Source organism: Acinetobacter sp. 102 (genome assembly GCF_037028485.1).
In the GTDB taxonomy this organism is placed as follows: domain Bacteria; phylum Pseudomonadota; class Gammaproteobacteria; order Pseudomonadales; family Moraxellaceae; genus Acinetobacter; species Acinetobacter higginsii.
In genome coordinates, this window is record NZ_JAZEZK010000003.1 from 115,344 (window position 1) to 172,218 (window position 56,875).

At 39.7% G+C, this 56,875-nt stretch carries 63 protein-coding genes and 1 pseudogene (2 of these 64 only partly in view); 43 read left to right on the forward strand and 21 right to left on the reverse strand.

From position 1 onward, the window contains the following. The 4 genes from rtcA to WA352_RS04140 form a co-directional block, all read right to left on the reverse strand. On the reverse strand, positions 1–588 hold the 5' portion of the coding sequence (gene rtcA, locus WA352_RS04125) for an RNA 3'-terminal phosphate cyclase (protein ID WP_033132937.1). It extends 462 nt beyond the left edge of the window; the window shows 588 of its 1,050 coding nt (coding positions 1–588); its start codon is at positions 586–588; its stop codon lies off the left edge, out of view. A 258-nt stretch (positions 589–846) separates the two neighbouring features. Beyond that, positions 847–1,305 (reverse strand): DIP1984 family protein, encoded by a 459-nt coding sequence (locus tag WA352_RS04130; protein ID WP_033132936.1) that lies wholly within the window; start codon positions 1,303–1,305, stop codon positions 847–849. Between the two features lie 27 nt (positions 1,306–1,332). Continuing rightward, positions 1,333–2,064, reverse strand: a complete 732-nt coding sequence (locus WA352_RS04135; RefSeq protein WP_225761706.1) for a hypothetical protein — start codon at positions 2,062–2,064, stop codon at positions 1,333–1,335. 29 nt (positions 2,065–2,093) lie between these two features. Further along, positions 2,094–3,362, reverse strand: coding sequence for an RtcB family protein (locus WA352_RS04140; protein WP_033132935.1), 1,269 nt, complete (start codon positions 3,360–3,362; stop codon positions 2,094–2,096). Positions 3,363–3,897: 535 nt separating this feature from the next. Between WA352_RS04140 and WA352_RS04145 the strand changes: the two genes are divergently transcribed. After that, a complete protein-coding gene (locus WA352_RS04145) occupies positions 3,898–4,188 on the forward strand; it encodes a hypothetical protein (protein WP_005313381.1) in 291 nt (96 codons plus the stop codon). A 906-nt stretch (positions 4,189–5,094) separates the two neighbouring features. On the opposite strand, the gene WA352_RS04150 is transcribed toward WA352_RS04145, so the two are convergent. Together WA352_RS04150 and WA352_RS04155 are read right to left on the reverse strand one after the other, a co-directional pair. After that, positions 5,095–6,708, reverse strand: a complete 1,614-nt coding sequence (locus WA352_RS04150) for a TROVE domain-containing protein (RefSeq protein WP_033132934.1) — start codon at positions 6,706–6,708, stop codon at positions 5,095–5,097. Positions 6,709–6,963: 255 nt separating this feature from the next. Further along, the gene (locus WA352_RS04155; RefSeq protein WP_033132933.1) at positions 6,964–7,926 is read right to left on the reverse strand and encodes a ribonuclease Z; all 963 of its coding nucleotides are present in this window, start codon (positions 7,924–7,926) and stop codon (positions 6,964–6,966) included. A gap of 67 nt (positions 7,927–7,993) precedes the next feature. Between WA352_RS04155 and rtcR the strand changes: the two genes are divergently transcribed. Continuing rightward, positions 7,994–9,595, forward strand: a complete 1,602-nt coding sequence (gene rtcR, locus WA352_RS04160) for an RNA repair transcriptional activator RtcR (protein ID WP_033132932.1) — start codon at positions 7,994–7,996, stop codon at positions 9,593–9,595. On the opposite strand, the gene WA352_RS04165 is transcribed toward rtcR, so the two are convergent. Next, entirely contained in the window at positions 9,596–10,666 is a 1,071-nt protein-coding gene (locus WA352_RS04165) for a DUF2157 domain-containing protein (protein ID WP_033132931.1), read from the reverse strand. Between the two features lie 92 nt (positions 10,667–10,758). Next, positions 10,759–11,388: an alpha/beta hydrolase gene (locus WA352_RS04170; RefSeq protein WP_033132930.1), complete on the reverse strand. Its 630-nt coding sequence runs from the start codon at positions 11,386–11,388 to the stop codon at positions 10,759–10,761. 124 nt (positions 11,389–11,512) lie between these two features. Here WA352_RS04170 and yaaA point away from each other — a divergent pair, with 124 nt between their 5' ends. The 4 genes from yaaA to WA352_RS04190 are packed head-to-tail and all read left to right on the forward strand — an operon-like array spanning position 11,513 to position 13,916. Beyond that, the gene (gene yaaA / locus WA352_RS04175) at positions 11,513–12,295 is read left to right on the forward strand and encodes a peroxide stress protein YaaA (RefSeq protein WP_005204244.1); all 783 of its coding nucleotides are present in this window, start codon (positions 11,513–11,515) and stop codon (positions 12,293–12,295) included. A gap of 21 nt (positions 12,296–12,316) precedes the next feature. Next, entirely contained in the window at positions 12,317–12,580 is a 264-nt protein-coding gene (locus WA352_RS04180; protein ID WP_004806584.1) for a hypothetical protein, read from the forward strand. 9 nt (positions 12,581–12,589) lie between these two features. Then, positions 12,590–13,210 (forward strand): HD domain-containing protein, encoded by a 621-nt coding sequence (locus WA352_RS04185; protein ID WP_033132929.1) that lies wholly within the window; start codon positions 12,590–12,592, stop codon positions 13,208–13,210. Positions 13,211–13,223: 13 nt separating this feature from the next. Next, positions 13,224–13,916 carry a hypothetical protein gene (locus tag WA352_RS04190; RefSeq protein WP_004806588.1) on the forward strand — a complete coding sequence of 231 codons (693 nt, stop codon included), beginning with the start codon at positions 13,224–13,226 and terminating at the stop codon, positions 13,914–13,916. A 63-nt stretch (positions 13,917–13,979) separates the two neighbouring features. Here WA352_RS04190 and WA352_RS04195 read toward each other — a convergent pair whose 3' ends face one another. The 5 genes from WA352_RS04195 to WA352_RS04215 all read right to left on the reverse strand — a co-directional run bounded on the left by WA352_RS04195 (position 13,980) and on the right by WA352_RS04215 (position 16,709). Continuing rightward, positions 13,980–14,765 (reverse strand): thiazole synthase, encoded by a 786-nt coding sequence (locus WA352_RS04195; protein WP_004639328.1) that lies wholly within the window; start codon positions 14,763–14,765, stop codon positions 13,980–13,982. 23 nt (positions 14,766–14,788) lie between these two features. Then, a complete protein-coding gene (gene thiS, locus WA352_RS04200) occupies positions 14,789–14,986 on the reverse strand; it encodes a sulfur carrier protein ThiS (RefSeq protein WP_033132928.1) in 198 nt (65 codons plus the stop codon). Positions 14,987–14,995: 9 nt separating this feature from the next. Next, positions 14,996–15,361, reverse strand: coding sequence for a DUF423 domain-containing protein (locus tag WA352_RS04205; RefSeq protein WP_033132927.1), 366 nt, complete (start codon positions 15,359–15,361; stop codon positions 14,996–14,998). 107 nt (positions 15,362–15,468) lie between these two features. Then, positions 15,469–16,338: an RNA polymerase sigma factor RpoH gene (gene rpoH, locus WA352_RS04210; protein ID WP_004653896.1), complete on the reverse strand. Its 870-nt coding sequence runs from the start codon at positions 16,336–16,338 to the stop codon at positions 15,469–15,471. Positions 16,339–16,469: 131 nt separating this feature from the next. Continuing rightward, positions 16,470–16,709 carry a sulfurtransferase TusA family protein gene (locus WA352_RS04215; protein WP_004806594.1) on the reverse strand — a complete coding sequence of 80 codons (240 nt, stop codon included), beginning with the start codon at positions 16,707–16,709 and terminating at the stop codon, positions 16,470–16,472. Between the two features lie 357 nt (positions 16,710–17,066). On the opposite strand from WA352_RS04215, the gene WA352_RS04220 reads away from it, so the two are divergent. The 3 genes from WA352_RS04220 (at position 17,067) to fba (ending at position 19,788) form a co-directional block, all read left to right on the forward strand. Next, a complete protein-coding gene (locus WA352_RS04220; protein WP_004653893.1) occupies positions 17,067–17,279 on the forward strand; it encodes a cold-shock protein in 213 nt (70 codons plus the stop codon). 109 nt (positions 17,280–17,388) lie between these two features. Continuing rightward, positions 17,389–18,540 carry an ATP-dependent RNA helicase RhlB gene (rhlB, locus tag WA352_RS04225; protein WP_004806597.1) on the forward strand — a complete coding sequence of 384 codons (1,152 nt, stop codon included), beginning with the start codon at positions 17,389–17,391 and terminating at the stop codon, positions 18,538–18,540. A gap of 210 nt (positions 18,541–18,750) precedes the next feature. Further along, positions 18,751–19,788, forward strand: a complete 1,038-nt coding sequence (fba, locus tag WA352_RS04230) for a class II fructose-bisphosphate aldolase (protein WP_004806599.1) — start codon at positions 18,751–18,753, stop codon at positions 19,786–19,788. A gap of 107 nt (positions 19,789–19,895) precedes the next feature. On the opposite strand, the gene WA352_RS04235 is transcribed toward fba, so the two are convergent. Together WA352_RS04235 and WA352_RS04240 are read right to left on the reverse strand one after the other, a co-directional pair. Then, a complete protein-coding gene (locus tag WA352_RS04235; RefSeq protein ID WP_033132926.1) occupies positions 19,896–21,209 on the reverse strand; it encodes a peptidylprolyl isomerase in 1,314 nt (437 codons plus the stop codon). Continuing rightward, entirely contained in the window at positions 21,209–23,683 is a 2,475-nt protein-coding gene (locus WA352_RS04240) for an LPS-assembly protein LptD (RefSeq protein WP_033132925.1), read from the reverse strand. The genes WA352_RS04235 and WA352_RS04240 overlap by 1 nt, the downstream gene beginning before the upstream one ends. A 118-nt stretch (positions 23,684–23,801) precedes the next feature. Between WA352_RS04240 and WA352_RS04245 the strand changes: the two genes are divergently transcribed. From WA352_RS04245 to WA352_RS04305, 13 genes are all read left to right on the forward strand, one after another. Then, positions 23,802–24,815 carry an aminoglycoside phosphotransferase family protein gene (locus WA352_RS04245; protein WP_033132924.1) on the forward strand — a complete coding sequence of 338 codons (1,014 nt, stop codon included), beginning with the start codon at positions 23,802–23,804 and terminating at the stop codon, positions 24,813–24,815. Beyond that, the gene (gene murU / locus WA352_RS04250) at positions 24,815–25,504 is read left to right on the forward strand and encodes an N-acetylmuramate alpha-1-phosphate uridylyltransferase MurU (protein WP_033132923.1); all 690 of its coding nucleotides are present in this window, start codon (positions 24,815–24,817) and stop codon (positions 25,502–25,504) included. Before WA352_RS04245 ends, murU begins: the two co-directional genes overlap by 1 nt. A 174-nt stretch (positions 25,505–25,678) precedes the next feature. After that, entirely contained in the window at positions 25,679–26,314 is a 636-nt protein-coding gene (rsmG, locus tag WA352_RS04255; protein ID WP_004806608.1) for a 16S rRNA (guanine(527)-N(7))-methyltransferase RsmG, read from the forward strand. Positions 26,315–26,332: 18 nt separating this feature from the next. Next, positions 26,333–27,115 (forward strand): ParA family protein, encoded by a 783-nt coding sequence (locus tag WA352_RS04260; protein ID WP_005204229.1) that lies wholly within the window; start codon positions 26,333–26,335, stop codon positions 27,113–27,115. Beyond that, positions 27,112–27,999, forward strand: a complete 888-nt coding sequence (locus tag WA352_RS04265; RefSeq protein WP_033132922.1) for a ParB/RepB/Spo0J family partition protein — start codon at positions 27,112–27,114, stop codon at positions 27,997–27,999. Before WA352_RS04260 ends, WA352_RS04265 begins: the two co-directional genes overlap by 4 nt. 96 nt (positions 28,000–28,095) lie before the next feature. Continuing rightward, positions 28,096–28,725, forward strand: a complete 630-nt coding sequence (locus WA352_RS04270) for a MotA/TolQ/ExbB proton channel family protein (protein WP_004806614.1) — start codon at positions 28,096–28,098, stop codon at positions 28,723–28,725. A 14-nt stretch (positions 28,726–28,739) separates the two neighbouring features. Then, entirely contained in the window at positions 28,740–29,168 is a 429-nt protein-coding gene (locus tag WA352_RS04275; protein ID WP_004806616.1) for an ExbD/TolR family protein, read from the forward strand. Next, positions 29,165–30,892, forward strand: coding sequence for a lipid A export permease/ATP-binding protein MsbA (gene msbA, locus WA352_RS04280; protein ID WP_004806618.1), 1,728 nt, complete (start codon positions 29,165–29,167; stop codon positions 30,890–30,892). Before WA352_RS04275 ends, msbA begins: the two co-directional genes overlap by 4 nt. 2 nt (positions 30,893–30,894) lie before the next feature. Next, entirely contained in the window at positions 30,895–31,902 is a 1,008-nt protein-coding gene (lpxK, locus tag WA352_RS04285) for a tetraacyldisaccharide 4'-kinase (RefSeq protein WP_033132921.1), read from the forward strand. Positions 31,903–31,911: 9 nt separating this feature from the next. Then, on the forward strand, positions 31,912–32,673 hold the full coding sequence (gene kdsB / locus WA352_RS04290; protein ID WP_004806621.1) for a 3-deoxy-manno-octulosonate cytidylyltransferase: 762 nt from the start codon (positions 31,912–31,914) through the stop codon (positions 32,671–32,673). Positions 32,674–32,675: 2 nt separating this feature from the next. After that, complete coding sequence (locus tag WA352_RS04295; protein ID WP_033132920.1) at positions 32,676–33,659, forward strand: DNA polymerase III subunit delta'; 984 nt, start codon at positions 32,676–32,678, stop codon at positions 33,657–33,659. Between the two features lie 184 nt (positions 33,660–33,843). Then, complete coding sequence (locus tag WA352_RS04300; protein ID WP_004806625.1) at positions 33,844–34,149, forward strand: hypothetical protein; 306 nt, start codon at positions 33,844–33,846, stop codon at positions 34,147–34,149. A 159-nt stretch (positions 34,150–34,308) separates the two neighbouring features. Next, positions 34,309–34,818 (forward strand): hypothetical protein, encoded by a 510-nt coding sequence (locus WA352_RS04305; RefSeq protein WP_033132998.1) that lies wholly within the window; start codon positions 34,309–34,311, stop codon positions 34,816–34,818. 53 nt (positions 34,819–34,871) lie between these two features. On the opposite strand, the pseudogene WA352_RS21820 reads toward WA352_RS04305, so the two are convergent. Then, a pseudogene (locus WA352_RS21820) lies at positions 34,872–35,375 on the reverse strand (hypothetical protein). 336 nt (positions 35,376–35,711) lie between these two features. Between WA352_RS21820 and WA352_RS04320 the strand changes: the two are divergent. The 16 genes from WA352_RS04320 to WA352_RS04395 all read left to right on the forward strand — a co-directional run bounded on the left by WA352_RS04320 (position 35,712) and on the right by WA352_RS04395 (position 47,359). Continuing rightward, positions 35,712–36,056 carry a PilZ domain-containing protein gene (locus tag WA352_RS04320; protein WP_004806631.1) on the forward strand — a complete coding sequence of 115 codons (345 nt, stop codon included), beginning with the start codon at positions 35,712–35,714 and terminating at the stop codon, positions 36,054–36,056. A gap of 24 nt (positions 36,057–36,080) precedes the next feature. Continuing rightward, entirely contained in the window at positions 36,081–36,854 is a 774-nt protein-coding gene (locus WA352_RS04325) for a TatD family hydrolase (protein WP_005204211.1), read from the forward strand. Between the two features lie 41 nt (positions 36,855–36,895). Then, positions 36,896–37,504, forward strand: coding sequence for a TetR/AcrR family transcriptional regulator (locus tag WA352_RS04330; protein ID WP_017401929.1), 609 nt, complete (start codon positions 36,896–36,898; stop codon positions 37,502–37,504). A gap of 11 nt (positions 37,505–37,515) precedes the next feature. After that, the gene (locus WA352_RS04335; RefSeq protein ID WP_005204208.1) at positions 37,516–38,064 is read left to right on the forward strand and encodes a pilus assembly FimT family protein; all 549 of its coding nucleotides are present in this window, start codon (positions 37,516–37,518) and stop codon (positions 38,062–38,064) included. A gap of 253 nt (positions 38,065–38,317) precedes the next feature. Next, entirely contained in the window at positions 38,318–38,707 is a 390-nt protein-coding gene (gspI, locus tag WA352_RS04340; RefSeq protein ID WP_032811635.1) for a type II secretion system minor pseudopilin GspI, read from the forward strand. Beyond that, a complete protein-coding gene (gspJ, locus tag WA352_RS04345; RefSeq protein WP_033132919.1) occupies positions 38,704–39,435 on the forward strand; it encodes a type II secretion system minor pseudopilin GspJ in 732 nt (243 codons plus the stop codon). Before gspI ends, gspJ begins: the two co-directional genes overlap by 4 nt. Beyond that, positions 39,392–40,426 (forward strand): type II secretion system minor pseudopilin GspK, encoded by a 1,035-nt coding sequence (gspK, locus tag WA352_RS04350; protein ID WP_171248643.1) that lies wholly within the window; start codon positions 39,392–39,394, stop codon positions 40,424–40,426. The genes gspJ and gspK overlap by 44 nt, the downstream gene beginning before the upstream one ends. A gap of 108 nt (positions 40,427–40,534) precedes the next feature. Then, on the forward strand, positions 40,535–41,131 hold the full coding sequence (locus tag WA352_RS04355; protein ID WP_033132918.1) for a 6-pyruvoyl trahydropterin synthase family protein: 597 nt from the start codon (positions 40,535–40,537) through the stop codon (positions 41,129–41,131). A 44-nt stretch (positions 41,132–41,175) separates the two neighbouring features. Then, a complete protein-coding gene (gene ung / locus WA352_RS04360; RefSeq protein WP_004806648.1) occupies positions 41,176–41,889 on the forward strand; it encodes a uracil-DNA glycosylase in 714 nt (237 codons plus the stop codon). Continuing rightward, positions 41,886–43,010, forward strand: a complete 1,125-nt coding sequence (locus tag WA352_RS04365; RefSeq protein ID WP_171061051.1) for an enoyl-CoA hydratase/isomerase family protein — start codon at positions 41,886–41,888, stop codon at positions 43,008–43,010. The genes ung and WA352_RS04365 overlap by 4 nt, the downstream gene beginning before the upstream one ends. 5 nt (positions 43,011–43,015) lie before the next feature. After that, entirely contained in the window at positions 43,016–43,525 is a 510-nt protein-coding gene (gene tadA / locus WA352_RS04370; RefSeq protein WP_033132917.1) for a tRNA adenosine(34) deaminase TadA, read from the forward strand. Between the two features lie 66 nt (positions 43,526–43,591). Beyond that, positions 43,592–44,032, forward strand: a complete 441-nt coding sequence (locus WA352_RS04375; RefSeq protein ID WP_005204193.1) for an SRPBCC family protein — start codon at positions 43,592–43,594, stop codon at positions 44,030–44,032. Between the two features lie 9 nt (positions 44,033–44,041). Then, on the forward strand, positions 44,042–44,722 hold the full coding sequence (gene cmk / locus WA352_RS04380) for a (d)CMP kinase (protein WP_033132916.1): 681 nt from the start codon (positions 44,042–44,044) through the stop codon (positions 44,720–44,722). 114 nt (positions 44,723–44,836) lie between these two features. After that, positions 44,837–46,519 carry a 30S ribosomal protein S1 gene (gene rpsA / locus WA352_RS04385; protein ID WP_004806660.1) on the forward strand — a complete coding sequence of 561 codons (1,683 nt, stop codon included), beginning with the start codon at positions 44,837–44,839 and terminating at the stop codon, positions 46,517–46,519. Positions 46,520–46,676: 157 nt separating this feature from the next. Beyond that, positions 46,677–46,979, forward strand: coding sequence for an integration host factor subunit beta (locus tag WA352_RS04390; protein WP_004806663.1), 303 nt, complete (start codon positions 46,677–46,679; stop codon positions 46,977–46,979). A gap of 14 nt (positions 46,980–46,993) precedes the next feature. Further along, on the forward strand, positions 46,994–47,359 hold the full coding sequence (locus tag WA352_RS04395; RefSeq protein ID WP_016163885.1) for a lipopolysaccharide assembly protein LapA domain-containing protein: 366 nt from the start codon (positions 46,994–46,996) through the stop codon (positions 47,357–47,359). Positions 47,360–47,442: 83 nt separating this feature from the next. Here the strand turns inward: WA352_RS04395 and WA352_RS04400 are convergent, their stop codons facing one another. Then, on the reverse strand, positions 47,443–47,769 hold the full coding sequence (locus WA352_RS04400; RefSeq protein ID WP_241345082.1) for an AzlD domain-containing protein: 327 nt from the start codon (positions 47,767–47,769) through the stop codon (positions 47,443–47,445). Continuing rightward, positions 47,766–48,422, reverse strand: coding sequence for an AzlC family ABC transporter permease (locus tag WA352_RS04405; RefSeq protein ID WP_017401926.1), 657 nt, complete (start codon positions 48,420–48,422; stop codon positions 47,766–47,768). The genes WA352_RS04400 and WA352_RS04405 overlap by 4 nt, the downstream gene beginning before the upstream one ends. An 88-nt stretch (positions 48,423–48,510) precedes the next feature. Here WA352_RS04405 and WA352_RS04410 point away from each other — a divergent pair, with 88 nt between their 5' ends. Next, the gene (locus tag WA352_RS04410; protein ID WP_005188020.1) at positions 48,511–49,059 is read left to right on the forward strand and encodes a helix-turn-helix domain-containing protein; all 549 of its coding nucleotides are present in this window, start codon (positions 48,511–48,513) and stop codon (positions 49,057–49,059) included. Between the two features lie 113 nt (positions 49,060–49,172). Next, complete coding sequence (gene pyrF / locus WA352_RS04415) at positions 49,173–49,853, forward strand: orotidine-5'-phosphate decarboxylase (protein WP_004806673.1); 681 nt, start codon at positions 49,173–49,175, stop codon at positions 49,851–49,853. A gap of 12 nt (positions 49,854–49,865) precedes the next feature. On the opposite strand, the gene WA352_RS04420 is transcribed toward pyrF, so the two are convergent. After that, complete coding sequence (locus WA352_RS04420) at positions 49,866–50,783, reverse strand: lysine exporter LysO family protein (protein WP_033132914.1); 918 nt, start codon at positions 50,781–50,783, stop codon at positions 49,866–49,868. Positions 50,784–51,023: 240 nt separating this feature from the next. On the opposite strand from WA352_RS04420, the gene WA352_RS04425 reads away from it, so the two are divergent. Continuing rightward, entirely contained in the window at positions 51,024–51,593 is a 570-nt protein-coding gene (locus WA352_RS04425) for a TetR/AcrR family transcriptional regulator (RefSeq protein WP_004806677.1), read from the forward strand. 28 nt (positions 51,594–51,621) lie between these two features. Here WA352_RS04425 and WA352_RS04430 read toward each other — a convergent pair whose 3' ends face one another. After that, a complete protein-coding gene (locus tag WA352_RS04430; protein ID WP_033132913.1) occupies positions 51,622–52,848 on the reverse strand; it encodes a multidrug effflux MFS transporter in 1,227 nt (408 codons plus the stop codon). A 202-nt stretch (positions 52,849–53,050) separates the two neighbouring features. After that, entirely contained in the window at positions 53,051–54,565 is a 1,515-nt protein-coding gene (locus WA352_RS04435; protein ID WP_033132912.1) for a flavin-containing monooxygenase, read from the reverse strand. Between the two features lie 155 nt (positions 54,566–54,720). Between WA352_RS04435 and WA352_RS04440 the strand changes: the two genes are divergently transcribed. Then, positions 54,721–55,740, forward strand: coding sequence for an AraC family transcriptional regulator (locus tag WA352_RS04440; RefSeq protein WP_004806683.1), 1,020 nt, complete (start codon positions 54,721–54,723; stop codon positions 55,738–55,740). Between the two features lie 118 nt (positions 55,741–55,858). Continuing rightward, a protein-coding gene (gene zapE, locus WA352_RS04445; protein ID WP_005313475.1) for a cell division protein ZapE crosses the window boundary here: on the forward strand, positions 55,859–56,875 show its 5' portion. 129 nt of this gene lie beyond the right edge of the window; 1,017 of the gene's 1,146 nt are visible here — the first part of the coding sequence; the start codon lies at positions 55,859–55,861; its stop codon lies off the right edge, out of view.

Here is a 56,875-nt window from a genome sequence, read left to right on the forward strand (position 1 = left end):
TTGCAAAGCGCCACGATCTAATAAGCTTAGCTTATTTCGATGTTGCCACGGTTGAATCTTGATTTGAATTTCACCTGCACCAATCGGAAAGAAACCTGCTTTATTTAACTTAAACTCGACCTCTATTCCAAGTTTTTCTAATACTGGTAAAAAGCAATGCTCGATAAAATCTGCCGTTGGTGCAAGTGGATTATGAGTACCCCCAGAAATCGTGAGATCACTGGTTTCATTTTGCAATAACAAAGCAGGTAACAGGGTTTGCAAAACCAGAGTTGTGCTTCCTGCCGAACCAATCTGGAATTGGTATTTTCCACTTTGTACATGTTGCGGTGCAAAGTACAAACGCTGGCTATGGAGTTCATCACCTTCTACATACGCTTGGCTAATCTGTTGAGATGCCTGTACACAGACTAAATGCTGGCGCATTAAGCCAGGTTTTTTCCGCCCAGCACGAATGTTGATTAATTCAAATGCTTGACCTGTAATCATCGAAAGGGCAATGGCGGTTCTTAAAATTTGTCCACCCCCTTCACCTTGTGAACCATCAATCTGGATAGTTACTGGCATATTTGCCAAAGCTTTATTCACGTCTATTTTCCTTATTTTCTAATTTAATGAACATACTGTCAGTACATGGTAATGCGAAGTAACGCGTGACTTTGCTTTTGGCAAAGGTTTGCTAGGTACATGGTGCTGAGCCTAATCAGTGAAGATTGATGCACGGCTCACATGCTGCCATAGCCGCCTGAATTATTTTCAATCCCTCAGATCGGAGTAACGCAGGATCTTGTACTCGCCCAGTATGTCCAAACTGTGATTGTGAACTAAATTCACAAAATCTGTTGTCTATTCGACTAAATCAATCTGCCAATTGGCAGCCTGAATTTTGATATTTAAATCGCGAAGTTTCGCGCTGATATCATCGGCTTGTTTTTGCAAACTAGAAACAGGGATAACTTTTTGCCATTTAATCTCACGTGAGCTATATCGATCCGGTTCACGATGGGTATTGGCAATCGCATCAACCAGAATCTTATGCTGTTCAGCATAACTATCACGCAAGCTTAATAGGGACAGCAGAACTTTGCCATCCTCCAACTTGGCCTGTGCATTGGTCAAATGAATACGACAAATCAACTGATTACTTTCTTGGGTTAAAGCAAATACCTGTTTGATCAGTTCATTTGGATCTTCACTGGGTTCATCGCCATCTTGTACCAATACATTGGCGTTGATCCGTTGTTTTAATGAAGCGAGCTTTTTTTGTTGATCGCTTCGCAGTAAAAGTGCTTCTGCGAGTTTCATTTTATTTACCTTTATTTCCATTTCTCTTTAATAAAGATGATAAGAGGCGGAATTGATTGTTTCTATTTGCTGTGGAGTTAAACTATTCTGTTCAAGTGCATATAGAAATTGATCTAATATGATATTTTGATGCTCTGAATTTTTAATCCAAACATACATGATTTGTTTTAGCTTGTGATCCGCAAAACTATTGTTGTAGATACCTTTGTAGAACCAATAATTGAGCATATTTGCTAAATTGATTAATGCTGAATAGTGAGTTAATAAAAGAACCCACTCATCAAGTAATGGTTGAATATCTAAGCCGGCTAGATGAAACATAGTAATGTATTCATCTAAGCTATAATTTTCATCGAAATATATTGCTTTATATTGGAAGAAAGCCAAAGCAAATTTCTGCATAAATTGGATTTCTTTCGTTTTCCAAGCGTTCTCTAAATTAAAATAACATTTGTTTAAAATAATTTCTGTGCTATGACTAAGGTTTTCGCCTTGAATCAGTAATTCCAATATTTTAGGTAGCAAATGTTTAATTTGTTGTGCTAATGCAAATTTATCCATACTTTCAGCAGCATCAAGATATTCATAAATCAATCGGCAATTAAGCTGTGCCACTGGTAGACGTTTTAATAATTCACCATCAGCGGTTTGTAAGCAGCAAGTACCATGACAAACCTCGAATTGATCCCCCATTAAATATGAGGAAAATAGTTGATAAGCCTCTGTAATTAAATTTTTTAAATCAGTTAGAGTAGTCATTTTATTTTCCTCAACCTCATGGATCATATTTAACCCTTAACACAAACCACTTGTCTTAATGTATACACCACTTCAACCAAATCCTGTTGCGCTTTCATCACATCTTCAATCGGTTTATAGGCCGATGGAATTTCATCGATTACAGCAGCATCTTTACGGCATTCCACACCTTCAGTCTGCGCAATCTGATCTTCCAAGGTAAAACGTCGTTTTGCTTCAGCGCGGCTCATTACGCGTCCTGCGCCATGCGAACATGAACAGAACGATTCCTGATTTCCAAGCCCGCGAACAATAAAGGACTTGGCACCCATTGACCCTGGGATAATTCCATATTCCCCCAAACGTGCACGAACAGCACCTTTACGAGTCACCATCACTTCTTCGCCGTAATGTTCTTCCTTTTCCACATAATTATGGTGGCAATTCACGGCTTCTAATCGGGCTTGGAACGGTTTCGGAATAATCGTTGCTAAGGCTTTAATTGCAGACTGCATCATGATTTCACGGTTTTTCATGGCAAAGCGTTGTGCCCAACCTACAGCAAACCAGTAATCATCAAAATGTTCAGTTCCTTCGACTAAATAAGCCAAATCTTTATTGGGTAAATTAATAAAGTGCTTTTGCATATCTTTGCGCGCCAGTTCGATAAAATGATTACCGATGGCATTACCCACACCGCGAGAACCTGAGTGCAACATAATCCAAATATGGTCATGTTCATCTAAACAGATTTCTACAAAGTGATTTCCTGTTCCTAAAGTTCCCAAGTGCTTGCGGTTGTTGGTGTTTTTTAGGCGAGGGTGCTTCGCACAGATTAACTCAAAATCTGCAACTAAATCAGCCCAAGCTTGATCTACCATTTCAGGTGGTGTTTCCCAAGAACCTTTATCTCGTCCACGTTTGGTCATTCCGTGTGGAATCAAGCGCTCAAGCTCAGTACGTAAAGCATATAGGTTATCAGGTAAATCAGAAGCGGTTAAGCTGGTACGAGTCGCCATCATTCCACACCCAATATCGACACCGACCGCAGCAGGAATGATTGCACCTTTAGTTGGAATCACGCTTCCGATGGTTGCACCTAAGCCAAAGTGAACGTCTGGCATTACTGCCATCCATTTATAAATAAACGGCATTTGGGCAGTTTGCAGCAATTGTTGTTTTGAGTTGTCGTCAACAAGCACACCATTGGTCCACATTTTTACTGGCATACTCGTTTCATTTTTTAAAACTTGATAAGCACGTTGTTGCTGTTCTTGTTCAAATTGAGCTTGTTGGTTGATTTGTTCAACGACAGACATTTTAATTTTCCTTTCAAAGCCTGCCTGCCAAGCGTTTGCAGGCAGGTGATATTCACAAGATCCCAATGATATTGTGTGCTTATACTATTGCAGTGACTGTGCCAACTTTTTAAAAATCAACTATAAATTATTTTAAGGTATTGATAATTAATAAAAATATTATTTTAATTGTATTTAATTGAGATGTGTTGGTTTTCTTTCTGCTTGGAGTTTGTATTTAATTAGATATGGAAATATCTTAAAAGATATTTTTTGGTTGTCATATATTTGCTTTTCCAAGCAAATTTTAGCTCGCTTGCAATTTTAAATTATAAGGCATTGTTGAGTACAGGGTCGAAGAGAGAAATCCTGATTTCTATTTGATATCAAGCTTTGTCTTTTCTCATGGGTGTTTTATATCGCTGCTTTAGCAAATGGATGGGGAGCTGTTTGATATTTTTCAGATGAAAATCTGTTGTTTAATCTGGATGTAAGTATGTCTTTGTATAAAGACATGTTATAACCCTAGCAAAATAGAAATAAATTGCCAAGTCCTATGGACCTTTTTCGTTATCTACTCACGATTATTTTATTTGTTGCAGGGGTATTTTGTCTTGTGCAGTTCTTGTTGCAAGATTTTACTCTTATGCTTCTCGCACTAAGTTTAGTTTGTTTTTTATTTGCTTATTGGGTGAAACCGAAACGAGAGGGGTATCATCGTCGAAATGATGTTTGGGATTGGTTCGATTTGATTGATACTTCTATTGAAGTGGTGTATCGAATTATTACTTTACCATTTCGCCTATTACGAAGAATATTTGATTTCTTTTCGCCTGATATTCCATAAAGAGGGTGAATCTCAATCAACAAGGAGGATAAACACTTTTTCCTTAGCTGCCTTATCTATGAAAATAGATATACAACTACGCACGATTTTGCTATGTAGTGCTTATCGCATTTGATTGAGATTAAAGATGATCATCACAACAAAAATAATGAGACTTTCCTTAAAAAGGATTAGAGATTTGAACTCTATGCTTTCGCATTCATCATGTAGTCCCATTGGCATTTGTGATGAAGCGACATAAACAAAATTATCTAAGACTTAAATCATATGCCTTAATTTAGACGACTGCATACACTGTAGATGCAGGTGAGAGTGGTTACTCACATTTATGGGGTAGGATGTAGTCCTAAAAGCATTTTATGCCGTACCACAAAAAAATATGCAAACAATTAATCGCCAAGACAACTCTTCCACTGCGTTTCCCTTTCCGCCATTGATCGAGGTCGATCAAGATGGACTCGAACCATCAAGTTATTGCTAACGGTGAACCCCTTATTGTAGTCCTGACTGCATTTTGCATAGACCAGTAAACAAAAATGATAAGACCTTTTATACATGGCTCTATCCAATTGAGCTACAAACTAATTTTCATCAATTTGAAGGGACTTGAACCCTCAACAAATGTAGTCCTATTTGCATTTTACTGGTTGGCTGTAATAACAAGGTGTAATGAAACGTTTTATCTACAAGATGTAGTTCCATCGGCATTTATTACAACCATTCCTTGCACAACAATAATGATGAAACATCGAGCCAGCTTTCACTGAGCTATCTTGGAAGGATAGTGATGTAGTTCCATCTGCATTTGTGCAATTTTTATTATAGGGTAACAAATTGAATTTAGAAACAAAAGCATTGGAAAGATGTAGTTCCTAAAGCATTTACCCTATTTACAGACTTGACGAATCAAGTCGGTAATTTGCTTTGTTCAATTTCATTGATCCAGTGATCAGCGTGCATTTTACCCTGCGAAAATAAATCAATCAGCGTAAATACATGGTCACTAAAACCACCAATATTCATCACATCAGTACGTTCAGGTACTTGAGTGTGCGTATATGGCTGTAAATCTACACAGACCAATTTTGCTTCTGGACAGCGTTGTTTTAAAATATCCCATTCATACAACATGCCTGTTTTATGGCGTGTGCGTAACTGGTCAGCCCAAGACTCATTGTCTGAAAAATAAATCATCAAATCGACAGGTGTCTGATCTCGATTGAGTCGATTTAATGGAATGCTACAATCCGTTCCACCGCCACCAAGCGCAGCAAATTGTTTGGCGACTTCAAAAATTGAGCCTGTTTTACCACCTGTAAAAACCTGTTTTAATCGACCAAATAAGCTTGCTTGATCAGATTCATTTTCCGCAATATTCAATGAATGAAGTTGGGTATCAAACGGCATAATTTGAATGTCAGGATTTACTTGCTTTAACGCACAAGCAAATAACGATGCCACATCGACACAACGTAAAGTTGATGTTGCGCCTTTACGATAGCCTGTCACGGGGCTTGCCATTGAACCTGAGACATCAATCGCAACAACCACGCGACCAGTGAGGCGAGGCACATTTTGCAAAGCGGCTTGCATCACCTGTTCCAAAGATTGCCGTACAACTTGAGGGACCGCATCATCCAATGCCGACCAAGTTGTCATTAATTGATAGGGCAAAACTCGGCTTTTGCGAATCATATCCTGATCTTGTAATTTATTTGCAATGATTTCATCCATGCCTTCGATTTGAAATACACCATGACGAGCAAAAGTATTCAAGTTCATTCTTAACATCTGCCAACCTCCATTTTTAGCAATCTCAGCCCATTGCTGTGCTGAAAGTTGTAAATTGGTGAGAAGTTGCATTGGCAAGTCGGGAACATCATGGCTTAAACCTTGACGGAATTTTTCTAAGGCTTGAACTTTGGCAGGCAACTGCTCAAGCTCGTATTTTTTACCGAGCACATAAGCAAAGAACGCCTCCTGAGTTGCATCTTTAGGTTTTGGATGAGTCATTTTTAATACATCTGCTAAAGAAGGCTGATTGCCAATATTGGCTGCCAACAATTGATTTTCATTGGCATTGATCAACCATTGATTGATCATTTTCTTTGGCAAGCTGCCCAAAGATTTGCGTTGTATTACCCCTGAACGCATGATTTGTACAAAATTACGCAACTGTTTGCCATTATCAATCACCAATGGAAATACTGCTTTAAATAAGCTTTGATCGCGTTGTGATAAAATTGCCAATAGTAAAACTGGCATGTCTTTCATGTGGTTATTTTGGCGAGTGTAAACTGCCGTTTTAGCAATAAATTCTGCATCAATATCTTGTGTTAGTACCAATACTTGATCCAATTGCATTTGTGCGGTTTGATAAAAGGTATGATTCAACGTGCCTGTTGCAGCAAGCTGAGCTAAGGCTTGACGGTGATTTAATTGAAATGCACGACCGCCAGCTTCATTACTGATCAATTGTTTTTTAGTTGCCTGAGAGGCAAAAATTGTCTGGTTTACCATGACTCATCCTCTATAAAATTCAAGTTGTTGTCTCTTGGATGTGTTATTGCAGAGAGTGTGCCAACATTCTTGTTTTTATTTTAAGTTTTTATAAGGTATTGATAATTATTGAAAATAAAATAATTAATATTTTTTTATTGGAAAAAGTTAGTGGATTTTAATATGTAAAATATATCTAAATAGATATAAAAGTATTTAGAAAGATATTGAATCTATCCTGAGATTTTATTGATAGATCATATACCAGAGGATCTATTAAGATTTATCGATTTTTAAAAGCCGACCTGTCTCGTCTAAGCTAAATTGATCAAAATCATGAGCCAAGTAGAAGTTGCCTTTATAGAAATTTCTAACTTCTTCCGCAATCACTTGCTGTCCAGCACTGTCTTGATGGCGTGGGCTAAAGTGTGTCAGGATCAGATTGCTTAGACCTTGTTGTTGAGCAAATTCTGCAACCATCTTTGCCGAACTATGCATGGGGCCTGAACCCACTTTATCTAAAATGGCTTGGGTGTAGGTGCTTTCATGAATCAAGAGCTGGGCATCTTGGCAAGCTTGTGCCAATAATTCAGGACGATCATTATCTCCACCGACAATTGCATGTGCACGTTGCGTTTGGATTTGAATAAAATCAACCGCGTTTAAGGTTTGCTCATTAAATTGGACGTCTAAGCCTTGCTGTAAATCCCCCCAAACTTTGCCTTTTGCTACGCCGAGTTGAATTAAGGCGTGTGTATCTAATTTCTTTTGAGTGTATTGCGCAATAACACTAAATGCAAAACTGGGTACACGGTGACTCAGTGGATGAGCTTGAATCGAGAGTTCATCGGTTAACTGTAGTATCTGAGTTGCTTCATTCACATCGATAAAGTTGAGTGGATAGGGCAAATGTAAATCTGTTAATTGTGCTGTAACTTCAATCCATTGTTGAATTTCTTTGGGCGCGATAATGGTTAAGGCTGCAGTACGGGCATTCATACCTGCACTGGCCAATAAGCCGACCAATCCATAACAATGATCACCATGTACGTGGGTGATGCAGATGGCAACTAAGCTTTGTAATGAAAGTTTGGCCTGTTGAATGCGATGCTGTGTACCTTCACCTGCATCAACCAGTATCCAGTCTTTATTCTTGCTATTGCGGATTGCTAGAGCAGAAACGTTGCGTGTGGGCGTGGGTACACCAGAAGATGTGCCTAAAAAAGTAAAATGAAGCATATTGTTGGAATTTTTCATCGAATTGCGTATTGTATATAATAGACATATATAAAATATTATAGAAATTATGGCGAATGCAAAAAAAACTGTTGTAATTGGTTTTGTGGGTTCTACCTTGGATCAAGGAAAGCGTCCTGACCGTTGGCAACGCTGGCGTCCGACCTTGAGCCTTCTGATGCATGAAGATCTGATTGTAGATGAATTGGTGCTATTACATGATCGACAACATCATAATCTAGTCAAATTTATTGCTGAAGATGCTCAGGATGTGTCGCCATTGACCACAGTATCGGGGCAGCGAGTGAGTATCCGTGATCCTTGGGATTTTGCTGAGGTTTATGGTGCGCTATATGACTTTGTGAAAAGTTATCCCTTTGATACTGAAAAAAATAACTATCTTTTGCATATCACTACAGGTACACACGTTGCTCAAATCTGTTGGTATCTACTGGTCGATACCAATTATTTACCTGCCAAATTGATTCAAAGTGCGCCAAATCAACAGAAAACGCCAGAAGGTGAATATCGAATTATTGATCTGGATTTATCTCGCTATGATGTCCTCAAGCAGCGTTTTGAAGATGAGCAACAACAAAACTGGCAACAGTTAAAAGCCAATATTTCAACCTATAATGATGAATTTAATCAACTGATTACCGAGGTTGAGTTGGTGGCGACACGCTCTAGTGCGCCGATTTTGATTATGGGGGCGACAGGTGTAGGTAAATCGCATTTAGCCAAACAAATTTTTCAATTAAAGAAAGACAAGTTTCATCTAAGTGGGCGTTTTATTGATGTGAACTGTGCGACGCTTCGTGGTGATAGTGCCATGTCGAGTTTGTTTGGGCATATCAAAGGGGCTTTTACAGGGGCAGCGGCTTCAAGAGCAGGCTTATTAAAAAGTGCTGATCAGGGGATTCTGTTTTTGGATGAAATTGGCGAGCTTGGGTTAGATGAGCAAGCGATGTTGCTTAAGGCACTTGAAGATAAATCCTTTTTTCCAGTCGGAAGTGATAAAGAGGTTCAGGCCGATTTTCAATTGATCGCAGGGACAAATAAAGATTTAAGAACTGAAGTGCAAGCAGGGCGTTTCCGTGAGGACTTATGGGCACGATTGAATACATGGACTTTCTTTTTACCCAATCTTAAAGATCGAATCGAAGATATTGCCCCCAATATTGAGTTCGAGTTGCAACGTTTTGCGGCGAACCATCAACGACAATTACGTTTTCAACGTGATGCACTTGATGTGTATTTGAAATTTGCCAAGTCGAAGGAAGCATCATGGCAGGGAAATTTTCGTGATTTGACTGCTAGTGTGACACGGCTGGCGACATTATCCAGTGGTGAGTTGATCCGTTCAGAAACGGTGGAAAAAGAGATTCAGCGTTTAAAGCAACTGTGGTCGATTCAAACCACAGAAAACCAATCTAAAGATATCGATATTCTCCTCAAATATTTAGATCAAACCCAGTTGAGCGAGATCGATGAGTTTGATCAGATTCAACTGCGTGGCGTCCTGCAAGTCTGTGAAAATGCCAAATCGATGGCTGATGCTGGACGTCAGCTTTTTGCAGCTTCACGCCAGCAACGTAATACCACCAATGACAGCGACCGAGTCAAAAAGTATTTGGCTCGGTTTGGCTTGAGTTGGAGTGACTTTCAGTAATCATTCAGCTGGATGATCTCTCTTTATTTGGGATTGGCTGGGTAAAAACTCTAAGTTCCAGAGTTTTTCAGCATGTCGGCCAATCCACCAGAAAGATGCAGCCAGCAAGATAAAGAAAATAGCTTTGTGCATGCCATTCCAAAAGAACTCAAAATACTTGGTGTAGAGGTTAATAAATAAGAAGGTGATACCAAAACCTCGTGAGGTGGCATCATCATGTTTTAAACCATAGACAATTGCGATGATGGCAATAAACGCGAATAGTACGCCCCAATGTAATAGCTCATATTGCTTGACGCTATACCAACTCCCTAAGTCACCATAATTGCCAAAGATTGAGAGAATCCATAAGGCAATAAATAGATACAGCAGGCCCATGACATAAGTTGAATGCGCAAAGTCTTTAAAATGTGCATAACGTTTAAAGAGAAGACTCAATCCAATCAGTGCGCCACCAAAGAATACAAAGCGTAAAGGGAAGTTCATCCCTAGATAATAAGCACCCCAGCCCGACATATAGCCAGTTTCCGTCCCAAACCATGAACCGAGCGAAAGCAGTGAGAACACCCAAATCAGTTTAGAGGGGAACCAGAAGGCAAGTGCTGCATAAATAATGGTGGAGAGCAGGAATAATAAAGAGAAATGCCCACTGCCTGTATCAATCGCTTGGCCGAAATAGGCGACAGACGCTGCGGTAGACAGCACGCCTGCAAAAATAATGGCTTCATTGCTAAATTGATGTAAGGGTTTGGTCTTGCGTCGACGATAGGCAAAGCCATAAAAAGCTGCAGCAACCGCAGCAAAAATCAGACAAGGAATGATTTTGGAGTCAATAAAGAGTTTTTCAATCAGCTCCATCAAGAACTTGTCCGCAGTAATAGCGGCAATCGCGATCACAGCACAAATCATGGAAATCCAAAATGAATATTTTGCCAGTCGTTCCCAATCAAAAGGCCGAATCGAAAAGCTCTGCTCTAGCTCATTGGCTACATCAGGCGTAATCGTACCTTGCTGTTGCCATTGCTCAATGGTTTGCTTTAAAAAAAGTCCCTGTTTTTTATTTAATTTCATTATTAAAGAACCTGATGTCTGTACATCTATATTGATATAACAGACATTGGATTCAAAACACGTATATTTTTCTTAGTAATTTGTTGTTAAGTCTACAGTTTTAAAAAGCGAGCAATCACTTGACGTAATTGTTTTAGATAACCAGTAAAGAAATGATTGGCGCCTGGTAAAATCGTGATCGGATGTTTTTGTGGTTTTGCCCACGCGATCATATCTGAGAGCAGGGTAATATCATCCTGTTCACCATGTACAAATAGGATATCGCCGTCAATTGCAGGAGTTGTGTAGTGGCGTAAATCCACCACAGAACCTGTAGGTAAGCCACATAATACCAATTGCTTTGGACGTAACTCATTGCTAAGTTGCGCTTGGCATTTTGCGAGTACATGAGAGCCGAAACTGAAACCACCTGCATAGAAGGTTAAGCCTGCATGTTTTGCACGGGCATATTCAATCACGGCCATAATATCATCAGTTTCGCCATGCCCTTGGTCGTGAGTACCTTCACTGCCAGCTAAACCACGGAAGCTAGGACGGTACACTACACACCCCATTTCATTAAAAATCTGAGCCAGTAAAACAGGGACTTTATGATGCGGAGTACCACCTTGCAAAGGATGTGGGTGGCAGACGACAGCAAAACCTGTGATTTCACCTTGGGGTTGATCAACAAACATTTCGATTTGACCAACAGGACCTTGGATGAATAATTGCTCAGACATAAGATACGCAATGGATAATGGAAGAATCCACTATTTTACCGATAAAACTGAACGAGAACACGAATTGGCATTAAAAATTATCAACTGTTATAGTTTCACCAAGATAAATTTATTCTGATTGATTATGCTTGCTTTAATTTCTCCTGCTAAAACACTCGATTACACCACAGCACTTCCTACAGATACACATACTCAGCCACGTTTGTTGGCGCAATCACAACAATTGATTGATGTTTGTCGCAAGCTTTCTGCGACAGAAATTGCATCGTTGATGACCGTGAGTGAAAAAATTGCCAATTTAAATGTAGAGCGTTTCCGTGACTGGAATGCAGATTTTGATTTTTCCAATGCACGTCAAGCTTTGTTTGCATTTAAAGGTGATGTGTACACGGGTTTAGATGCTTATCACTTAAAAGACCAAGATATTGATTTTGCCCAACAGCATTTACGTATGCTGTCTGGTCTTTATGGTTTATTACGTCCATTGGATTTGATGATGCCGTACCGTTTGGAAATGGGCACTAAACTAAAAAATAGCCGCGGCCATAATCTATATGAATTCTGGGGCAGTATTATCACAGATCAAATTAACCAAGATTTAGCTGAAATTGATGCAAAAGTGTTGGTAAATTTGGCCTCTGACGAATATTATAAATCTGTGAATGAAAAGAAAATTCAGGCAGAAATTATCAAGCCTGTATTCTTGGATCAAAAGAACGGAAAATATAAAGTCATCAGTTTTTATGCGAAAAAAGCGCGTGGTCTGATGGCAAGATACTTGATTGAGAATAAATTAAGCCAAGTAGAACAATTAAAAGCATTTGATAGTGAAGGGTATTACTTTGATGCTGAAAGTTCATCGAATAAAGAATTGGTCTTTAAGCGAGATGAACAGCACGCAGCTTAGGTTTGCCTTGGGCAGGGTGGGATGTTAACCAAAGAACATTTATTAAAACACGCGATATCGTCTGATCAAGTCCAGATAAAAGGGCATTTGACAGAACCTCGTAGTTATGGGGTGTATGCATTGCCGCTTGATCGAGACGGTACTCGACGATTCCGATTTGGTAATCATCCTATGCGCCAACAGGAACTAAAACATGAGTTTGGTTCCTGTACCTTGTATCAGCTTTTTCTAGAGCGTAAAGATGCTGAATCATTGGCAAAGTGGCTGAATAAAGAAATCCAATGAGGATAAGCAATGCCGCAATATTTAACTTCATTAGAAAAATCATGGTTTGAGCTGCATCAGCATTATCATTTTTCTGAACCGCAGAAAGTTTTTAATAAGTTGATTGCTGCCTACAGTGAAAAGCAGCGGGCTTATCATACTCTGCAACATTTGTATGAATGTCTAGTTCTAGTTGATTCGATTCGAGCTGATTTAAATGATGCACATGCTGTTACATTGGCGCTCTGGTTTCATGATGCGATTTATGATCCCCAAGCAAAAGATAATGAGCTGAAAAGTGCTGAGCTATTCGAGCAATATTTAGCTCAAGATTTATCAATTGATATTGTTCAGAAGATAAAGCAGTGGATTATTGCCACGCAAAAGCACGAATCGACGAATGAGTTGGATTTGCAGTTTTTACTGGATATTGACTTAGCGATTCTAGCGGCTTCGCCAGAGCGTTTTGCGGAGTATGAGCAGCAGATTCAACAGGAATATGCTTGGGTAGATCCAGATGTTTATGCGATTAAGAGAAAAGAAGTTCTAGCGCATTTTTATCAGACAGAATCACTGTATCAAACCGAATATTTTCAACAGAATTTTGAGCAAAGGGCGAAGCAAAATTTAAATCGAATATTAAACATTTAGAATTGAGAGAATCATGGATCAGCTAATTCAAACATTGAAAGAGCTAGCGAAACAGCATCCGTTAGAAAAATATTTTATATGGGAGTTGCCAGAAAGTAATCCATTACCAATCCCTGTACATCTTGCCTCCGTATTTGAGCAAAATATTTATTTAAAACATAATTTCAATTCTTTATTGAATTCAGATGATTTAGCTGGTCGGTACTGGTTGATTCAAGAGTGGGGAGGTATACGTTCTTTTAAGCAAAATCCTAAAAATGACCTGTTATTGCTTAAATTTGAAAGTGAACTTACAAAAGGTGCTTTAACAAGAACTACTTTTTCAGTGATCTCTTCTTTATCAAAAGTCGCATCATTTATGGATCATCAGGCTTATGCAGTTTATGATTCCAGAGTCATTTATTCTTTAAACTGGTTGTTGTTTAAATATTCAACATTAAAGGAATTTTATCCTCAGCCGGTCGGAAGGAATGCTGATATAACTCAATATGAACTTAATACGATTTTTAATTTGTTTGATGGTCCTGTGAACTATAAAACTCATCGCATTGCTTATCATGATTATTGCCAATTAATGAAAAAATTATCGATGGAAGTGTATGCTAAGAGTGAGCCTTATTGGGCTGAAATGCTTTTGTTTATCCTTGCACCAAAATATATTGTGAATGATATAAAAAGCTCATTGCAGATAACATTAAAATGCTAGAAAGAAATGAGTGTTTTGGCGATTAAAAAAGGGAGCAAATAGCTCCCTTTGCTTTTTCTTTTCTTACTTAAAGAAATAACCTGTCTCAGGCGAGCTGGCATTGGCCATACGCTTACGCGGCATACGACCCGCTAAAAATGCTTCACGACCTGCTTCAACCGCTTTTTTCATGGCAGAAGCCATTAAAATTGGATTTTGTGCAGCAGCAATTGCTGTATTCATTAATACGCCGTCACAACCGAGTTCCATTGCAATGGCAGCGTCACTGGCGGTACCCACACCTGCATCCACCAACACAGGAACCTTAGCGTTCTCTTTGATGATTGAAATGGTGTGTGGATTCAAAATACCGAGACCAGAACCAATCAAACTGCCCAAAGGCATGATTGCGACACAACCCATACTTTCAAGTTCTTGGGCAACAATTGGGTCATCCGAGGTGTAGACCATGATTTCAAAACCATCATCAATCAGGGTCTGCGCTGCTTTCAGTGTTGCAGTGACATTTGGGTATAAAGTTTTTTCATCACCGAGCACTTCTAGCTTCACCAAATTGTGACCATCAAGCAGTTCACGTGCCAGCATACAGGTACGAATCGCGCTATCTGCATCAAAACAACCTGCTGTATTCGGCAGAATCGTGTATTTTTCTGGTGGAATCACTGAAAGCAAATTCGGCTGATCGGCATGCTGACCAATGTTTACACGACGAATTGCAACTGTGACAATTTCAGCGCCACTGGCTTGAATGGCTAAATCAGTTTCATTGAGATCTTTATACTTACCCGTTCCGACCAATAAACGAGATTGGAAAGTACGTGAACCAATAATTAAAGGGGAATCTTGCATGGGCTTACTCCATTTTTAGCCGATTAGCCGCCACCAACAGCTTGAATAATTTCTATACGATCTTCAGGAGCAATTAATGTTTGCTCAAGTCTACTTTTCGGAATAATCTGTTGGTTCTTCTCTACAGCAAAGCGTTTGCCTTCTAAGGCTAAATTTTGAATTAATTGCTGTAGGTTTTCACAAGACGTGTCTGTTGACTCGCCATTTAAATAGATGTGCATGATCAATCCTTATTTCGCATGCTTGATTGCTTGCCATGCGAGTAACAGCCAGCCCGCTATCATAAACGCACCGCCAATCGGTGTAATCGCACCTAAAATGCGAGGTAGGTCGAGCGCCATAATGTACAACGAACCGCAGAAAAAGATGATACCAATTTGGATCAAAATAAAAGGAATTTTTATTGGAAATGTTGCTGTAGTTTTATGCATGACGCCTAAGATAAGCAATCCAATCGCATGATAGAAAAAGTATTGAGTTGCTGTACCCCACCAAGTAAGTTGTTCTGGGGTTGCAAAAGATTTGAGTCCATGAGCACCAAAAGCACCCAACATAACTGCAAGCGCAAGGTTAAGCGCCGAGATAGCTATCCACATAATGATAATGGAACTGGAAATTTGATGAACAAAGTTAACATATTCGGGTGCTTAAACAAAGCCAGATAAAACAAAAGGGCATTAAAGCCCTTGTGTTTGATTCGATTTTAACTTGCAGACATGGCGGTTTTGATTTTTTCCATTGCATTCTTTTCAAGCTGGCGAATACGTTCTGCGGAAACATTATATTCTGCAGCCAGTTCATGCAAAGTTGATTTGTCATCATCTAACCAGCGACGTTGTAAAATATTCCGTGAACGATCATCTAGCTGATCCATTGCCTCATGTAAGGCAGTGGTGCTTTGTTCTTCGTAGTCTTCTTCTTCAACTAATCGAGCAGGATCGTAACGATTATCCTCGAGATACAGTGCAGGTGCTGTATGTGGTGTATCGTCATCATCATCGCCTTGTGCTTCAAAAGCAGCATCATAAGCGGTTAAGCGACCTTCCATTTCGAGCACTTGCTCTGGTGTGACATTCAAATCATTGGCAATTGATTTCGCTTCTTCCAAAGTGAGTCGTTTGCTTGATTTTTTAAGACTACGTAAGTTAAAGAATAATTTACGTTGTGCCTTTGTCGTTGCGATTTTGACAATACGCCAGTTACGAATCACATATTCATGGATTTCGGCTTTAATCCAGTGCACTGCAAAAGAAACTAAGCGAACCCCCATATTTGGATCGAAGCGTTTGACCGCTTTCATTAATCCAAGGTTACCTTCTTGAATGAGATCGCCTTGTGGCAATCCGTAACCTGCATAACTACGTGCAATATGGACAACAAAGCGTAGGTGTGACATTACCAATAGTTTGGCAGCATCAAGATCTTGGTCATAATAATAACGCTCAGCAAGTTCTTTTTCCTGCTCGGCCGTTAGAATTGGAATTTGATTGACAGTACTGATATATGCACCAAGGTTTACGCCTGGCGCAGACAATGACAGGGGCATCAATTGATTGCTGCTGTCAGTAGTCATGGAGTCTCCTTATAGGATGGTATTTAAGTCAACAATTTCATCTTAATGCGAATGTTCTTCATCACTAAGGAAATTTGAGTATAAAAATGTAAAGTTATCTAGTTTATCTTTAGCTAGAGTTTAGCAAAGAATCACGTAGATTCAATTAAATAGTGAAATTCACGATCTGAAATTTTCTGAGTTAAACATTGAAGTTGCTGAATTTGGCAATATCGTGTTACATCAATTTCACTATGTGGATCAGAAGATTTCAATAGATATTGTTGTATGCCGTTGGCTTTCTTTAAAGCACGCTTCAACATCAATAGTGGCATTGGGCAAGGTTGCCCTAAAGCATCAATAATGATGGGTGTGTTGGATGTGTTGGTCATATACGATTAAATCACTTCATTCAAAATTATCTTAACAAATTTTTGCGTAATTTTTGAGAGAAAAATTTCATTAAAAAAACAGCTAAATTATTGAAAAAAACAGATAGAAACATCGGAAATAACTAAAAATAATTCTATTAATTGTGATAAACCCATGATAAGCTCGATGCGTTTTAGAAAGTTGTTTAATGCAAATTAATTGTTTTAAACTCTATAACAAATGGATGTAACCGGAAATTGTTGATAGTTTTACAGAATGATTACAAGCTTTAAAATTATAAATATTTTAAAACCTTGTTGGCTCTGCTGTTTGCAACACCGGAAGGTCCTTATCTTTCAATATCTGAGGATTGACTTATGACAGCTCGTGAACAAGGCGTAGTAAAGTGGTTTAATGACACTAAAGGCTTTGGTTTTATTCAGCGTAATGGTGGTGATGACGTATTTGTTCATTTCCGCGCGATTATGGGTGATGGCCACCGTTCTTTACGTGACGGCCAACGCGTAGAATTCAGTGTTGTTCAAGGACAAAAAGGTTTCCAGGCTGAAAACGTTCAGCCTTTAGACTAATTTGTTGCCTTAACGCAATAAAAAACGCCCCAATCTTATTGGGGCGTTTTTATTTTTTATGGTTTATAATAATGACTTTCTTTTGGTCGTTGATGGTTCGAGAGCATATATGACATCTGGTTTTGAAACCTTAAATTTACATCCGCAGTTGAAGAAAGCGATTGATGCTTTGGGTTTTACACAAATGACCCCAATTCAGCAAAAGGTTTTAAAATATACATTAGCAGGGCATGATGCTATTGGTCGAGCACAAACAGGCACAGGAAAAACAGCTGCCTTTTTGGTTAGTGTGATCAATGATCTACTCAATAATCCAGTTCAAGAGCAACGATTCCGTGGTGAGCCACGTGCGTTAATTTTAGCGCCGACACGCGAGTTAGCATTACAGATTGAAAGTGATGCGCAAGCATTAACCAAGTTTTCAAACCTACATCTTGTAACCTTATTAGGCGGCGTAGATTTTGAAAAACAAAAGAAAATGTTGGATCGCAACTTTGTTGATATCATTGTTGCAACACCAGGCCGTTTGATCGATTTTGTGGAGCAAAAAGAAGTTTGGTTGGATAAAATTGAATTTCTGGTGATTGATGAAGCAGATCGTTTGTTGGATATGGGCTTTATTCCATCGGTTAAACGAATTGTTCGCTTTTCGCCATTTAAAGAACAACGTCAAACTTTGATGTTCTCTGCGACGTTTAGCTATGATGTTTTAAATCTTGCACGTCAATGGTTGTTCGAGCCTGTAACGGTAGAAATTGAACCTGAGCAAAAAACCAATAATGATGTTGAACAACGTGTTTATGTGGTTGCTAAACAAGATAAATACAAGTTATTGCAAGATATTTTGCGTGAAGAGCCAATTGATAAAGTCATGATCTTTGCAAATCGTCGAGATCAGGTACGCCGTTTGTATGACCATTTGAAACGTGATGGTTATAAAGTTGGTATGTTATCTGGTGAAATTGCACAAGATAAGCGTTTAAAAATGCTAGACCAATTCAAACAAGGTAAGAACAATATTATGATTGCAACTGATGTTGCTGGTCGTGGTATTCATGTGGATGGTGTTTCGCATGTGATTAACTTTACTTTGCCTGAACAGTCTGATGACTATGTACATCGTATTGGTCGTACAGGGCGTGCTGGCGCGCAGGGTGTGAGTATCAGTTTCCTTTCGGAAGATGATGCATTCTATTTGCCAGAAATTGAAAAAGCGATTGGTAAAAAATTACCATTAACGCGTTTAGAGGGTTATTGCTAAGTCTTGATCCATTTTATTGGATGTATTTAAGCGCAATATCTTTTAAGCAAAAGGCCAAATCATACTGTGATTTGGCCTTTTTGATTATTTAGTCAGAATAACAACTCAAATTACACAAAAGATTAAAGTTTTTTTTATAATTACTGTGATTATTTGCTGAATTGAAATAGATCAGCATGTAGAATATGGCGCATTACCTGGGAGGATATTATGGCTCTAATTTCAATGCGCCAGCTCTTGGATCACGCTGCAGAACATAACTACGGCGTACCAGCGTTTAACGTAAACAATTTAGAACAAATGCGCGCAATCATGCTCGCTGCAGATGCAACGAATTCACCTGTTATCGTGCAAGCTTCGGCTGGTGCGCGTAAATATGCGGGTGCACCATTCTTACGTCATCTTATTTTAGCTGCGATTGAAGAGTGGCCACATATTCCAGTGGTAATGCATCAAGATCATGGTACAAGTCCTGATATTTGTCAGCGTTCAATCCAGTTGGGCTTTAGCTCAGTAATGATGGATGGTTCATTGGGTGAAGATGGTAAAACACCAACATCATACGACTACAATGTTGATGTAACACGTCGAGTGGTGTCTATTGCACATGCATGTGGTGTTTCAGTTGAAGGTGAGATTGGTTGCTTAGGTAGCCTTGAAACTGGTATGGCGGGTGAAGAAGATGGTGTGGGCGCAGAAGGTGTACTTGACCACTCTCAGCTGTTAACTTCTGTTGAAGAAGCAACTCAGTTTGTTGCGGATACCAATGTTGATGCTTTGGCGATTGCTGTCGGTACTTCACATGGTGCGTACAAGTTTACACGTCCACCTACAGGCGATATCTTGGCTATTGACCGCATTAAAGAAATTCATGCTGCGTTACCAAATACGCATCTTGTAATGCATGGTTCAAGCTCTGTACCACAAGAGTGGTTAGCTGTGATTAACCAGTATGGTGGCGATATTAAAGAAACTTATGGTGTGCCTGTAGATCAGCTTGTAGAAGCGATTAAGCACGGTGTACGTAAGATTAATATTGATACCGATTTACGTTTGGCTTCTACTGGCGCAATGCGTCGTATGATGGCTGAAAAACCAAGTGAATTTGACCCGCGTAAATTCTTTGGTGAAACAGTTGAAGCAATGAAGCAAATCTGTGTGGATCGTTATAATTCATTTGGTACATCAGGTAATGCAGATAAAATTCGTCCAATTTCTTTAGAGAAAATGGTTGATCGTTACAAATAATCAATTTGTAATGTAAAAAAATAGCGGCGATTGCCGCTATTTTTTTAATTGATTAATTTTTTAAATAAAAAATGCCAGCGAATTGCTGGCATTTTTATTCTGCATATTTATTTTTGCTGTGCTTTTGAGTCTAAGCTTGCATCTTTGATTTCAACGTAGGCATTCGCACGAAGTTCACGCATCCAGCTATCAACTTCGGTATCGAACTGACGTTCACCTAAGATTTGACGTGCCATACGTTCTTGTACTTCTTTGGTCATGTCTTGTTCACGTGTATCTGTGACTTGCAAGATATGCCAACCGAACTGGCTTTGGAATGGTTTGCTGATTTGTCCAACAGGTGTTTCTTTCATCACCTTTTCAAATTCAGGTACCATTACGCCCGGACTTACCCAACCTAAGCTACCACCATCCCGCGCAGAGCCTGTGTCATTTGAATAGGTTGCAGCAAGTGTTGCAAAATCATCACCCGCTTTAGCACGGTTGTATAGGCTATCGATCATTTGCTTAGCGCGATCTATGCTTACAACTTCAGATGGTTGGATTAGGATATGGCGTGTCTGGTATTGAGAGACTAATGCTTTTTGTTCGTTTTGCTTACGTTCAAGTAGTTTTAAGACATGCACACCATCACGAACATTGATTAACTCGGTGGTTTGTCCAACTTGAAGTGGGGCAATACGTGCAGAGAGTTCCGTTGGGATTTCTGATAATGAGCGGAAACCCATGTCAGCACCATCGACTTTCACTGAAGCTGTTGATAGCTTAGAGCTAATCGATTTGGTGTCATCACTTGTTGTGAGGGATTGTTTTACCTGTTGAGCGACTTGCTGTACTTCATTGTTATTTTCACCCGAAATGCGCATGTGAATCACATGGACTTGAGTACCTAGCGCAGCTTGACCTTCTGGGGAGTTTAAAAAGTTTTCAACATCATGATCACTGATTTTAATACGTGACATCACTTGTTGCTGACGTAAACGACCAATGGCTAAGTCTTCTGCGACACGGTTGCGCAAGTTTTCATATGTACCTGGTGCAATTGCATCTAACTTTTGTTGAAATGCTTCAAGAGTATTTGCACCTGATTGATTTGCAACTTTTAGTACCGCAGCATTTAAGCTCTTTTCATCAGGCTTAATACCATAACGCTTTACTTGCTCTAATTGAGCTTGGCGAATGATGAGTTGATCAAGCACTTGCATTTGTAAATACTGTTGTGGAGGAACAGTTTTGTTTTGTGCTTTCATCTGGTGTTCTGTTTCAGCAATCCCTTGTTCTAAATCACTTTTTAGAATGACACTACTATCTACAATGGCAACAACCTCATCCGTTGGCTGTGCAAAGCTTTGCATTGATGAAGAAATTAGGGCAGCGAGAACAGTTGCTTTAAAGATATGTTGAAAAGGTTTTATCTTCATTAACGTTGTGTCCAAGATTGATTAATTTTGTTGAAACCTAAAACTCTGTTTTCTAGGAGAGAAGCAAGCTTATTGTTTAAAGCACCGAGACCTTTTAGGGTGAATTCAGCCATAACAGCATTCTTTTTACGAACGCCTGGGGTGTTTGGGTCATCCAGATCATTGTAGTAAGAACGACCATAAACTGAGACAGCCCAACAACATGACTCGTAATTTACACCAAGTAAATATTCACGCATCACATTATTGTCAATGTCGTATTGAGCATGACCCATAATACGCCAATTGTCTTTTACAGGTTGTATAAAGGATGCAACAACTTGGTCATAAGAATCTTGTCGATCTGGGATATCTTTACGGTAAAAATAGCCTAAGTTGTAAAGATTACCTTTGTCACCGGTATAGTAAGCTTGGAAATCGCGTTGTGCATTTTCGCCATTCGACATCCATGCAGAGTTAGATGTAATGGTGAAGTTCTGATTAAGCTGGCTTGATAAACTAACAATAGGGCCTGTACGTGTTTGGGTATCAAACTCATCGAGTTTTTCATTCAGACTGACACGGCGGTCACTAAAGTAATAACTTTGACCAATGCTTGCTTTAATGCGCTCTAGGCCTTCAGTATCTAACAAGCTATAAGTCACACCGAGCGACAAGAAATTATTGTCATCTAGACGGTCATGCCCATAGAAGCGATATGGGTTGAACAGTTGATCATAGTTGATCGACGCTGTAGTCGAATCAAAGTTTGGATGATCATCTTGGTTCTTATAAGGTGAGTAAGCATAAAAAGCACGAGGAGAAATACTCTGTAAGTATTTGCCTTCTTTCTCGAACGTTAAGCCTGTGGCAAGCGTGAATTGAGGAACAACAACTGATTTTTCTAAATCATCAGAAGCAGACAGTCCACGGCCTTCTTTTGAGTCTTGATCGTAGAAGGTGTTAATACTACGTACAGAGACTTCTGGAACGACATAGAACCAAGAAGGGGTTAAATAGTTGTAGCGAACTGCAAACTGGTTGTAGATACGCGTACCACTTGATTCTAGCGCAGAACCATCATCTACAGACTTTTTGAAATAAGCGGTATCGTTATTAAACTCGTATTGTAGACCTTGTGGATCACCAGTAACGTAGTTTAATAAGAATTGTGGAAGTCGAGCATAAGGTTTATCGACATCTTTAATGGTTTTATCTAGGGTTTGGAAATCTTCAACCTTCAACTGAGCTTTAAGGCCAGGAATCCCATTTTGGTAATTCAGTTCCCAAGCACGGCGCAAATTTAGATCGGTTCGTGTGTTCGGGTTGTTATTGAAGTCTGCGAAGTAATCTTTATCTGATGCGTAGTTATATTCTAAATTGGTCGACCATTGGTCGTCGATTTTCCAATTGTGAACAAAATGAAGGTCATCACGTGCTTCGCCGCCATATTGATCATCTTTGGCGATATAGCCTCCCCAAATACGACCAGAACCAAAGTTTTCAGTCATATAGCGGAAGTCAGCATCTAATTTCGGGCCACGTTTGCTCATGTAGCTCGGGGTGAGTGTGAGATCATAGTTTGGCGCAAGATTGAGATAAACAGGGGTGATTAACTGCGCACCACCATCATTGCTATAGCCAAAATTTGGACTCAATAAACCCGTAGTGCGTCGGTCATCAATCGGAAAGTTGAAATATGGGACTGCAAGTATAGGTACGTCTTTGACATAAAGCTTGGTGCCGCGGGTTACACCGCGACCTGTATCTTGGTTTAGCTCAATTTCTTTGGCCTGAATTTTCCATGCAGGTTTTTGCTCAGGAGGACAAGCGGTATAGCTCGCGTCCTTAAAAATGACTAAATTCTGATTTTCCCGTTTTATTTGACTGGCATGACCATGTGCATGCTGTTGTTCAGAGATATAGAAACTATTGTTTAAATCACCAGTCTGGGTTTTTAAATTATAGTTAATCGCATCACTTTGGGTGAGTAATCCTGATTGAGCAACCTGAACACGACCTTCGGCATTGGCAAATGTTTGTGTCGAATCGATTGTAACTTGATCAGCACGAATAGTTCGGCCTTCTTGATCGATGACAACATTGCCTTGTAAAACAGAATCACCTGTCGGGTTGTAATGCCCATAATCAGCGGTGAGCACAGAAGTGGTCGTATTTGCATTACCAGCCTTTGTTTCGGGGTTGATTGGAGTGACCCAAGTCCCTTGGCAAAATGAAGAGCTTAAATAACGATTGTCACGTAATTGCGCTTCTGGTGCAGATTTATCTACATAATATTGCTGGAAAAAACTTTCCCCAGGATAACTTTCTTGGTTTTGCTGTTCTTGATTCTGTCGAATGGCAGCTTTGAGCTGTTTATTGTCAAGCGTAGAGACAGCATCAGCTTGCGCCGCGAAACCTGATTGAATCGAGCCGCCGCACAAGAGTGTCAAAATAGCTGTTGCTAAAGGATTAAATTTAAACTGATGTTTCATTGTCTCATTAACCAATACGCTAATTCACAATTAATTATTGTCGCATCATAGAGAAAAAGTTGATAAGTGGCTACACTTAAGCTTTCAAAATCTCAGCTAGTTTTAGATTTTATTGCAAATGAATACACAACGTGAACAATTGATACAAACTTGGCTTCAAGCCACTCTCCAATCTGATCAATTTGAGATCAACTTTTTAGCAGGAGATGCAAGCTTTCGCCGCTATGCGCGAATTACGATACAAAACAAAACATATATGCTCATGGATGCGCCTCCTGAAAAAGAAGATTGTGCGCCATTTGTCAGCATTGATGAGTTTTTTGATGAAAATGGTGTGCGAGTTCCACATATCGTTGCGAAAGACTTAACCTTGGGTTTATTACTGCTTGAGGATTTTGGTGATGTTGTTTTATCAACATTACTCAATGATCAAACAGTTGATCATTACTATGCACAAAGTTTTAAGCAGTTGATTGAATTACAGCAGATCAATGGTCATGCGCAATTACCTGCGTATTCTTATGAAAAGTTAATGACGGAAATGCGTCTGTTGACAGAGTGGATGTTACCATCATTAAACATTCAGCCGACAGAGCAGCAGTTGGAAACGATTGAGCAGGCATTTGATTTCCTTGCGATCGAGGCGACTAATCAACCGCAAGTGATTGTACATCGTGACTTCCATAGTCGTAATTTGATGAAAATCGAAGATGAGCAAGAGCTTGGTGTAATTGACTTCCAAGATGCAGTGATCGGTGCTGATACCTACGATCTCATCTCGATTACGCGTGATGCTTATGTGCAGTGGAATGCTGAGCGTGTCTACGAATGGTTTGAAGTGTTCTATAACTTATTGCCAGCAGCAGCGAAAGAAAATCGTAGTTTTGAGCAGTTCAAACGAGATGCTGATCTGATGGCGATCCAACGTCATTTGAAAATCTTGGGTATCTTTGTGCGTCTATTTGAACGTGATGGCAAATCAGGTTATTTAAAAGATTTACCGCGCGTGATGTGGTATTTGCTTGAAGAAAGCCAAGGTTATGATGAACTGAATGACTTTATGCAGTTCATTCGTGACATCGTAATGCCGAAGTTTATCGAAAAATATGGTGATTACGAGGTTGCAGCATAATGAAAGCAATGATTCTTGCGGCTGGTCTTGGTAATCGTATGCGACCATTGACCTTGTATACGCCAAAACCTTTACTGGAAGTCGGTGGTAAGCCACTGATTGTTTGGCATATTGAGAAGTTGCAAAAAATCGGCGTCACCGAGATTGTCATTAATACGGCTTGGTTGGGTGAAAAACTTGCTGCTGCTTTAGGTGATGGCTCTCAATTTGGTGTAACTATTTTATGGTCACACGAAGGTGAAGGCTTGGAAACAGCAGGCGGCATTATTAATGCTTTGCCATTGTTGGGTGATGAACCTTTTATTTTGGTCAATGGTGATGTCTGGACCACAATGGATTTTTCTTCATTGTTGAATGTTCGGTTGGAAGATAAACAAGTACATTTAGTCTTGGTTGAAAATCCACCTCAGCACTTAAAAGGTGACTTTATTCTAGCGAATGATTTAGCTTACACTTTTGAGCAAGAGCAATTGGGTGAAGCCTTAACTTATAGTGGTGTTGCTGTTTTTGCACCACAGATGTTTGCAGGTTTGGAAAATGGCAAACGACCTTTAGCGCCATTATTGAAACAAGCCATGCAGCAGCAGCAAGTTTCGGCTGAAAAGTTGCAAGGAATTTGGGTGGATGTTGGTACACCTGAGCGTTTAGAGCAGCTTGATCAACAAATCAAGCAGGGCGCGTTTGCATAATAAAAAATGCTTTGTCTATCTGTGATTTGCATAAGAAAAGACAAAAACTTAAAGGATTGTGCAGTTTATCATGCTTGTAAATGATTAACTGCATAATCGTTCAACAAGTCCTGCTGTGCCTTGTATCAGAAATCGGTATACTGCACAGCAAGTTTATCGAGATGTCGCACTGTTATGCATCCTTTTTTTCAAGAATTAAAGCAAGGTAGCCAAGCTTTAGGTCTTAACCTAAGTGAAGAAGCCCTAACACTCTTATTGAAATATCAAGATGCGCTAGTGCTATGGAATAAGGCATACAATTTAACGGCAATTCGCGAGCCGAAAGAAATGCTGGTTAAACATTTATTAGATAGTTTAAGTATCTTAAATGATTTGCCCCAAGGCCGTTTGTTAGATGTGGGTACGGGCGGTGGTATGCCGGGCATGATCATTGCATTATGCCAACCAGAACGTTCTTGTGTACTATTAGATTCGAATGGGAAAAAGATTCGTTTCCTGAAGCAATTTATTGCAGACTTAAAACTGAAAAATGTAATTGCAGTCCAAACTCGTGTTGAAAATGAAGACAGCATTGGAGAACTTGGTCAGTTTGATGTCATTACAAGTCGAGCATTTGCTTCATTGACCGATTTTGTAGATGCAGCACAACCATATATGCATGAACAAAGTATCATTGCTGCAATGAAAGGCTTAATCCCAGAGGATGAAGTTGAGCAGATGAAAGATCAGTATTCATGTAAGATCATTGAACTGCGTGTGCCAAGATTGGATGAACAGCGTCATTTACTTTTACTTCAACGTATTCAATAAAAAATATTAAGGGTAGTCATGGCTCAAATTATTGCGATTGCAAACCAAAAAGGTGGTGTGGGAAAAACCACGACAGCAGTCAATCTTGCTGCCTCTTTGGCGATCTTGAAAAAACGTGTCTTGTTGGTCGATATGGACTCACAAGGGAATGCCACCATGGGGTCTGGTATTCAAAAGAATGATTTACTTTATTCAGTCACAGATGTGTTATTGGGTGAAGTGCCGATTGAAACGGCGATTCAAAAAGCTGAAGTGGGTTATAAGGTTTTAGGTGCAAACCGTGAACTTGCGGGTGTAGAACTTGCCATTGCAGAACAGGAAGGGCGAGAGTTCATTCTTAAAAATGCACTGCAAGAAGTTGATTCTGCATTTGATTATATTATTGTCGATTGTGCACCAAGCTTAAGCCTGATCACGGTGAATGCCTTGGCTGCCGTAAATGGTGTGATTATTCCAATGCAATGTGAATACTATGCTTTGGAAGGTTTGGCTGATCTTACACAGACCATTGATCGTATACAAAAAGCCCTTAATCCAAACTTGGAAATCGTTGGGGTATTACGTACCATGTATGATGCTCGTAATGCGTTGACCCGCGATGTGTCTGCTGAGTTAGAGCAATATTTTGGTAAAAAGTTATATGAAACGGTAATTCCTCGAAATATCCGTCTAGCAGAAGCGCCAGCCCATGGTTTACCTGTGATTTATTTCGAGAAAAGTTCCAAAGGTGCGATTGCATATTTGAACTTAGCCGCAGAAATGTTGAAGAAAAGTAAAGTGAAAAAAGGAAGTGCTGTATGAGCATCAAAAAACGCGGATTGGCTAAAGGTCGTGGTTTAGATGCGCTATTGGGTTCAATTCAAAAAGAGAAATTGCAACTTGAAGCACAAGCCTTGGATCATGGTCAACTCAAGCAAATTGATGTCAATTTATTGAAACGTGGTGAATACCAACCACGTAGTTTTATCCAAGAACAAGATTTACAAGAGCTTGCAGCATCAATTGAAAAACATGGTGTGATGCAACCGATTGTGATCCGTCCTGTGGATGATGAGCAACATCCTTACGAAATTATTGCGGGTGAACGTCGTTGGCGTGCTGCCCAATTAGCAGGTTTGACTGAAATTCCTGCGATTGTGCGTGACTTAAATGATCAAGTCGCAATTGCCTTGGCTCTAATTGAAAACATTCAACGTCAAGATTTAAACCCGATTGATCAAGCAGTCGCTTTACAGCGCTTTCATGATGAATTTGGTTTAAGTCATCAAGAAATTGCAGATACGGTGGGTAAGGCACGTACAACAGTGAGTAATCTGTTGCGCTTGTTGAGCTTAGCTGATCCGATTAAAGACCTAATACAACAAGGTCAGATTGATATGGGACATGCCCGTGCAATTCTGACTTTGAAGCCCAAAGATCAAATTGCAGTTGCGCAAATCGTGATTGAAAAAGGTTTGTCAGTACGTCAGACTGAACAGTTAGTTCGTGAGTGGAGTGAACCAAAGCCTGAAAAGGAAAAGGCCCAAATTTCTCCAGATATTGAACAATTGACTCAGAAACTTTCAGAGCGTTTCGGAGCAAATGTGAAAATTGACCATAACCAAAAAGGTAAAGGGAAAATGGTCATTCATTACCACTCATTGGATGAGTTGGATGGAATCCTCAATATTTGTTTACCTAACTAATATTAAGGGTGGGTTTGTTAGTCACTTTTGAGGTTGTTGAGTGATTAATGAATCCGAATCTATCCTTTTATAGTTTAAATATTATTGGGGAATAATATGTGGGAACTTGTGAAAGCGGGTGGTTGGTTAATGCTGCCTCTCATTCTCTCATCAATTTTTACGGTTGCGATTACACTTGAACGATATATTCGTTTAAAACGGTCACAAGTTTTGCCGCAGGCGTTGCTTGTTAATGGTTCGGATGTTGAATCGGTGATTGCTCGTTTACAACAAGATGATGCAGCAAAAAGCCCACTAGGTCGTATTTTAAAAGCGGGTTATGAACATCAAGATCAAGGCGAACAGTTTGCGCGTGCTCAGATGGAAGCAACGGCTTCACAAGAAATCAGTCATCTCGAAAAAAATATCAATTTCTTAGGCACTCTGAGTGCAATTGCACCTTTATTAGGCTTGCTTGGAACGGTCCTCGGGATTATTGAATCATTTTTGGTAATTGATGTTGGCTCTGCTGGTAATGCCAGTATGATGATGCCGGGTATTTCTAAAGCCTTGATTACAACCGCTGTCGGGATGTTGATTGCGATTCCTGCAATGATTGCTTATCGCTATTTCCAGCGAGTTGTGCATGAATATATTGCTGAATTAGAGCAACAATCGACTTTGTTTCATGCTGCGCTTTTTTATAAAAAAGCAGCACATGTCCAAGAACACCGTCGTGCAAGCTAAGCCGAGGTGCTCGTATGAAGTTTAAGCGCTCTCAAGTTGAAGATATTCATATCAATTTGACACCAATGATTGACTGTATGTTATTTATTTTGGTGTTTTTATTATTATCGACGACATTTAGTCAACAAAGTCGTATAAACCTGACATTGCCAGATGCGCAGGGTGTTCCACCTAAACAATTCGATCACAAAATTGAAATCATGGTAGACTCCACAGGGCACTATTCTGTGAATGGTCAAGCGTTATCAAGTAAAGATATTGCGGATTTAAGCACGGCAATTAAGCAGGTTGCACAAGATCGTCGTGATTTTATGTTTATTATTGCGGCTGATGCCAAAGCTGCGCATCAAGACGTAATTCGTGTGATGGATGTTGCAGGTCAACTCGGTTTTGTTAACGTCAATATCAGCACTAAAGTTCCAACGAGAGGTTTTACTGAGTGAATCAGGATTTTAAGGTATATGTCCGTTTAATATCGTATTTAAAATCTTATTGGGGCGTTGCCTTATTAGTCTTGCTTGGCTTTGGAATCAACGCTGCGACGGAGGTTTCTGTCGCAAAGTTGCTGAAATACATTATTGATGCCATCCAAGAAGGCAGTCGTACAAACTTAGATTGGTTTCCAGCGCTGATTGTTTTACTGATGTTTTTCCGTGGTGTTGGTCTATTCCTTGGTGGATATTTTTCTGCGGTTATTTCGCGTAGTTTGGTGTTTAGTATCCGTCAGGAAGTCTATGCAAAATTGTTAAGACTCCCAGCCCAATACTATCTTGATAACAGTGCGGGTCATATCAGTGCCAAGTTGATGTATAACGTAGAGCAGTTAACAGCTGCTTCTTCTGAATCTTTGCAGACCCTGATCAAAGATGGTTTGATTGTTATTGGTCTATTAAGCTATCTGCTTTATACCAACTGGCGTTTAACCCTTTGTATCGTGGTTTTCATGCCATTTATTGGGATATTGGTCAGAATCGCATCGAAGAAAATGCGGAAACTTTCGATCCAAGTCCAAAATACCATGGGTGATGTGAACCATGTGGTTCAAGAAACCATTACCGCTAACTCGGTTGTGAAGAGTTTTACGGGTGAGGCGTTTGAACAAAAACGTTTTTATAAGTCCTCAGAAGAAAACTTACGCCGTGGTTTGAAAATGGTGGTGGTACAAAATATTAACAGCCCAATTATTCAGCTGTTATTATCAATGGCGATGGCAATCATTCTTTGGCTGGCGTTGCGCCCACAAGTATTTGGAGATACCTCAGCGGGTGAGTTTATTTCATTCATTACCGCAGCGGGCTTGATTTCTAAGCCAGTGAAGAACCTGACTGATATCAATGAAAAACTACAACGTGGGTTGGCAGCAGCACATTCGGTCTTTGAATTATTGGATATGCCTGAAGAAGTCAATAATGGTCAACTTAAGCCTGCATTGAAAGGTAATATTCAATTTGATCATGCCAACCTGCGTTATGATGATGGCACCCATGCGATTAAAGACTTCTCTTTGGATATTAAGGCTGGTCAAACTGTTGCACTGGTTGGACGTTCGGGGGCTGGGAAAACCTCATTGGTCAACATGCTGCCACGCTTTCAAGAGTTAAGCGAAGGGCAAATCTATTTTGATGGTATTCCTGTTCAAGAGATTGAGTTAGCTTATCTGCGCTCACAAATTGCAACCGTGAATCAGCAAGTGGTGTTATTTAACCGTTCAGTACGCGATAACATTGCTTATGGTCAGTTACAAGACTCAAGTGATGAGCAAGTGATTGCCGCTGCTAAAGCTGCTTATGCACATGACTTTATTATGAACTTGCCACAAGGCTATGACACGATTCTAGGTGCCCAAGGCTTAAACCTATCAGGTGGCCAGCGTCAACGTATTGCCATTGCAAGAGCAATTTTAAAAGATTCTCCGATTTTAATTTTAGATGAAGCGACCAGTGCTTTGGATAACGAATCTGAATACTTCATCCAACAAGCATTTGATGAAGCTATGCAAGGTCGTACCACTATCGTGATTGCTCACCGCTTATCTACAGTTGAAAATGCAGATGTCATTGTGGTGATGGATAAAGGTCAGATTATTGAGCAAGGTACCCATGCTGAGCTATTAGCAAAACATGGCATGTATTATCAGCTACACCAACGCAATTTTGAGGAAAACTAAGTATGTCGATGGCGCAACGAATACAGGATGCTTGGAATGAACAAGCTTCGTGGTTGGTGGTGTTGCGCCCACTGTCTTGGTTATACCGATTTGGTTTTTGTGCCAATCAAGCCTTGTATAAACACGGAATTAAACCCGTTTATACAGCACCCGTACCTGTCATGGTGATTGGTAATATTACGGTTGGTGGGAGTGGTAAAACACCATTGTTGATTCAGCTGGTCAAATATTTACAGCAACAGCAGATTCGGGTGGGTGTGATTAGTCGAGGTTATGGCGGCGAAGGCCCATTTCCGCTTTTGGTGACTCAACAATCTGAGCCCGATGCTGCAGGTGACGAACCTTGCCTTATTGTCCAATCTACCCAAGTGCCAATGGCGGTTGGGCCGAATCGACAAGCTTCGATTGAGTTGTTACTCGAAAATGAACAACTGGATCTCATTATTAGTGATGATGGTTTGCAACATTGGGCTCTGGCACGTCAGCTTGAATGGATTGTACTCGATCAAAATCGAGGTTTAGGTAATGAAAAACTATTACCAGAAGGTTATCTACGTGAGCCTAAATCACGCTTAAATGGTAGTACTGTCATTGAGCATAGCAAAACCGCACAAGCACAAAGAAGTATGTATTTGGCGGTTGGCCAGCCATACCTTTTAAATACAAATGTTGAAGTGGATTGGTTTGATGCTACTCAATATTTTAATGCGGTTGTTGGTATTGGCTTTCCACAACGTTTTTATCACACCTTAAATACGATAGGCGTGCAGCAATATCAGGCGCATGAGTTCCCAGATCATCATGATTATGAAATTGATGATTTAAGCTTCGACAACCAAGAAGCTATTATCACCACTGAAAAAGATGCCGTAAAGTTTAAAACCTTATTAAAGCAACATCCTGAATTTAACACGCCGATTTGGGTGGTTCCTGTTGAGGCCGTTTTATCATCCGATTGTTATGACTTGCTGAAACAGCAGTTACAACACGTCGGTATTCAATTTTCTTAGAGAGCGACCATGAAACATATTGTCATTCCAGCTCGTTTTGCCAGTTCTCGTTTACCAGCAAAACCGTTATTACTCATTCATGGCCGTCCAATGATTTTGCGTGTGGTCGACCAAGCCAAAAAAGTTGCTGGTTTTGATGATCTGTGTGTGGCTACGGATGACGAGCGCATCGCAGAGGTATGTCGAGCGGAAGGAATTGATGTGGTGATGACCCGTGCAGAACATCCTTCAGGCACCGACCGTTTAAGCGAAGTTGCACGTCTGAAAGGATGGTCACAAGATGATATTATTGTCAACGTACAAGGCGATGAGCCATTGTTGCCTGCACAATTGGTTCAGCAGGTGAGTCAGCTTTTAGTTGAAAATCCGCAATGTTCAATGTCTACGCTGTGTGAACCAATCCATCAGTTAGAAGAGTTTCAGCGAGATAGTATAGTTAAAGTGGTGATGAGTAAGCGTAATGAGGCGCTGTATTTTAGCCGAGCAACCATTCCGTATGATCGTGATGCTGCGAAACAGGCTGAACCAACATTGCATGATCAAGCTTTTCGTCATTTAGGTCTATATGCCTATCGTGTGAAATTACTACAAGATTATGTCACTTGGGAACAAGGTCATCTCGAAAAGTTGGAAAGTTTAGAGCAACTCCGTGTGCTCGAAAACGGTCACCGTATTGCTATTGCTGTGGCAGAAGCCAACTTACCGCCAGGGGTTGATACTCAGGCAGATTTAGACCGTCTAAATACTTTGCCTTTGAGTGCATTTGAATAATTATGGTCGATACTCAAGCTACAGTGATTTATCCTTGGCATGCTCAGACATGGGAGCTATTAACAACTCGTTTCCCTGAACTTGGGCATGGTCTTTTATTTTACGGAAAGAAAGGTTGCGCCAAGAAAGAGTTTGCAGAGCGATTTGTGGCTTGGGTGCTGTGTTTAAATAAGCAAGCACAACGGGCATGTGGTGAGTGTACCAGTTGTCAATGGTTGAAGTCTGATACGCATCCAAACTATGTGCATATCACCACAGATGAAGACAATAAAAAGCAAAATGCAAAGATTAAAATTGAAAAAATTCGAGACCTACTTCCGTTTGTTCAGCAAACAGGAGAAGGTTGGCGGGTAGTGGTTATTGAGCCTGCCGAAGCACTGAATACCGCCTCAGCCAATGCACTGCTCAAGACCTTGGAAGAGCCTGGTGAGAAGGTTGTATTGATCTTGCTTGCAGATCATTACTTAAAACTTCCTGCAACCATTCGAAGTCGATTACAGCACTTCGCTTTAGATCGCTTGACGATTCAGGATGCACAAACATTTGTGCAGCAGCAAATTCCAGAAATATCGAATGAACAAATCTCATTATTGTTGAGTCTTGCTAATGATATGCCTTTGACTGCTATTGAGATTGAAAAGAGTGAGTGGTTACAGAAGCGTGCATTATTCTTGAGTGATTGGTTTAAATTGGTTGCTGAAAAAAATATGCCTTTAAACTATTCAAATAAGTGGTCTAAAGAATTAAATTTCTCTGAATTGATCACCATGTTTGAATATCTTTTAGGGGATCTGATTAGTTTAAAATTGAATCAATCATTAAAAAATAATGATTTGGACTTTAAATCACTAGCCGAATTCTATAGTTTAGAGGCACTTTTTACTATTTATTCTGACTTACAGCAAAAAAAGTTAATGATTGAACAAAATGTACAAACCCAATTGGTATTGGATGAGTTGTTTATTCAATTGATGAATGTTAATTAAGTAAATTTTAAAAATATTTTAATTAAATTTATAGACTTAACCCTCTGGAAAAATCAGGAGGGTGGGTTTTTATCATGTTTATGTAAAGTTTGTATATAAATTGTTCGAGGCTCTTCAAACCTTATTAAAAATATATAAAATGTGAGTTACTTCACAATAATATTAAAAAATAAGGAATATAGAGATGAAAATAACATTTATCGCGATTGCTTTATCATTTGCAATGATACCTAATATTGCAATGGCTGAACCGAAATTTGTATCCAATATTAATGGCTCCTCATTTGCGATTAATGCTTCAAATGCAGGTTCTCAAGCATATGAATGTGTCTATAGCTATTCTTTCAATCATGCCAAAGGTGTGGTAGCGAGTCAGTTCAGTGGTAAGTTTTATATTGAAGCTGGGGTGAGTAATATTTCCGTGATTTCAAGAAATACAGACCAAATGATTAGCACCTTGGATTTTGATTATAAATGTACTGAAAAATAGTCATGCATATATTGAATACTCAGTAAAAAAACCGCTTGGAAGAGCGGTTTTTTTTATGGGAAAAATTTCTATTACGCTGGATGTTAAAAATTCACATATACAAATAAATATGTTATTTTTTCACATGGCGTTTTGCTAGGTATGCTAGGGAATTTAGATATGCACATAAAAACACTTTTGGTCGCTTTAAGCTTTTTGTCATTGAGTGCTTGTCAGACATTGGATTCAGCAATGTCTGCAACGGATGGAATTTTAAATAAAACTGGAGATATCCTGAGTGGAGACTTTCGTGGTTTAGGCCCCGCAAAGAAAGCAACACTTTCTGAAATCTGGAGAGATTGGCAACAAAATGAAATTACTGCAAAGCGGAAATGGGATGCTCAACGTCTTGAAGTGCCGGGAATCATTACCCGCATTACTAAAACAGGTGAAGTGATTTCTCAAAACCAAATCGCAATTATTTTTAAAGATCCAAGTAATAGTAAGTGTAAAGGGCAAGGCTTGACTCGCGATGATTTAAAAGTAAATACAGACAAAATTAGCAATCTAAAAGTTGGCGATCGAATTATCGTGACGGGTGTGCTTGGTACCACAGAATCGAAATGGGCGACACAAGGTGAATGTTGGTTCTCATTTGATAAAGCCGAGATCGTAAAAGCCACAAAGTAATATTTTGATCGAGATAGTAAGCAAGTCTTACTATCTTTATCGATCTGACGTATTTATGGGTTTAACGTGTTGTTATCATCTTCACTTTTTGCAGAAATGGGCGTGTGATAAACCAGTTTTAATTGGTTGTTGTTGAGGAGGTAGAATTTTTTAGCATAGATATCTTTTCCATTCATTTGAACGGAACCATGTGTGACCAATAATAAGCTATTGGGTTGGATATCAATTAATTTTTCTCCAGTTTCACCACCGAATACTTCGAGAATTTTTCCTGTTCTCTTGCTGATTAAAGTGAGGCTGAAACACATAGCACCACAACCCCAACCAACCGCGACATATTCTCCAGCATAGTCAGGTTTTTGTTTCAGTCCTTCTGATCATCGTGTTCTAAACAAACGAGCATCAGCATCACTCATGTCTAATTTTGCAGTGGGTCCTGTATAGATTTGCACTGGATAGTCGGTGAATTTAGGTTGTTTGTTCAAAATCTTCGCATAGAGCACGGACGGACTTAATAGATAAGCACTACACAAGATGATTAGACTTATTCTTTTCATTCTAAATTCCTTTGGATCTGCCTTTTTATGTTTTAGTCGAGTAGGTTCAGTCTGTTTTGGTGAATTGTCATCTAGTTTTAAACAATCCTTTCTATAATGCATGGCTTGTTTAAATAAAGCGCAGATTGATTGCTTTGTTCGGGTTTTATTTAAACATTATTTGTTGTTTGTTCGATTGTTTTCTATAATCAAGTCATAAATCGAGTATAGATTTTTTATTAGACGGTCACCAATGAGAATTCTCTAAAATTATGTATGGTTAGTAATATTTTTAGATTTATCAATGGTATAAAATTATTAACGTTTTGATGAATTCGTTTTTGACAGGGGAATGTTATGCAACCACAAATGATGGGCGGAATTATACAGGTCAATATTCCAGATAAAACCACATTGCAATCCAGCTATATGCCTTTTGTTGTGGGTGGTGGTTTGTTCGTACCGACGAAACAAGCCGTTAAAATGGGACAAGAGGTGTTTGTATTGGCAACCTTGCCAGAGCAATCACAAAAGATTCCTTTGACTGGAAAAGTGATCTGGATTTCGCATAAACAGACGCATTTTAAACCACAAGGCTTTGCGATCCAACTTGTGGGGGAAAAAGGTGTGTATTATAAAAACGAAGCTGAAAAATTATTGGCGGGTATGAAAGGCTTGGATCGTCCAAGCTATACGATGTAGTTGTAAAGAGAATAGGAAGAACGAGTGTTTGTTGATACGCATTGCCATTTAACCATGTTAGATCTCAGTCCTTATCAAGGGGATTTGGATCAAGCACTTGAACAAGCACGACTTGCAGGTGTTTCCAAGTTCATGGGGATTTCAGTTGATCTTGATGATCATGTTAAATTGGCTGAAATTGCTGCTCGCCATCAGGATGTAGGCTATTCAGTGGGTGTGCACCCTTGTGAAGACGAGCATATTATGGCACGTGCAACAACGGATTATCTGGTGCAACTCGCTCAGTCAGACAAAGTCTGGGCCTTAGGAGAAACGGGTTTAGATTATTACCACAGTACTGATTTTGTTGCTGAGCAAAAACGTTGTTTTGCACGTCATATTGAAGCATCGAAAATTGTTAAAAAGCCTGTGGTGGTGCATACCCGAGCAGCGAAACACGATACGGTAGATATCATTCGGTCAGAACAATCTACACATGGCATCTTGCATTGTTTTACTGAAGACTGGGAAACCGCAAAGGCTGTATTAGATTGCGGCTATTATATTTCCTTTTCAGGTATTGTCTCTTTTAAAAATGCGCAAGACTTACGTGATGTTGCGAAGCAGGTACCACTTGATCGTTTGCTTATCGAAACAGATAGCCCTTATTTAGCGCCTGTGCCATATCGTGGTAAAACCAATGAACCGAAATACGTTCCTTTTGTAGCAAAAGCATTAAGTGATGTATATGATAAATCGGTTGAAGAGATTGGCATGATTACAACACAAAATTTTGAGAATCTCTTAAATTTGAAATAAACGGTTTTTGATGTACTAGGAAAGAGAGTTATTACGTGAAAATGGATCGTCAGGCTCAGTTTAGAGCACGAGAAGTATTAATTTTTCAAATCGCGGAGCAACTCCTATTAGAAAATGGCGAAGCTGGTATGACGCTGGATGCCTTGGCAGCTGAGCTGGATCTTGCCAAAGGTACGCTATATAAGCATTTTCAAAGTAAAGATGAATTGTATATGCTGCTCATTATCCGTAATGAGCGTATGTTATTGGAAATGATTCAGGATACGGAAAAGGCTTTCCCTGAACATTTAGCATTCTTTATGCTGCATCATTTACATCACCCAGAACGTACAGCATTATTTCACCAAATTGAAGAACGTCTTTCGACAACGGGCCAGGGCATTCAATTGCTTTTTAGTGAGTTGTATAAAGTACGCCGACAGCGCTTACGTATCATTATTCGTATGACTGAAAGTTATTTATTGGGTATCAATAGCACGATGACCACACGTGATTATCTCGCATCAATTTGGTCGTTAACATACGGTGCAGCGGTTATATTGAATTCGAGTTTCTATCAACGCTATTTAGGTTCTCGAGATACCTTACGCGTTGCCTATATTGAGCAGGCTTTAGCATTACCTAAGCTACTCGAACCTGTTCTCCCATAGTTGAAACAATAATGAGATCGCCACTGCATTCGCAAAAAGCCTTTACCCTGATTGAGATCATGGTGGTGATTGTCATTATGACAATCATGGCATCTCTGGTGGTATTAAATATTGGTGGGGTCGATCAACGCCGGGCCATGCAAGCCAGAGAAATGTTTATTCTTGATCTTAAAAAAATAAATAAAGAAGCAACAGATCAGGCCAAAGTTTTTGCTCTAAATACTCAGAATGCCACAGATGTTGCACCGTTTAGCTATAACTTGTTTGAATACCATGATCAAAGTCGTGAGCAGATTCAGCAGGCAGACCGTACTTGGCAACTGTATAAAGAATTTAAAACTCGCCAATTACCCGATCATGTGTCTTTCAGTATCCAAAGTTTGGACACAGCGACTTATAACAAAGCAAAAAATGAAGACTTGTTGGGGGGGAGAGCTCCTCAATTGATTTGGTTTGGGAATGGTGAAGTGAAACCAGTTCGAATTCAGTTCTACTATGAGCAAAAACCGATTGGCCATGAGTTGCAGTTAGATCACTTGGGTAAAATTGATGAAAGTTAGATATTGGGGAAATCGCGCTTCATCGTGTACTCGAAGCATAGCTTTCGGTCTTGCAGCAGGGAAACCTCATACCTCAAGTAAAGCTTCTCAGTCTTCTTGCGAAGTGACGCTTCTCAGGGAGAAACGTTGTTTCACTAACCCTGCAACTCGAAGCATAGCTTCTCGCCTTGCGACACGATCGAGCCTTGCTCGATTTAATCGTGTTCACGTCGAGCATAGCTCTCCGTCTTGCGCTCGGGTGAAACGTTGTTTCATTAACCCTCGCTCAGGATTTACCTTGCTCGAAGTGATGGTGGCCTTGGCAATCTTTGCTGTAGCTGCAATTGCCTTAACTAAAGTTGCCATGCAATACACTCAGTCGACATCGAATGCGATTTTGCGTACCAAAGCGCAATTTGTAGGGATGAATGAAGTTGCATCGATGGAAATCAATCAGGAATGGCTAGAGGGAACACAATCCAAGCAAGTGACTTCTCAAGGTGAAACCTGGCAAATTGATAAAAAGGCCCAGTCGACGATTAGTCCGAAAATCCAACGTATCGAGTTGCAAGTCAGCTTATTTAATAATGAACAAGGTAAGGTCGAGGCGGGTATTACCAATCTTGTGTTCTTTAACTATCCTGCAAAGGCGAGAACACAATGAAATATAATGCTGAGCATCGCTTTTCGCCTCACTCTGGCTTTACCTTGGTTGAGTTGTTGGTTGCAATTGCGATTTTTGCCGTGCTTTCGATGCTGGGGTGGAAGGTCTTTGATTATCTATTAAAAGTAAAAGATCGTAATGCTGAGCATGAAATGCACCTATTTGCCTTGCAAGATGCATATCAACAAGTATTAAGAGATAGCTTGCAGATTATTCCATTGACAGCAAATGATGGAAGGCAGTTGCAAGCAGCTATTGTATTGAATGATCAAAGTTTTTCATTTAGTAAGGCAGGTGTTTCTGATCCATTGAAGCAGGGACTATCACCTTATGAGCGTATTGAATATCGCTATGATTCTGCACAGAAGAAAGTGTATCGATTGAAATATTCAAATCTCAATATCCCGAATCGTGTGCAACCGATCTCAAGTACATTGTTGGAAAATGTAGATCAGTTTAAAGTGCTGGTTTTGAACCCGCAAGAATTGACACAGTGGCCTGAGAATAGTGACCCGAGCAATATTACTGAACTTAAAAAATTACCGCTAGGCATAAAAATACAGTTAACTGTTGCAGGTACGGACTATGAATGGATCTATAGTTTATTGAATACACAGGCATATTTACAGTCGATAGGAAATTCAAGCGGTATGGGTGGGGGCGCAAATTTACCTAATAATAAAGATGGATCAAATTCATCTAATCCTACTCAACTTCCAACACAATGAGCAAGAGGCATATTCAGTGATTAGAAAAGCTCAAAGTTATGGAGTTGCTCAGCGTGGCATTGCATTATTAACCATTTTGGTCATGGTCGCTTTAGCAACGATTTTGGCAGCGACCATTGCCAAACGCCAGACCAATACCTCTGAAAATACTGGGTATTTGATGCGCCAAGATCAATCTTTATTGTATGCAAAAAGTGCTGAAGCTTTTTTTTCTGAGTTACTTATTCAAGACAGCGATAATGGCGGCACGATTGATCATTTACAGGAGAACTGGGCCAAACCTATGCCACCATTCCCAGTCGAGGATGGTTCTGTTTCTGGGCGCTTAATGGATGAATCCGGGAAATTTAATCTTAATAATTTAGTTAAGGCAGATGGTAGTCAAGTTGATGATTCGGCTCGACGTTGGTTTGAAAAATTGTTGCAGCGAGTTGGTTTACCCGCTGAACTGAGTCAAGCTGTGATTGACTGGCAAGATGTTAATGATGAGACAACAGGTGCAATGGGCGCTGAGAGTAATTATTATCAAGGTTTAGACCCTGCATATTTAGTGCCGAATACGAAGTTTCATAGTGTAGATGAACTGAAACTGGTAAAGGGATTTGAAGGTAAAAATTACGATTTAATAAAGCCTTATGTCACGGCACTGCCCGAACAGACCAAAGTAAATATGAATACAGCACCTGCATTATTGCTCGCCAGTATTGATCCGAAAGTTGATGTTAAAGCGGTAGAGCAGGAACTGAAAACCAAACAAGCCAATTTGACTTATTTCAATAATGTTGAAGATTTATGGAAGTTAAGTGCTTTTTCTGGAATAGATGAACAAAGCAAAACTGATGCTGCGACTTTCCTTGATAGCAAATCAAGCTATTTCACTGCTCAAATTGAAGTTGTTTTAAGCGAACGGAAAAGACAGTTTACCAGCTCATTAGCACGAAAAGACAAGCAAGTATTTGTTTATTCTAGAAGTCTTTCGCCATTTGAGTAGTATTCTTTATTGAGTTATCAAATGGTGACAAGATTTAAAATCAATCCCAATGCTTGTTTTTTTGCTTTATAATAAAATTCGTTTGCAGATAAAAGATTAGCTTGGTGCATGTTAATTCGTAAATTGTTTAAGTTTGAAAATGCTCATATTGTACGTAACTGTACATCGGACCGTTGTAAGCGTTCGATTCATGGGCATAGCTATAAAGTTGAATTATTATTAAAAGCGTCAAAGTTAGATCATGGGCAAATGGTCTATGACTTCGGTCTGTTAAAAGGCGTCATCAAAGAGTTGTATGATAGTTTTGATCATGCAATTTGTTTTTGGCAGAAAGATGATCTTGCTTATATTGATGCATGTAAAACATTTAGCGCGCGTTGGATTGCGTTACCTGTTTCCCCATCGGCTGAACAGTTTTCTCGTATTTTCTTTTATCTTGCTCAGCAGGTATTGAACTCGACCACCACTCAAAATGGTGAGGGTGATGTTGAGGTTTATTCTGTTATTGTGCATGAAACGGATACAGGTTACGCACAGAGTTTTCAAGAAGATATCGACAATGAGCAAATGGGTGTATTAAATTTGGATCAAATTGTATTTTCAGAGCAAGTACAAGCTGAATGGAGTGATGTTCAGATGTATGAAAATCTGAAAAAAGGAATCAAATTCCAAAACCCAAACGTAGAATTACAAGTTAATATTTGAGTGTGTTTTCACTCCAGTGAGTGAATTTATTTCAAGGAATGTGGATGCAATTTACTGAACAGCAACAGGACAAACTAAGTAAAGTTCAGTTGGATGAGTCTTGGAAAATCTCACTTTCAGAGTTTCTATTGAGTCAAAAAATGGATAATTTGAGGGAGTTTTTGCAACAAGAAAAACTTGCAGAAAAAACCATTTATCCACCAAGTAAACAAATTTTTAATGCGCTGAATACGACACCACTTGGTGGCGTCAAAGTGGTGATTTTAGGGCAAGACCCGTATCATGGTCCAAACCAAGCCAATGGTTTGAGCTTTTCGGTACAAAAAGGGATTGCATTACCACCGTCCTTGCGTAATATTTTTCATGAATTACATACGGACTTGGCAGTACCAGTTTCACGTCATGGCGACTTAAGTAAATGGGCGGCACAAGGCGTACTCTTACTGAACAGTGTACTCACGGTAGAAGCAGGACAACCGACTTCACATCAAAAACAAGGATGGGAAGAGTTCACGGATAGCGTAATTGATGTATTAAATGAACAACGTGAACATATCGTGTTTATTTTGTGGGGTGCCTACGCACAGCGCAAAGGTCAACGTATTGATCGTAATAAACATCTAGTACTAAGTGCAGCGCATCCATCACCGCTAGCAGCGAATCGTGGTGGTTTTTTTGGCTGTAAAGTATTTTCAAAAACAAATCATTACTTGAAACAACATGGCATTGAGCCTATAGACTGGCAATTGGACGCATAATGACTTCTCCTGATTTAAATAGCTATCATCCAGATTTAGTTATTGAACACGCAAAAAATGGTTGGCGAATCATTCGTCTGAATCGACCTAAATCGTTGCACGCTTTAGATGAATCAATCGTAAGTGCGCTGCTTCAAGTGTTTGAAGATTTTCATGTCGATGAGACGGTTAAAGCGATTTGGTTTGACTCAACTACACCAAAAGCATTTTGTGCGGGCGGTGATGTTCGCAAGTTACGTCAATTGGTGATTAATCAGGAAGTGGATGCTGCGAATCAATTCTTCCAGCAGGAATATGCACTTGATTTACTGTTGCATAACTATGCTAAACCAATCGTGGTTTGGGGAGAGGGTTATGTGATGGGTGGTGGGCTTGGTCTATTTATGGCTGCACCATTTCGCTTAGTTACGCCTTATTCACGTTTGGCTATGCCAGAAATCAATATCGGCTTATACCCTGATGTTGGTGCAAGCCGCTTCTTGGCTGATCGTGGACAAATTGGTTTGTTTACTGGCTTGACGGGTTCAATTATGACGGCAGCGGGTGCATTTAGCATCGGTTGGGCGACGCATATCTGCGAAGCGCAACGTGATAATATGCTTCAAAAAGTACTCAGTGTGGATTGGAATCATTACCCTGCTGGCGCATTTAGAGCGATTGACGATACCTTAAATAGTTTGCATCGCCCTGTGGCATCTGGACCATTACAAAACTCGATTGATGTGATTCATAGTGTATGTCGCGGTCAAAGCTTTGAATATGATTATCAGTCGATTATTGGTTTAAGTGATGCGAGTAGTGACTGGTTGCGTCAAGCCAGTGAAAACTTACAGAAAGGCTCGCCAAGCACGGCTGCAATCACATGGTTGTTATGGCAGTGGGGCAAGCAAGGGCATGCATGGGATGAAGTGTTTGCATTAGAAGCACAGATTTCTGATTGGAAAATTCGCCACCCAGATTTTGTCGAAGGGGTTCGTGCGCGTTTGGTTGATAAAGACTTATCTCCAGAATGGCAGGCAACTGAGCAACTCAGCTTGAAAGGTATCTTGGGAGATTGTCCTCCTGTGACTAATATCGAAAGCTGGAATGCTTTATTAAAGCAATACGGTGTCATTGCCTGATTGTTATGAGTTCTGAAAAATTTAATGATGAATATTGGATGCAGCTTGCCTATGAGCAGGCTGCATTAGCAGCAGCGCAGGGTGAAATACCTGTCGGAGCAATTCTGGTCAGCAAGGGGCAGGTAATCGGTGCTGGATATAATGCGCCAATTAAATTGTCGGATCCAACAGCACATGCTGAAATACAAGCGTTGCGTGCGGCTTGTCAGTCTTTAAATAACTATCGCTTGCCCGACGATACAACACTTTATGTGACGCTTGAACCTTGTACCATGTGTGTGGGTGCATTAATTCATGCACGGATACAGCGTGTGGTTTTTGCTACGACTGAACCAAAAGCAGGTTCATTGGTGAGTGCTAGACAATTGCTTGATAGTGGCTATTACAATCATAAGTTTGTCTTTGAACAAGGTTGCTTACAAGAACAATGTTCATTGCAATTGAGTGATTTTTTTAAACAAAGAAGAAATGAAAAGAAGAAAATCCGTTTGTCAAAAACGTCCTTAAATGATTAAAAATGTCTTATGAGTTGTGGCAAACTAAGCCTCCGATGATTTTGGGTTACATCAAAAGGCGAACTTATGCGTAATGCAATCACCATAGAAAAAGAATTTAATGCACCGATTTCCGAAGTTTTTGACTTACTGTCAAAACATGCCACTTATAACAAGGCATTTGCACCTTTACAGGTTGTTCGCGTAAAGGATTCTGCTGATCCAGAACGTCCTGATGGTGTAGGTTCGATTCGCCGTATGGGCTTTGGAGCGATTAAGCCTTTACAAGAAGAAATCACTTTGTTGGAAGAAAATAAGCGTATTGAGTATAAGTTGATTAATAATCCTTTGGTGAAGCATCACTTGGGGCAAATTGATTTTAAAGAAATTACACCTTTTATAACTTTAGTAACTTATAAGATTGAATTTACAGCAAAAGCACCTTTAGTCAGTAAATTAGTTCTTGCACAACTCAAAGCAGCGATTACACTAGGGTTCTCAAAATTAGCCAAATCAGTTGCTTCATAAGAGATGGGAATGACAGTTCATATTATTACGATAGATGGTCCAAGCGGTTCGGGCAAAGGCACATTGGCTGCTAAAATTGCAGCACATTATCATTTTAATTTATTAGATTCTGGTGCTTTATATCGTTTACTTGGACTGTCATTGTTTCAGCGAGGCTTGCTGGATCAAATTGATGCGAACTTAGATCAATGCGTTGAGTATGCGACGCATTTGGATATTGAATTTAAAACGACTGAAGCAGCGACACTTGTTTTTTTGGAGGGTGTAGATGTCACTAACACTATTCGAACGGAACAAGTGGGTGAGTATGCCTCTAAAGTTGCAACTGTACCTGAATTAAGAAAGGCATTATTCTCGCGCCAACGTGCATTTATTCAAGCACCAGGATTGGTTGCAGATGGTCGTGACATGGCAACTTCTATTTTTCCAGAAGCCCAAGCGAAAATTTATTTAACCGCTTCGGCTGAGTCTCGGGCGGAGCGACGCGTAAAACAGTTGCAGGGCATGGGCCTTGATGCTAAAATAAGCGACATTTTATCTAACATACAAGCTAGAGATAAGCGAGATATGGAGCGCACAGTTGCTCCGCTCAAACCAGCTGATGATGCGTATATCATTGATAGTTCTACAATAGGCATCGATGAAGTGTTTCAGTTAATGGTTGACTATATCAATAGCTGTATAAAATAGATACACAATTTTTTATCAGTTGAAGCATTGCTTGATCAGATTTTTTGGACAATGTAACAACTTAACTAAACCGGCCTTGTCTGATCCAAGACCGCGGACTTTATCAGGTATATCATGACCGAATCTTTTGCAGCCCTCTTTGAAGAAAGTGAATTAAACCTCAACGTTGAAAAGGGTGCAGTCATCCAAGGTACTGTTGTTAGTATCGATTCTGACTGGGTTACTGTTGACACTGGCCTTAAATCTGAAGGCGTAGTTGACCGTGCTGAATTTTTAAATGAACAACGTGAACTTGAAGTTCAAGTTGGCGATACTGTTGACGTAGTTGTTGAAGCGCTTGACAACGGTATGGGTCAAACAGTTTTATCACGTGAAAAAGCGAAACGTGCTGAAACTTGGACTAAACTTGAGAAAATCTTTGAAGACGGCGAAATCGTTACTGGTGTTATCTCTGGTAAGGTTAAAGGCGGTTTCACTGTTGACATCGGTCCTGTACGTGCATTCTTACCAGGTTCTTTAGTTGACACTCGTCCTATCCGTGACACGACTCACCTTGAAGGTAAAGAGTTAGAGTTCAAAGTAATCAAACTTGATGCTAAACGTAACAACGTTGTTGTATCTCGTCGTGCAGTTATGGAAGCTGAATCTTCAGCTGACCGTGAAGCATTACTTGCTCAACTTGAAGAAGGTCAAACAGTTACAGGTACAATCAAGAACCTTACTGATTACGGCGCGTTCGTTGATCTTGGCGGTATTGATGGTCTTCTACATATCACAGATATGGCTTGGAAGCGTATCAAGCACCCTTCAGAAGTTGTTGAAGTTGGTCAAGAAGTTACTGTTAAAGTACTTAAATTTGACCGCGAGCGTAACCGCGTATCTTTAGGCCTTAAGCAATTAGGCGAAGATCCATGGTTAGCGATCATGAGCCGTTACCCTAAAGGTTCTATCGTTAAAGCACGTGTAACTAACTTAACTGACTACGGTTGCTTCGCTGAAATCGCTGAAGGCGTTGAAGGCTTAGTACACGTTTCAGAAATGGACCACACAAACAAAAACATCCACCCATCTAAAGTTGTTCAGATTGGTGACGAAGTTGATGTTATGGTTCTTGAAGTTGACGAAGAACGTCGTCGTATTTCATTGGGTATCAAACAAACTCGTGCTAACCCATGGGAAGAGTTTGCTAAAGCAAATGAAAAAGGCGAAAAAGTTTCTGGTACGATCAAGTCAATCACTGACTTCGGTATCTTCATCGGTTTATCTGGTGGTATCGACGGTTTAGTACATTTATCTGACATTTCTTGGAACGAACAAGGCGAAGAAGCTATCCGTCGTTACAAGAAAGGTGACACAGTTGAAGCAGTTATCTTATCTGTAGATGCTGAAGGTAACCGTATCAGCCTTGGTATCAAGCAATTAAACAGCGATCCATTCAATGATTTCTTAGCTGCTAACGAGCGCGGTGCTTTAGTTAAAGGTACTGTAACTGCTGTTGATGCTAAAGGTGCTACAGTTAAATTAGCTGATGACATCGAAGCAACGCTTAAAGCTTCTGAAATCAACCGTGACCGCGTTGAAGATGCAACTAAGTTCTTAGAAGTTGGCCAAGAAGTTGAAGCGAAGATCATCAACGTTGATCGTAAATCTCGCTCTATCAACTTGTCTATCAAAGCGAAAGACGAAGCTGAAGAGAAAGAAGCTGTGAACAATGCTCGCCAAGCTGCTGCGACTCAAACTGCAGAAAGCAATGGTCCTAAGACTATTGGTGACTTAATTAAAGCTCAAATGAAGTAATTTGTTAAAAAGTACGTTTCTTGTAACTGAGACGTACTTTTTTATACAAAAATACTGCAAACGGTAGCGTAGTAATCATGTACTGCGCTACCGTTTTGTATTTAAACAGGTTATTATTAAAAACATTGAAAAGTAGCAATAATTAAAGAGGTCATCAATGACTACTGAAGCACTTAATAAATCTGATTTAATTGAACGGATTGCACTTAAAAACCCACACTTGGCTGAGCCTTTGGTAGAAGATGCAGTTAAGATTATGATTGATCAAATGATTGAAGCGCTTTCAAGCGGCGATCGTATTGAAATCCGTGGTTTTGGTAGTTTTGCATTGCATCACCGTGAGCCACGTTTAGGTCGTAATCCTAAAACAGGTCGATCTGTAGATGTTGCAGCGAAAGCGGTCCCACACTTTAAACCTGGTAAAGCACTTCGTGATGCAGTAAACGAATCTGCTGAATAAGAATTGAGGTGTTTATGCGTTATGTATTAATTGCATTACTCGTTGCCATTTTTGGTTATTCACTCGCTTTGGTTCTTCAGAACCCAGCTGAGTTACAAGTGGATTTATTATTTACTCAAGTCCCAGCCATGCGTTTAGGTCTTCTCCTTTTATTGACGCTTGCATTGGGTATTGTGGTGGGTTTATTACTAGGCGTTCAAGTTTTCCGAGTCTTCCAGACCAGTTGGGAAATTAAACGGCTTCGTAAAGATATCGACTATCTTCGAAAAGAGCAGATCCAACTTGCACAACAAGCTGCCGCAGAAGCTGCTGCAAGTGTACGACATGAAAAAACAGTGTTGGATATTAATCCTGAAAGTCAAACGCGTACGCCACTGTAATTAAAAATATTTTGAGGGTTGTAAAGTCTGAAGATTTTAGAACCCTATTAAATGGCCCTTTATTGGATTTAAAGGGCCATTTTTTATGGAAAACCTAAATATCTTAAAGTGGCAGTAATCAGCATGGCCGCAAGAATAACCACGATCAGTGAACATTTCTTCCAAGCAAAGATAAGAGCTACGGCAACGCCCACGATCTTACTGATTCCACTAAAATGAGCCTCAGAAAAAAGTGTATTGAATACGGCCAAGGTAAACAGTAGTACACAAGCAGAGTCTGCCAGTAGTTGTTTATGATGTTCTTTAAAGGTCATGCGATTGGCTAGATAAAAACCTGAGTAGCGAATTAAATAGGTACCAAGGGCAAGCACAACAATTCCAACAAAGATATAACTTTCACTATATTTCATTTTGACTTACCTTTTAACAGTAGACCTAACATGGAAACGAGCACTGGTAAGCCTGTTGGTAGTAAGGGAATTGATGCTACGGATAATGTGCTACCTAAAAATACACGGTGTCGTGTAGTTTTATTCTTTAGCATAGGTAAGATTAATGCGAAAAGAATGGCAGGAAATGCAGCATCTATACCAAATACATAAATATCAGGAATATTTTTACTGAGTATATAGCCAATAAAAACACCAATTGGCCAGAGAATAGCAATCCCTAATCCGCACATCCAATAGGCTTTTTGTTTGGCTTGATCTTCTTGTTGGCTTAGTCCAAACATGACGCTTTCATCATTCATGATATGGCAGGCAATAAACCGATAAGCATTCTTTTCAATAAATGTTGCAACGGATAAACCAAATGGCAGATGGCGTAGGTTGATCAATATACCGGTCAATGCCGCAAAAATAGGATTGGTGCCAGTTGCAATCATACCAATGAATGTAAATTCTGCAGCGCCTGCGAGGACTGTGAGTGATAACAGCAAAGGAATCCACATCGGTACATCGAAGCTTGCAGCAACTGAGCCCAAGGAAATGCCCACAATTCCTGTTGCAACTGAAATCAATACGATGGCTTTGATTAGATTAAATTGTTCTTTATCTTGCATCATTGGTTTCTATATCAAACGAACGTACGATATAATAGATTAATTTTATGCCGTTCGTCAAAACGAACGTTCGTTTTTATGGTGTTATATGAGTTTGCCAATTGAAATTGTCGCCAAAGGCTTACAACGAGAAAGACAGAAGTCTGGATTATCTTTAGCAGAAGTGGCTCGCCGAGCAGGGATTGCGAAATCGACCCTGTCTCAATTGGAAGCAGCTCAAGGTAATCCAAGTCTAGAAACTTTATGGGCCTTATGTGTTGCTTTAGATATTCCATTTGCGAAATTGATGGAATCAAATATTGCGCAAACTCAAGTGATTCGTTTTGGTGAGGGGCCGTCAGTCAGTTCTGAAATCGCGCATTATCAAGCAATCTTATTGGCCAATTGCCCAACAGGCGCTAGACGGGATGTATATATATTAACGACACAACCCGGTGAGCCACGTTGCAGTCAGCCACACCCGATTGGGAGTGTTGAGCATATTATTATTATGAAAGGACGAGCAAAAGTGGGGTTGGTTGCGGAACCTATTTTGTTGAATGAAGGGGATTATATTTGTTATCCCGCAGATCAAGCGCATATCTTTGAAGCTCTGGAAGTGGATACTAGAGCGATCTTGATATCGGAGCAAAGATAAAGATCATTTCATCATTTTAAAAAAGCTTTTTTGTATTATGATGACTTTCTTGCTTTGTTCATTCTACTAATCACTTTATAATTAGCCGATTTTTATGTGATGGAACTAGATTCGTGAGTATTATTGTTGCCTTAGACGCAAAAAGCCAATATGACGCCTTAACAATTGTAGATCAGCTTGATCCGTCACTTTGTCGTGTCAAAGTAGGCAAAGAGCTTTTTACTCATGAAGGCCCATCAATCGTAAAAAATTTACAAGATAAAGGCTTTGAAGTTTTTCTTGATTTAAAATTTCACGATATTCCGAACACGACTGCTCAAGCGGTGTGTGCTGCCGCGGATCTTGGTGTGTGGATGGTGAATGTGCATGCATCGGGTGGCCGTAAAATGATGGAAACCTGTGTAGAGCGCCTTAAAGCGGGTAATTATTCAACTCAATTGATCGCAGTCACAGTTTTGACTTCAATGGGCCGTGAAGACTTACGTGATCTAGGTTTGGATATAGAACCTGTCGAGCATGTAAAGCGTTTAGCAAAACTTACTCAAGACAGCGGATTAGATGGTGTCGTGTGTTCAGCACAAGAAGCCAAGATCCTTCGTGAACTATTAGGACAAGAGTTTGCATTGGTCACACCAGGGATTCGTCCTGAGGGTTCAAATGCAGATGACCAAAAACGTATCGTAACGCCAAAGCAAGCAATGCAAGACGGATCAACGCATTTAGTCATTGGCCGCCCAATTACCAAGGCTGAGAATCCAACTGAGATGTTGAAATCAATCTTGGCTTCAATCTAATAAAGTACGATGTTAAAACTTCATACTTAGAAATAAGCTGATTAAGAGTGGTGCGAGAAGTGACAAGATCAATCCACTCATCATGGCATGTGGGACATAATGTGTGCCACATGATTGTTTGACCATGGCAAGTGTGACATCCATTGACGTTGCACCTGCACTGGAAATCGCAGAGCGTGGAAAACGCCAGCCAAGACAATACATCAATAAAATGGCAAAAATTTCTCTAAACAAGTCCGTTAATAAAGCAATTCCACCCAGTTTGGCTGAGTGTATTTCAGTGAATAAAATCCCTGACATGGAATACCAGCCATAGCCTTGGGCTAAGGCCATGACTTCGTTAAGACTATATTCATTGGATAAGATGAAATAATTTAACAGGGATGCCAAGCATGAACCAACAAATGCAGCCACGGGAACCAGCAAAATTTTCCAACTCAACCAACTACGATCAAATTGGGTGAAGGCCAGTTCGATCCCGATCAAAAAAATAAAGATCAGTAATAAATACCAACTATTAAAGCTGATCGTTAAACCTGAACTATTGACCATGACGCCGAATAGAATACCAACCCCCAAAGCCAAAAATGCTTTGGCGATATTCTTGAGTGCATTGAGAAATAGGTGTAAGGAAATCTTTCCTTGTACACTTTGGCGATCAATCAGTTTGTAGGTGATCAAGCAAATAAAAAATGAACCAATCGAGGTGGTAAATGCAATCAGTAATGCTGGCGGTAGAATAGCAGTAGGATTTTGAACGTGATTTAAGGCTTGAGTCAGTTCAAATGCCACGCTAATCAGTAAAATATAAGAAAAATAGGGCAGTATTTTAAATACGAATTGTTTAATTGTCTGTGATAAATGTGGCCCGACAAAATAGCCTAAGCTAATGCAAACAAAAATCTGGAAGATTAAAACAAGAGAGGTCATACAATCAGAGCGTTTATAGTGCTGATTTATTATGCAGGGAAATCTGATACTTGAATAGATTTATATATCATTTGATATAGAAAGTTTTGAAGATAAACGGATATCAATAAACTTGGGGGATACTGAGTAGATGATTATGTTGCCATTCAGGTAGATGGCATATAAATACAATCTCTTATTCAGCTATGAATATCCTGTTGGCTGAAATATAATTTTAGCAGTAATAAAGGTGGATGATTTGTGACAGCAGCTAAGATTCAAAAAGTGGCATTAGAACGGTTTGCAAAACAGGGCTTTGCAGCAACATCGCTAAACGAGATTGCGACTGATGTCGGGATAAAAAAACCTTCAATTTATGCACATTTTAAGAATAAGGACGAATTGTATCTCAGTCTGATTCCAATCATGATTGATGAAGAATTGGGACATGCCAAGGTTGTATTGCAAGGCGGAGAAAAAATCCAGCAGCAATTACTGCATTACTTTGAAAGTATCGAACAGCGTTTTGATGCATCATATGGTGTTCAATTTTGGATGAATGCATTAATTAGTCCGCCTGTGCACTTATATGATCAGGTAATTGAACCGATGCATGTCTTTATGGCGGAACTGGAAAATGTATTTTTACAAGCCATTCAACACTCTATTTTAATAGAAAATAAGCATCAACTGGATAGTGTCGCTCTGGCTCGTGTATGCATGAGCTTTGTCGATGCCTTACAAAGCGAATTGATCTATGGTGGGCGAGAGAAGTTTCACCTCAGATTGGATGCGATCTTAAAAGCATTAAATATTCTGATCAGCGCCTAAGTTCAGACACTGATCAAGTGTAATTTCTTTATTCTGTTTCTACTCTAGCAAATGATTCGCGCTGTTCTAGCGCAGCATAAAGACATAAGCCCAGAGCGATAGCACCACAAATAAACAAGCTGCTTGGAAGTAAGCTGACATTGATTTCTATTAAGCTCACAACAAAACCGATCAGTGCCGCGAAAGCATACTGTAGTAAGCCCATTAATGAGGACGCTGCACCCGTTAAATGCTGTGGACTTTGCTGCATGGTTAGTGCTGTTAAATTGCCAAAAATGAATCCAGTCGACCAGATGCTTAATCCTAAAAGTGCAATGTATTGCCATAAATTTAAGTCATAAAAATATAGGCTGAGCATCAAAATAAAACTAGAACCGCTGAATAAGCACATACCGATGACAAGCAATTGTTGAGCCGACCAACGTTTGAGTAACAGGATTGAGGTTTGTCCTAGGGTAATTAAGCCAATCGCATTCGCAGCAAATAAGGTACTAAAACTTTCGTTGTGAATATGGTAGTGCTGAATAAAAATAAAAGGCGATTGGCTGAGGTAAACAAAGAAAGCACCTAAGATAAACCCACCAGCAATCGTATAACTGATAAAGCTTTTATTCAGACAAAGCGTTTGATAGCTATTTTTGATCGCAGTGAATTGCAATGCTTGTCGATATTGAGGTTTCAATGTCTCTGGAATGGCTTGATTTCCCCATAGCCACAGGACCGAACCAAGCACTGCCAATGTATAGAAAATCAAATGCCAAGAGCCGATGCGTAAGATCACACTACCCAACAAGGGGGCAAGAATTGGTACAATCATCATGACTTGCATCAAAATAGAAAAATTCTTGGCACTGGTTTTGGCATCGCACACATCAGAAATAATTGCTCTTGGAACCACGAGACCTGCTGATGCACCTATTGCTTGTAAGAAACGTGCAGCCAGTAACCACTCAATCGTTGGTGCAACGGCTGCCAGTATTGATCCTAAGATAAAAACAGCGATTCCGATTAGTAAGGGATTACGTCGACCAAAGCGATCAAGCAATGGACCATAGATACCTTGACCAATGGCGAGTCCAATCAGAAATACCGACAGGGTGAGTTGTATATGACCTGGCGTAGTCGCAAAACTTTCTGCAAGCAGTGGAAATGCTGGCAAATAAATATCTATTGCCAATGCATCCAAGGCGGTAAAAAGGGAGAGCAATAGTAACAAAGACCAACTGATCTTTGAGATGGGAGGAGCAGCGTTCATGTTTTGTGTACTCTTTCGAGGGAAACAATATTTATTTTAACTACCTAACGGTAGGTAGTTAAAATATTAACATGAATATTTAGGTCTTGCATAGAGAAGAACAGGGGGGGTTAAATCAGATTCATAAAGCGTTGCAATAAAAAAAACACCTTTAAGCTTTTAAAGGTGTTCTTGATATTTGGAAGAATTCATCTATTTCTGCTTAAGCAGCATGGTTTTTTGAATTAACCGCTGTGCTGATAAAATTATAATCAGCAACATTCACTTTACGCGTCTCTAGCCAATATCTCCATGTATATGTTGGCCATAAAGAAAAGTTCTTACCATCTGCCGCTTGATACCAACTGCTACAGCCACCTGCTTGCCAAACTGTACCTTTGAGATGATCTTGAACACGTTGATTGAACCGGTCTTGAACTTCGTGCTTGATCTCAACCGCTTGTGTACCTGTTTTATCAACGGTTTGGATCAATTGTAGAATATAGTTGACCTGAGACTCGATCATGAAAATCACAGAATTATGTCCAAGAATCGTATTTGGTCCAAGTAACTGGAACAAATTCGGGAAGTTCTTGGTACTCACGCCATAATAACTTTCCGCACCATCTTTCCATGCTTGTTTAAGTTCTATGCCATTACGACCAACACAATTGAAATGTTTTAAGTAAATGCGTGGATCAGTAATAAAGCCAGTACCATAAATCAAGCAATCAATTTGACGTTCTTTACCATCTTTGGTGATGATACCGTTCTCTGTAATTTCCTGGATGGCATCTGTCACTAATTCAACATTTTTACGGTTGAAGGTTGGGAAGTACTTATTTGAAATAAGAATACGTTTACAGCCCATAACAAAATCTGGTGTCAATTTTTTCGCAAGCGCTTTATCTTTCACTTGATAGCGAATAAAGGCTTCAGCAAGTTTTTGACCATATTTCATAATCTGTGGTTGTACGATTGGTACAACACGTGATTCATTGGTCCAATAGAGACGGGTACGGTGAATCTGGCGATAAATATTCGACGCCTTAAATAAGCGCTTACTTAGCTGAGAATATTTACGCTCATCACGTGGAATGACCCAAGCTGCGGTGCGCTGGAACACATAAAGCTGTTTTACTTCTACTGCGATTTCAGGAATATATTGAATCGCGCTACCACCAGTACCGATTGAAACAACTGCTTTGCCGCTTAGATCGTAATTGTGATCCCATTGCGAAGAATGGAACACTTTACCTTTAAATTTCTCAATGCCTTTGATATGGGGAATTTGTGGCACGTGTAAGGGACCAGACGCAAAGATGACAAATTGAGCCTCAAGAATTGTCTGGTCTTTAAAATCTAGCGTCCACACATTGCGGTTTTCGTCAAATTCAGCATTGGTTACTTCGTGATTGAATTTGCAATAATCTCGAAGTCGGTATTGTTCAGTAATATTTTGAATATAATCAAAAATTTCATCTGCCTCAGCATAGCGTTTTGACCAGTCTGTTTTAGGTGCAAATGAAAGGGAATACATATGTGATTGAACGTCACACGCTGCGCCAGGATATTGGTTTTCTCGCCATGTACCGCCAACATCGTTGGTTTTTTCTAAAATTACAAAATCATTGATTTGACTTTGTAATAGTCGAATAGCCATCGCTAAGCCACCAAAGCCCGCACCAATAATTGCAACTTTTGTTTTTTGAATCGCATTTTTGGTTACATCACGCATAGTCTACGTCCTACACAGCTAAATTTTGTGCAAGTTTAACGGTTTTGACGAGATTAAATATGATTGTATAGACGTAAAACTTGATCATTTCGGCAATTCATTTGCACAACGTTTTATAGTAAAACATTAAAGTTTTGAGAACTGCATTCGGACTTATGAAGAGATCTATCCTCGGATTGATGTATTTGATTCAGGGCATGCGTCATGTCGGGATCGACGTGGATGCACGTTTAGCCAATATGGGAATACAGGCCGATGCTTTAGATCCTAGTTCAATTATTCCAGATGAGATTGAATGGGATATTTTGCAGCATATTAGTCAGGATATTTCACCTGAACAAGGTTTATTTATCGGACAGCATTATGCCTTAGCGGGTTATGGGCCTTTCCTGATGCTATTGGTTACTAGTGATACCTTGCATAAGGCACTATTAAATGGGGTTCAGTATCAGCAACTGACTCATCTTTTTGGTTCATTGCAGTTAAAGATAGAAGATGACTTGATCTATTTACTGTATCGACCGATTGATTTAAGTATGCATTTAGGTCAATTGAGAGCGCAATGCGAAATCTCGGGCACTTATAAGTTTTTACAAGATATCTTTAAGATGATGGGACTTGAAGTCCCTCAAATTCAAATTGAACTGCCATTTCATCGGCCTAAAGACTTAACACTGCTTGCAGCATATCAAGATTATTATGGGCAAGATGTCAAATTTGGATGTGCGCAAGCTGCTTTTATTTTAGAAAATACACAAATTTTAAACACAAAAATTCCGTCTGCCGATATTTTGACGTATCGTATTTATGAAGAAAAATGCCTACAGGATATTCAACATTTAGAAAAAACTGCCAGTCTCAAATTGACGGTGGTTGAGTATGTTGAGGATTATCTAGAAATGCAAAATGGGGTGATTCCAAGTATGGCGGAAACGGCGTGTGCATTGGATATTCCTGAGCGTACTTTGCGGCATCAATTGCAGCAAATGCAGACCAGCTATAAAGAAATTCGTGAAAGATTAATCAAACAGAAGGCAATAAAGTTTATTGAAAATAGTTCATATTCAATCGAACAGGTGGCCGAAATGTTGGGTTATTCTGAGCCTGCAGCATTTAATCATGCCTTTAAAAGATGGTTTGGATTGAGTCCTCGTCAATATAATCGAAATCATTAAATGATTAAAAATGGTACATTATGATGTTTAAACTCTATGATAATTAAGCCTAAAATCTAATGTCATTGAACGGAATGTTCGATATAATTTTCACCAATTAAAATTGCAATAACACCTTATGTCAAATTCTAAACCAGACTCACATAGCACTGCATTTATCCCAACATCACCTGCCGAGCGTTATGCTCAAGCAATTGAGTCAGGACAATTCATGCCAGATGAAGCACAAGCTCAGGCTGTGCAAGAGTTAGATCGAGTATGGAAAGAGTTACACACTCGCTATAAGGCTTCAAAGAAAGCATTTCGACGTTTCCGTCGTCAGACTTATCCTAAAGGCGTTTATATGTGGGGTGGTGTAGGTCGTGGAAAAACGTGGCTAATGGATCAGTTCTATGAATCTGTACCATTTCGCCGTAAAACACGTATGCATTTCCATCATTTTATGCAACATGTACATAAAGAGTTGAATAAACTTTCTGGCCAACGTAACCCTTTAGATTTGGTCGCTGATCAAATTTATAAGAATGCCGTTGTCATTTGTTTTGACGAATTTTTCGTATCGAATGTAACCGATGCTATGATCTTAAGTGATCTGTTCCAGAAGCTGTTTGAGCGTGGAATAACATTGGTTGCAACGTCAAACATTGCACCAGATGGTCTATACAAAAATGGAATTCATCGTGATCGTTTTATACCGACGATTGAGCTGGTGAAGAAGAACTGTAGTGTTCTGAATGTTGACGCTGGGGTGGATTATCGTTTGCGTGTATTGAAGCAGGCGCAATTGTTCAAATATCCATTAACCGATGATGCTCAAGCGTGGTTATCTGGTCGTTTTAAAGCTTTGACCCAGACACAGGCGCAATCTAATTCTCCAATCATGATTAATAATCGTGTGGTAGAGACTTTAGGTCATACAGAAGATGTATTGTGGTGTGAATTTTCAGAGTTATGCTTTAAACCACGTAGCCCAGCCGACTTTATTGAAATCGCGAATATCTACAATACCGTGCTGGTCAGCAATGTTCCGCATTTGACCGATTTCCTGTCAGAAGGAACACGCCGCTTTATTTACTTGGTCGATGAATTCTATGACCGTGGCGTAAAACTAATTCTTACCTCAGAAGATTCGATT

Excerpts from the sequence above, each read along its gene's own strand:
- WA352_RS04130 (WP_033132936.1), bottom strand. The coding sequence starts at position 1,305 with ATGAAACTCGCAGAAGCACTTTTACTGCGAAGCGATCAACAAAAAAAG.
- WA352_RS04135 (WP_225761706.1), bottom strand. The coding sequence starts at position 2,064 with ATGACTACTCTAACTGATTTAAAAAATTTAATTACAGAGGCTTATCAA.
- WA352_RS04140 (WP_033132935.1), bottom strand. The coding sequence starts at position 3,362 with ATGTCTGTCGTTGAACAAATCAACCAACAAGCTCAATTTGAACAAGAA.
- WA352_RS04145 (WP_005313381.1), top strand. The coding sequence starts at position 3,898 with ATGGACCTTTTTCGTTATCTACTCACGATTATTTTATTTGTTGCAGGG.
- WA352_RS04150 (WP_033132934.1), bottom strand. The coding sequence starts at position 6,708 with ATGGTAAACCAGACAATTTTTGCCTCTCAGGCAACTAAAAAACAATTG.
- WA352_RS04155 (WP_033132933.1), bottom strand. The coding sequence starts at position 7,926 with ATGCTTCATTTTACTTTTTTAGGCACATCTTCTGGTGTACCCACGCCC.
- rtcR (WP_033132932.1), top strand. The coding sequence starts at position 7,994 with ATGGCGAATGCAAAAAAAACTGTTGTAATTGGTTTTGTGGGTTCTACC.
- WA352_RS04165 (WP_033132931.1), bottom strand. The coding sequence starts at position 10,666 with ATGAAATTAAATAAAAAACAGGGACTTTTTTTAAAGCAAACCATTGAG.
- WA352_RS04170 (WP_033132930.1), bottom strand. The coding sequence starts at position 11,388 with ATGTCTGAGCAATTATTCATCCAAGGTCCTGTTGGTCAAATCGAAATG.
- yaaA (WP_005204244.1), top strand. The coding sequence starts at position 11,513 with ATGCTTGCTTTAATTTCTCCTGCTAAAACACTCGATTACACCACAGCA.
- WA352_RS04180 (WP_004806584.1), top strand. The coding sequence starts at position 12,317 with ATGTTAACCAAAGAACATTTATTAAAACACGCGATATCGTCTGATCAA.
- WA352_RS04185 (WP_033132929.1), top strand. The coding sequence starts at position 12,590 with ATGCCGCAATATTTAACTTCATTAGAAAAATCATGGTTTGAGCTGCAT.
- WA352_RS04190 (WP_004806588.1), top strand. The coding sequence starts at position 13,224 with ATGGATCAGCTAATTCAAACATTGAAAGAGCTAGCGAAACAGCATCCG.
- WA352_RS04195 (WP_004639328.1), bottom strand. The coding sequence starts at position 14,765 with ATGCAAGATTCCCCTTTAATTATTGGTTCACGTACTTTCCAATCTCGT.
- thiS (WP_033132928.1), bottom strand. The coding sequence starts at position 14,986 with ATGCACATCTATTTAAATGGCGAGTCAACAGACACGTCTTGTGAAAAC.
- WA352_RS04205 (WP_033132927.1), bottom strand. The coding sequence starts at position 15,361 with ATGTGGATAGCTATCTCGGCGCTTAACCTTGCGCTTGCAGTTATGTTG.
- rpoH (WP_004653896.1), bottom strand. The coding sequence starts at position 16,338 with ATGACTACTGACAGCAGCAATCAATTGATGCCCCTGTCATTGTCTGCG.
- WA352_RS04215 (WP_004806594.1), bottom strand. The coding sequence starts at position 16,709 with ATGACCAACACATCCAACACACCCATCATTATTGATGCTTTAGGGCAA.
- WA352_RS04220 (WP_004653893.1), top strand. The coding sequence starts at position 17,067 with ATGACAGCTCGTGAACAAGGCGTAGTAAAGTGGTTTAATGACACTAAA.
- rhlB (WP_004806597.1), top strand. The coding sequence starts at position 17,389 with ATGACATCTGGTTTTGAAACCTTAAATTTACATCCGCAGTTGAAGAAA.
- fba (WP_004806599.1), top strand. The coding sequence starts at position 18,751 with ATGGCTCTAATTTCAATGCGCCAGCTCTTGGATCACGCTGCAGAACAT.
- WA352_RS04235 (WP_033132926.1), bottom strand. The coding sequence starts at position 21,209 with ATGAAGATAAAACCTTTTCAACATATCTTTAAAGCAACTGTTCTCGCT.
- WA352_RS04240 (WP_033132925.1), bottom strand. The coding sequence starts at position 23,683 with ATGAAACATCAGTTTAAATTTAATCCTTTAGCAACAGCTATTTTGACA.
- WA352_RS04245 (WP_033132924.1), top strand. The coding sequence starts at position 23,802 with ATGAATACACAACGTGAACAATTGATACAAACTTGGCTTCAAGCCACT.
- murU (WP_033132923.1), top strand. The coding sequence starts at position 24,815 with ATGAAAGCAATGATTCTTGCGGCTGGTCTTGGTAATCGTATGCGACCA.
- rsmG (WP_004806608.1), top strand. The coding sequence starts at position 25,679 with ATGCATCCTTTTTTTCAAGAATTAAAGCAAGGTAGCCAAGCTTTAGGT.
- WA352_RS04260 (WP_005204229.1), top strand. The coding sequence starts at position 26,333 with ATGGCTCAAATTATTGCGATTGCAAACCAAAAAGGTGGTGTGGGAAAA.
- WA352_RS04265 (WP_033132922.1), top strand. The coding sequence starts at position 27,112 with ATGAGCATCAAAAAACGCGGATTGGCTAAAGGTCGTGGTTTAGATGCG.
- WA352_RS04270 (WP_004806614.1), top strand. The coding sequence starts at position 28,096 with ATGTGGGAACTTGTGAAAGCGGGTGGTTGGTTAATGCTGCCTCTCATT.
- WA352_RS04275 (WP_004806616.1), top strand. The coding sequence starts at position 28,740 with ATGAAGTTTAAGCGCTCTCAAGTTGAAGATATTCATATCAATTTGACA.
- lpxK (WP_033132921.1), top strand. The coding sequence starts at position 30,895 with ATGTCGATGGCGCAACGAATACAGGATGCTTGGAATGAACAAGCTTCG.
- kdsB (WP_004806621.1), top strand. The coding sequence starts at position 31,912 with ATGAAACATATTGTCATTCCAGCTCGTTTTGCCAGTTCTCGTTTACCA.
- WA352_RS04295 (WP_033132920.1), top strand. The coding sequence starts at position 32,676 with ATGGTCGATACTCAAGCTACAGTGATTTATCCTTGGCATGCTCAGACA.
- WA352_RS04300 (WP_004806625.1), top strand. The coding sequence starts at position 33,844 with ATGAAAATAACATTTATCGCGATTGCTTTATCATTTGCAATGATACCT.
- WA352_RS04305 (WP_033132998.1), top strand. The coding sequence starts at position 34,309 with ATGCACATAAAAACACTTTTGGTCGCTTTAAGCTTTTTGTCATTGAGT.
- WA352_RS04320 (WP_004806631.1), top strand. The coding sequence starts at position 35,712 with ATGCAACCACAAATGATGGGCGGAATTATACAGGTCAATATTCCAGAT.
- WA352_RS04330 (WP_017401929.1), top strand. The coding sequence starts at position 36,896 with ATGGATCGTCAGGCTCAGTTTAGAGCACGAGAAGTATTAATTTTTCAA.
- WA352_RS04335 (WP_005204208.1), top strand. The coding sequence starts at position 37,516 with ATGAGATCGCCACTGCATTCGCAAAAAGCCTTTACCCTGATTGAGATC.
- gspJ (WP_033132919.1), top strand. The coding sequence starts at position 38,704 with ATGAAATATAATGCTGAGCATCGCTTTTCGCCTCACTCTGGCTTTACC.
- gspK (WP_171248643.1), top strand. The coding sequence starts at position 39,392 with ATGGATCAAATTCATCTAATCCTACTCAACTTCCAACACAATGAGCAA.
- WA352_RS04355 (WP_033132918.1), top strand. The coding sequence starts at position 40,535 with ATGTTAATTCGTAAATTGTTTAAGTTTGAAAATGCTCATATTGTACGT.
- ung (WP_004806648.1), top strand. The coding sequence starts at position 41,176 with ATGCAATTTACTGAACAGCAACAGGACAAACTAAGTAAAGTTCAGTTG.
- tadA (WP_033132917.1), top strand. The coding sequence starts at position 43,016 with ATGAGTTCTGAAAAATTTAATGATGAATATTGGATGCAGCTTGCCTAT.
- WA352_RS04375 (WP_005204193.1), top strand. The coding sequence starts at position 43,592 with ATGCGTAATGCAATCACCATAGAAAAAGAATTTAATGCACCGATTTCC.
- cmk (WP_033132916.1), top strand. The coding sequence starts at position 44,042 with ATGACAGTTCATATTATTACGATAGATGGTCCAAGCGGTTCGGGCAAA.
- rpsA (WP_004806660.1), top strand. The coding sequence starts at position 44,837 with ATGACCGAATCTTTTGCAGCCCTCTTTGAAGAAAGTGAATTAAACCTC.
- WA352_RS04390 (WP_004806663.1), top strand. The coding sequence starts at position 46,677 with ATGACTACTGAAGCACTTAATAAATCTGATTTAATTGAACGGATTGCA.
- WA352_RS04395 (WP_016163885.1), top strand. The coding sequence starts at position 46,994 with ATGCGTTATGTATTAATTGCATTACTCGTTGCCATTTTTGGTTATTCA.
- WA352_RS04400 (WP_241345082.1), bottom strand. The coding sequence starts at position 47,769 with ATGAAATATAGTGAAAGTTATATCTTTGTTGGAATTGTTGTGCTTGCC.
- WA352_RS04405 (WP_017401926.1), bottom strand. The coding sequence starts at position 48,422 with ATGCAAGATAAAGAACAATTTAATCTAATCAAAGCCATCGTATTGATT.
- WA352_RS04410 (WP_005188020.1), top strand. The coding sequence starts at position 48,511 with ATGAGTTTGCCAATTGAAATTGTCGCCAAAGGCTTACAACGAGAAAGA.
- WA352_RS04420 (WP_033132914.1), bottom strand. The coding sequence starts at position 50,783 with ATGACCTCTCTTGTTTTAATCTTCCAGATTTTTGTTTGCATTAGCTTA.
- WA352_RS04430 (WP_033132913.1), bottom strand. The coding sequence starts at position 52,848 with ATGAACGCTGCTCCTCCCATCTCAAAGATCAGTTGGTCTTTGTTACTA.
- WA352_RS04435 (WP_033132912.1), bottom strand. The coding sequence starts at position 54,565 with ATGCGTGATGTAACCAAAAATGCGATTCAAAAAACAAAAGTTGCAATT.
- WA352_RS04440 (WP_004806683.1), top strand. The coding sequence starts at position 54,721 with ATGAAGAGATCTATCCTCGGATTGATGTATTTGATTCAGGGCATGCGT.